The organism is Pseudomonas sp. RIT-PI-S (assembly GCF_025642975.1).
In the GTDB taxonomy this organism is placed as follows: Bacteria; Pseudomonadota; Gammaproteobacteria; order Pseudomonadales; family Pseudomonadaceae; genus Aquipseudomonas.
The window spans coordinates 1-57671 of record NZ_JANZKJ010000006.1; the positions used below are offsets into that span (position 1 = coordinate 1).

General features: G+C 62.1%; 52 protein-coding genes and 1 pseudogene (1 of these 53 running past the window's edge). 26 read left to right on the forward strand and 27 right to left on the reverse strand.

Annotation, left to right across the window (positions count from 1 at the left end):
- A pseudogene (locus OGL93_RS10290) lies at positions 1-211 on the reverse strand (energy transducer TonB); the annotation flags it as partial.
- Between the two features lie 1025 nt (positions 212-1236).
- Here OGL93_RS10290 and OGL93_RS10295 point away from each other — a divergent pair.
- On the forward strand, positions 1237-1854 hold the full coding sequence (locus OGL93_RS10295) for a flavin reductase family protein (RefSeq protein WP_263262542.1): 618 nt from the start codon (positions 1237-1239) through the stop codon (positions 1852-1854).
- On the opposite strand, the gene OGL93_RS10300 is transcribed toward OGL93_RS10295, so the two are convergent.
- Positions 1855-2184, reverse strand: a complete 330-nt coding sequence (locus tag OGL93_RS10300) for an antibiotic biosynthesis monooxygenase (RefSeq protein WP_263262543.1) — start codon at positions 2182-2184, stop codon at positions 1855-1857.
- Between the two features lie 320 nt (positions 2185-2504).
- Here OGL93_RS10300 and OGL93_RS10305 point away from each other — a divergent pair, with 320 nt between their 5' ends.
- On the forward strand, positions 2505-3452 hold the full coding sequence (locus OGL93_RS10305) for an AraC family transcriptional regulator (protein ID WP_263262544.1): 948 nt from the start codon (positions 2505-2507) through the stop codon (positions 3450-3452).
- Positions 3453-3668: 216 nt separating this feature from the next.
- Entirely contained in the window at positions 3669-5090 is a 1422-nt protein-coding gene (locus OGL93_RS10310; protein WP_263262766.1) for an MDR family MFS transporter, read from the forward strand.
- Here the strand turns inward: OGL93_RS10310 and OGL93_RS10315 are convergent.
- Positions 5073-5732 carry a TetR family transcriptional regulator gene (locus OGL93_RS10315; protein ID WP_263262545.1) on the reverse strand — a complete coding sequence of 220 codons (660 nt, stop codon included), beginning with the start codon at positions 5730-5732 and terminating at the stop codon, positions 5073-5075. The two genes, OGL93_RS10310 and OGL93_RS10315, sit on opposite strands and share 18 nt — an antisense overlap.
- Positions 5733-5959: 227 nt before the next feature.
- Between OGL93_RS10315 and OGL93_RS10320 the strand changes: the two genes are divergently transcribed.
- The 4 genes from OGL93_RS10320 to OGL93_RS10335 all read left to right on the forward strand — a co-directional run bounded on the left by OGL93_RS10320 (position 5960) and on the right by OGL93_RS10335 (position 13726).
- Entirely contained in the window at positions 5960-7123 is a 1164-nt protein-coding gene (locus tag OGL93_RS10320; protein WP_263262546.1) for an efflux RND transporter periplasmic adaptor subunit, read from the forward strand.
- A gap of 3 nt (positions 7124-7126) precedes the next feature.
- Positions 7127-10276, forward strand: a complete 3150-nt coding sequence (locus OGL93_RS10325) for an efflux RND transporter permease subunit (protein ID WP_263262547.1) — start codon at positions 7127-7129, stop codon at positions 10274-10276.
- Complete coding sequence (gene adeC / locus OGL93_RS10330; RefSeq protein ID WP_263262548.1) at positions 10273-11724, forward strand: AdeC/AdeK/OprM family multidrug efflux complex outer membrane factor; 1452 nt, start codon at positions 10273-10275, stop codon at positions 11722-11724. The genes OGL93_RS10325 and adeC overlap by 4 nt, the downstream gene beginning before the upstream one ends.
- A 655-nt stretch (positions 11725-12379) precedes the next feature.
- Entirely contained in the window at positions 12380-13726 is a 1347-nt protein-coding gene (locus tag OGL93_RS10335) for an OprD family porin (protein ID WP_263262549.1), read from the forward strand.
- A gap of 94 nt (positions 13727-13820) precedes the next feature.
- Here OGL93_RS10335 and pcaC read toward each other — a convergent pair whose 3' ends face one another.
- From pcaC to pcaR, 9 genes are all read right to left on the reverse strand, one after another.
- Positions 13821-14216, reverse strand: a complete 396-nt coding sequence (gene pcaC, locus OGL93_RS10340) for a 4-carboxymuconolactone decarboxylase (RefSeq protein WP_263262550.1) — start codon at positions 14214-14216, stop codon at positions 13821-13823.
- A 5-nt stretch (positions 14217-14221) separates the two neighbouring features.
- Positions 14222-15019, reverse strand: a complete 798-nt coding sequence (gene pcaD / locus OGL93_RS10345) for a 3-oxoadipate enol-lactonase (protein WP_263262551.1) — start codon at positions 15017-15019, stop codon at positions 14222-14224.
- Between the two features lie 12 nt (positions 15020-15031).
- The gene (locus OGL93_RS10350) at positions 15032-16396 is read right to left on the reverse strand and encodes a 3-carboxy-cis,cis-muconate cycloisomerase (RefSeq protein ID WP_263262552.1); all 1365 of its coding nucleotides are present in this window, start codon (positions 16394-16396) and stop codon (positions 15032-15034) included.
- Between the two features lie 43 nt (positions 16397-16439).
- Positions 16440-17729, reverse strand: coding sequence for an MFS family transporter (locus tag OGL93_RS10355; protein WP_263262553.1), 1290 nt, complete (start codon positions 17727-17729; stop codon positions 16440-16442).
- Between the two features lie 109 nt (positions 17730-17838).
- Positions 17839-19044, reverse strand: coding sequence for a 3-oxoadipyl-CoA thiolase (gene pcaF, locus OGL93_RS10360; RefSeq protein ID WP_276583499.1), 1206 nt, complete (start codon positions 19042-19044; stop codon positions 17839-17841).
- Positions 19041-19823, reverse strand: coding sequence for a CoA-transferase subunit beta (locus OGL93_RS10365; protein WP_263262767.1), 783 nt, complete (start codon positions 19821-19823; stop codon positions 19041-19043). Before OGL93_RS10365 ends, pcaF begins: the two co-directional genes overlap by 4 nt.
- Complete coding sequence (locus OGL93_RS10370; RefSeq protein ID WP_263262555.1) at positions 19820-20677, reverse strand: CoA transferase subunit A; 858 nt, start codon at positions 20675-20677, stop codon at positions 19820-19822. The genes OGL93_RS10365 and OGL93_RS10370 overlap by 4 nt, the downstream gene beginning before the upstream one ends.
- A 147-nt stretch (positions 20678-20824) precedes the next feature.
- Positions 20825-22171 (reverse strand): MFS transporter, encoded by a 1347-nt coding sequence (locus OGL93_RS10375; protein WP_263262556.1) that lies wholly within the window; start codon positions 22169-22171, stop codon positions 20825-20827.
- 283 nt (positions 22172-22454) lie between these two features.
- The gene (pcaR, locus tag OGL93_RS10380; RefSeq protein ID WP_263262557.1) at positions 22455-23297 is read right to left on the reverse strand and encodes a pca regulon transcriptional regulator PcaR; all 843 of its coding nucleotides are present in this window, start codon (positions 23295-23297) and stop codon (positions 22455-22457) included.
- Between the two features lie 385 nt (positions 23298-23682).
- Between pcaR and OGL93_RS10385 the strand changes: the two genes are divergently transcribed.
- From OGL93_RS10385 to OGL93_RS10405, 5 genes are all read left to right on the forward strand, one after another.
- On the forward strand, positions 23683-23886 hold the full coding sequence (locus OGL93_RS10385) for a hypothetical protein (protein WP_263262558.1): 204 nt from the start codon (positions 23683-23685) through the stop codon (positions 23884-23886).
- Between the two features lie 196 nt (positions 23887-24082).
- Positions 24083-25555: an inorganic phosphate transporter gene (locus OGL93_RS10390; RefSeq protein WP_263262559.1), complete on the forward strand. Its 1473-nt coding sequence runs from the start codon at positions 24083-24085 to the stop codon at positions 25553-25555.
- 171 nt (positions 25556-25726) lie between these two features.
- Complete coding sequence (locus tag OGL93_RS10395; RefSeq protein ID WP_263262560.1) at positions 25727-26842, forward strand: glycosyltransferase family 1 protein; 1116 nt, start codon at positions 25727-25729, stop codon at positions 26840-26842.
- Positions 26835-27617: a polysaccharide deacetylase family protein gene (locus OGL93_RS10400; RefSeq protein WP_263262561.1), complete on the forward strand. Its 783-nt coding sequence runs from the start codon at positions 26835-26837 to the stop codon at positions 27615-27617. The genes OGL93_RS10395 and OGL93_RS10400 overlap by 8 nt, the downstream gene beginning before the upstream one ends.
- A complete protein-coding gene (locus tag OGL93_RS10405; protein WP_263262562.1) occupies positions 27614-28606 on the forward strand; it encodes a lysylphosphatidylglycerol synthase transmembrane domain-containing protein in 993 nt (330 codons plus the stop codon). The genes OGL93_RS10400 and OGL93_RS10405 overlap by 4 nt, the downstream gene beginning before the upstream one ends.
- A gap of 72 nt (positions 28607-28678) precedes the next feature.
- Here OGL93_RS10405 and OGL93_RS10410 read toward each other — a convergent pair whose 3' ends face one another.
- Both OGL93_RS10410 and purU read right to left on the reverse strand, forming a co-directional pair.
- Positions 28679-28882: a hypothetical protein gene (locus OGL93_RS10410; RefSeq protein ID WP_263262563.1), complete on the reverse strand. Its 204-nt coding sequence runs from the start codon at positions 28880-28882 to the stop codon at positions 28679-28681.
- Positions 28883-28906: 24 nt separating this feature from the next.
- Complete coding sequence (purU, locus tag OGL93_RS10415) at positions 28907-29758, reverse strand: formyltetrahydrofolate deformylase (protein WP_263262564.1); 852 nt, start codon at positions 29756-29758, stop codon at positions 28907-28909.
- 270 nt (positions 29759-30028) lie between these two features.
- Here purU and mvaT point away from each other — a divergent pair, with 270 nt between their 5' ends.
- Positions 30029-30409, forward strand: a complete 381-nt coding sequence (gene mvaT, locus OGL93_RS10420; RefSeq protein WP_263262565.1) for a histone-like nucleoid-structuring protein MvaT — start codon at positions 30029-30031, stop codon at positions 30407-30409.
- A 42-nt stretch (positions 30410-30451) separates the two neighbouring features.
- Here mvaT and sbcB read toward each other — a convergent pair whose 3' ends face one another.
- Positions 30452-31882: an exodeoxyribonuclease I gene (gene sbcB, locus OGL93_RS10425; protein WP_263262566.1), complete on the reverse strand. Its 1431-nt coding sequence runs from the start codon at positions 31880-31882 to the stop codon at positions 30452-30454.
- A 161-nt stretch (positions 31883-32043) separates the two neighbouring features.
- Between sbcB and OGL93_RS22240 the strand changes: the two genes are divergently transcribed.
- Genes OGL93_RS22240 through OGL93_RS10445 form a run of 4 tightly spaced genes read left to right on the forward strand, consistent with a single transcriptional unit; the run spans position 32044 to position 35918 of the window.
- A complete protein-coding gene (locus OGL93_RS22240) occupies positions 32044-32661 on the forward strand; it encodes a DUF4129 domain-containing protein (protein WP_263262567.1) in 618 nt (205 codons plus the stop codon).
- Positions 32658-33731, forward strand: coding sequence for a DUF4350 domain-containing protein (locus tag OGL93_RS10435; protein ID WP_263262568.1), 1074 nt, complete (start codon positions 32658-32660; stop codon positions 33729-33731). The genes OGL93_RS22240 and OGL93_RS10435 overlap by 4 nt, the downstream gene beginning before the upstream one ends.
- Complete coding sequence (locus tag OGL93_RS10440; protein ID WP_263262569.1) at positions 33728-34702, forward strand: MoxR family ATPase; 975 nt, start codon at positions 33728-33730, stop codon at positions 34700-34702. The genes OGL93_RS10435 and OGL93_RS10440 overlap by 4 nt, the downstream gene beginning before the upstream one ends.
- Positions 34650-35918: a hypothetical protein gene (locus OGL93_RS10445; protein ID WP_263262570.1), complete on the forward strand. Its 1269-nt coding sequence runs from the start codon at positions 34650-34652 to the stop codon at positions 35916-35918. Before OGL93_RS10440 ends, OGL93_RS10445 begins: the two co-directional genes overlap by 53 nt.
- A gap of 25 nt (positions 35919-35943) precedes the next feature.
- Here the strand turns inward: OGL93_RS10445 and OGL93_RS10450 are convergent, their stop codons facing one another.
- Together OGL93_RS10450 and OGL93_RS10455 are read right to left on the reverse strand one after the other, a co-directional pair.
- Positions 35944-36303, reverse strand: a complete 360-nt coding sequence (locus tag OGL93_RS10450; RefSeq protein ID WP_263262571.1) for a PilZ domain-containing protein — start codon at positions 36301-36303, stop codon at positions 35944-35946.
- 121 nt (positions 36304-36424) lie between these two features.
- Positions 36425-36799, reverse strand: coding sequence for a tetratricopeptide repeat protein (locus tag OGL93_RS10455; protein ID WP_263262572.1), 375 nt, complete (start codon positions 36797-36799; stop codon positions 36425-36427).
- A 157-nt stretch (positions 36800-36956) separates the two neighbouring features.
- Between OGL93_RS10455 and pyk the strand changes: the two genes are divergently transcribed.
- The 7 genes from pyk (at position 36957) to OGL93_RS10490 (ending at position 43986) form a co-directional block, all read left to right on the forward strand.
- A complete protein-coding gene (pyk, locus tag OGL93_RS10460; protein ID WP_263262573.1) occupies positions 36957-38408 on the forward strand; it encodes a pyruvate kinase in 1452 nt (483 codons plus the stop codon).
- A gap of 103 nt (positions 38409-38511) precedes the next feature.
- Positions 38512-39351: an STAS domain-containing protein gene (locus tag OGL93_RS10465; RefSeq protein ID WP_263262574.1), complete on the forward strand. Its 840-nt coding sequence runs from the start codon at positions 38512-38514 to the stop codon at positions 39349-39351.
- 10 nt (positions 39352-39361) lie between these two features.
- Complete coding sequence (locus OGL93_RS10470) at positions 39362-39784, forward strand: STAS domain-containing protein (protein ID WP_181117151.1); 423 nt, start codon at positions 39362-39364, stop codon at positions 39782-39784.
- Entirely contained in the window at positions 39744-40142 is a 399-nt protein-coding gene (locus tag OGL93_RS10475) for an ATP-binding protein (RefSeq protein ID WP_263262575.1), read from the forward strand. Before OGL93_RS10470 ends, OGL93_RS10475 begins: the two co-directional genes overlap by 41 nt.
- Positions 40133-41113 carry a SpoIIE family protein phosphatase gene (locus OGL93_RS10480; protein WP_263262576.1) on the forward strand — a complete coding sequence of 327 codons (981 nt, stop codon included), beginning with the start codon at positions 40133-40135 and terminating at the stop codon, positions 41111-41113. The genes OGL93_RS10475 and OGL93_RS10480 overlap by 10 nt, the downstream gene beginning before the upstream one ends.
- On the forward strand, positions 41106-42872 hold the full coding sequence (locus OGL93_RS10485) for an ATP-binding protein (protein WP_263262577.1): 1767 nt from the start codon (positions 41106-41108) through the stop codon (positions 42870-42872). The genes OGL93_RS10480 and OGL93_RS10485 overlap by 8 nt, the downstream gene beginning before the upstream one ends.
- Complete coding sequence (locus tag OGL93_RS10490; protein ID WP_263262578.1) at positions 42862-43986, forward strand: response regulator; 1125 nt, start codon at positions 42862-42864, stop codon at positions 43984-43986. The genes OGL93_RS10485 and OGL93_RS10490 overlap by 11 nt, the downstream gene beginning before the upstream one ends.
- A gap of 75 nt (positions 43987-44061) precedes the next feature.
- On the opposite strand, the gene hemB is transcribed toward OGL93_RS10490, so the two are convergent.
- The 10 genes from hemB to hmpA form a co-directional block, all read right to left on the reverse strand.
- Positions 44062-45036 carry a porphobilinogen synthase gene (hemB, locus tag OGL93_RS10495; protein WP_263262579.1) on the reverse strand — a complete coding sequence of 325 codons (975 nt, stop codon included), beginning with the start codon at positions 45034-45036 and terminating at the stop codon, positions 44062-44064.
- An 18-nt stretch (positions 45037-45054) separates the two neighbouring features.
- Positions 45055-46224, reverse strand: coding sequence for a cyclopropane fatty acyl phospholipid synthase (gene cfa / locus OGL93_RS10500; protein WP_263262580.1), 1170 nt, complete (start codon positions 46222-46224; stop codon positions 45055-45057).
- A 333-nt stretch (positions 46225-46557) separates the two neighbouring features.
- The gene (gene alaC / locus OGL93_RS10505) at positions 46558-47784 is read right to left on the reverse strand and encodes an alanine transaminase (protein ID WP_263262581.1); all 1227 of its coding nucleotides are present in this window, start codon (positions 47782-47784) and stop codon (positions 46558-46560) included.
- Between the two features lie 171 nt (positions 47785-47955).
- Positions 47956-48846, reverse strand: coding sequence for a heme o synthase (cyoE, locus tag OGL93_RS10510; RefSeq protein ID WP_263262582.1), 891 nt, complete (start codon positions 48844-48846; stop codon positions 47956-47958).
- A gap of 10 nt (positions 48847-48856) precedes the next feature.
- Positions 48857-49186: a cytochrome o ubiquinol oxidase subunit IV gene (cyoD, locus tag OGL93_RS10515; protein ID WP_263262583.1), complete on the reverse strand. Its 330-nt coding sequence runs from the start codon at positions 49184-49186 to the stop codon at positions 48857-48859.
- On the reverse strand, positions 49186-49809 hold the full coding sequence (locus tag OGL93_RS10520; RefSeq protein WP_263262584.1) for a cytochrome o ubiquinol oxidase subunit III: 624 nt from the start codon (positions 49807-49809) through the stop codon (positions 49186-49188). Before OGL93_RS10520 ends, cyoD begins: the two co-directional genes overlap by 1 nt.
- A gap of 3 nt (positions 49810-49812) precedes the next feature.
- Positions 49813-51837 (reverse strand): cytochrome o ubiquinol oxidase subunit I, encoded by a 2025-nt coding sequence (gene cyoB / locus OGL93_RS10525; RefSeq protein WP_263262585.1) that lies wholly within the window; start codon positions 51835-51837, stop codon positions 49813-49815.
- 3 nt (positions 51838-51840) lie between these two features.
- Positions 51841-52776, reverse strand: coding sequence for a ubiquinol oxidase subunit II (cyoA, locus tag OGL93_RS10530; RefSeq protein WP_263262586.1), 936 nt, complete (start codon positions 52774-52776; stop codon positions 51841-51843).
- 541 nt (positions 52777-53317) lie between these two features.
- Positions 53318-53824 carry a disulfide bond formation protein B gene (locus OGL93_RS10535; RefSeq protein ID WP_263262587.1) on the reverse strand — a complete coding sequence of 169 codons (507 nt, stop codon included), beginning with the start codon at positions 53822-53824 and terminating at the stop codon, positions 53318-53320.
- Between the two features lie 228 nt (positions 53825-54052).
- Positions 54053-55234, reverse strand: a complete 1182-nt coding sequence (hmpA, locus tag OGL93_RS10540; RefSeq protein WP_263262588.1) for an NO-inducible flavohemoprotein — start codon at positions 55232-55234, stop codon at positions 54053-54055.
- A 149-nt stretch (positions 55235-55383) separates the two neighbouring features.
- Between hmpA and norR the strand changes: the two genes are divergently transcribed.
- Together norR and OGL93_RS10550 are read left to right on the forward strand one after the other, a co-directional pair.
- Complete coding sequence (gene norR, locus OGL93_RS10545) at positions 55384-56940, forward strand: nitric oxide reductase transcriptional regulator NorR (RefSeq protein ID WP_263262589.1); 1557 nt, start codon at positions 55384-55386, stop codon at positions 56938-56940.
- Positions 56941-57026: 86 nt separating this feature from the next.
- Positions 57027-57671: the 5' portion of a chemotaxis protein gene (locus OGL93_RS10550; RefSeq protein ID WP_263262590.1), read on the forward strand. 249 nt of this gene lie beyond the right edge of the window; 645 of the gene's 894 nt are visible here — the first part of the coding sequence; its start codon is at positions 57027-57029; its stop codon lies beyond the right edge, outside the window.

Below are 57671 nucleotides of genomic sequence, written 5' to 3' on the forward strand. Positions count from 1 at the left end.
GAGCGACATCAGGCAGCGGCGCCTTATGCTGCTGGATAAGCCACCAAGCGCCACCGTGGATCAATACCGAAACGGCTACTAATAACAGTACCTGCTGTTTCTTCAGCACCGGGCTTGAAGTGTTCGGCTTATAAGCAATTGCCGGCCAGATAGGCGACTGCGCGCCAACCAATGCAAACTGGGGCGGCTGTTTCTTTACCGCGTCATTCATTAAAGCTCCCTCGGGTATATGAAGGGCAATAACAGTCCGTTCAAACATATTTTAAATGTTCGAATGCCTGGCACATCGTTGAATTCGGGCACGAGCTGGCCCCGGGGCCTACGCCCAGCATTCAGCGAATTCGGTTCAACGCTTCAGAACTATGGGCAGCGTGTCATGTGGCGTCCTGTTCAATAAGACAAAGTTCGATGTACGGATCTGTTGCCTGCCTGTTACAGAGCAACCGCTATGCCAAAAGCCGCACCATAGAGGCGTTCGCTTGAGCAGCCCCTATGAATGTCGCATTTTTATAACTTTGTTGTTTTCAGCAGGCGAAGCAGGGCTGAACAGGCCACTATTCCTCTTTCAAGTACCAGATACCCAGGCGTGAAAGTTCGTGACCGTACGGTCATTCAAACCCATGATCATGTAGCTTTATCAAGGTATTTTCAGATGCACCAAACTCGTCGGGCGCGAATTGCTTTGGTGCATAAACAAGGAAGGCTCAATCCATAAGGTTATTATCCAAGCACTTCTAGTTATCGATGCTCAACCAGGCGCACGGTACGCCCGTTTGTTACTTCAACGTAAACCAAGAAAAAACAGTAATGGCTTATCGCCAATTATCGAAAAAAAGGGGTGCGCAGGCTGCTCTAGCGCAGCGGCGCAAAGGAACGAGCGAGTGGAGGTGCAGGAGGGGGTAGCGCCAGCGCTGGCCCGCGGCGCGGCGCAGGGGAGCTGAAGCGAGACGGCAACGGCTTGAACAAGGAGGGCACTTCGAGCATTGGCCAGGTTCCATTTACTGCAGGCGCCCGCTTGTGGCAGGTTCTGCACCGCTAATGAACAGGGTGACTGTCCGTTGGTGGCAATTGGTGCGGGGTGGCACCGGCTGGCCCCTGGTTCGGGCCCAGCTCCTTTGCGCCCCATTGCGGTAGGAAGAATTGTGCCAACTTGGTAACTTCGTACCAGATTGAATGCATGAGCATGGGCCGGCGTCAGGATGCAGACGGCCCCCGCCCTCCTTTAAGGTAAACCCGATGCTTGACGATTTTCACTATTACGAGCCCAAGCAGGGCCACGGCCTGCCCCATGACCCCTTCAATGCCATCGTCGGCCCCAGGCCGATTGGCTGGATCTCCTCGCAAAGCGCCAGCGGCGTTTTGAACCTTGCGCCTTACAGCTTCTTCAATGCCTTCAACTACATTCCGCCCATCGTTGGCTTTTGCAGCATCGGCCGCAAAGACAGCCTCAACAATATCGAAGCCACCGGCGAGTTCGCCTGGAACCTGGCGACCTTCGAGTTGGCGGCGCCGATGAATCAAAGCTGCGCACCAGTGGGGCCAGAGGTAGACGAGTTTTCTCTGAGCGGGTTGACACCGGCGCCTTCGAAGGTGATTTCAGTTCCGCGGGTAGCGCAAACGCCGGTTTCGTTCGAATGCAAGCTGACGCAGGTCCTGCAACTGCAGCGGGCAGACGGCCAGACCGTGCCGAGTTGGCTGGTGCTTGGTGAAGTGGTCGCTGTGTATATTCGCCGCGATCTGCTCAAGGACGGGGTGTACGACACGGCGGCGGCGCGACCGATCTTGCGCGGTGGCGGGCCGGCGGATTATTTCGAGCTGGGCAACCTGTTCAAGATGACCCGCCCGCAAGCCTGATCAACCGGCGCGGCGCAGGCCCGCTTCGGAGGCTATCGGGGCGCCAGGCTGGATATCGATATGCATCACCCAATACTGGTTGACCCAGGCGGCGAACAATTCCGCCACCGGGTTGCCCAGCCAGGCCGCCATGGCACTGCGGTCCGCCCAGCACATGCGCAAGTGCCATACCCCCGGGTCATCGGCCTGGCGGTCCGCCTCGATAGCCAGGCACTCGGGCAGCATCCTGCTCGTTTCCACCAACCGGGCCAATGCCTGCCCTACAGCGACAGAGCGGCCGGGCCAGGTGCGGATAATGGCATGGTGACTGATCAACGGCTGTTGAGTCATGGTTACGCTCCCTGGTTTCGGTATTTCTGATCAAGGTAACGTTACTGCTCGGCCCGCAATGGGCGGTAGACCGATCCTGCCAGGGGATTGCCTGATCCTGCGAAACCTTCTCTATCATCCACCCATCGCGCTCGCGCCAGCGGCTGGAATAGCGCATCGTTTTAAGCAAGGCGCCTTCCGGCCCGCTCATTAACCGGTGTTCCTTTATCGCACCCACGGGGCGATGGTTCGCAGGATTGGGCAAGGATCGGGCAGAATCCGCCTAACCCCGACCCTTGCTTGTTTATAGGCTAGCTATTCACCTGACGGGAGCATGCCCCATGACGCCATTCGATGCTGTGCCGGAGCCGCTGAACGCGCCCATAGAACTACAACGCGCAGAACTGGCGGGCATCATCGGGCGGCACACCGAAAGCCAGCTGCTGTGCCCCAGTGCCGTGCCCGGGCTTGTTCTGGTTCGCTATAACCACTGCGCGCGTTCGTTCCCGGCGCTGGCCCAGCCGGCCTTGTGCGTGTTGGCCCATGGCAGCAAGGAAGTGAGCCTGGGAGAAGAGCGCTATGTCTATGACTCGCTCAATTACATGGTTGTGTCGGTGGCCATGCCGATGAGCGGGCGCATTCTCGATGCGTCGGTGGAGAACCCCAGCCTGTCGCTTCGCCTGGACATCGACCCAGCGGAGATCACTGCGTTGATCGCCGACGCCGGCCCCTTGAGCGTCCCGGCCCGCCCGGCTGGCCGCGGCTTGTATGTGGATCGGTTGTCCGCCGATCTCCTCGACGCGATCTTGCGCCTGACCCGGCTGAGCGACACACCTCGCGACGTGGCCGTGCTCGCGCCGCTGATTCGCCGCGAAGTGCTCTATCGGTTGCTGCGCAGCCCCCAGGGCCACCGCCTGTATGAGATTGCCCAGGCCAACAGCCAGGCGCACCGCGTCACCCAAGCGATCCATTGGCTCAATGACAACTATGGCGAACCGCTGCGCATCGAGGACCTCGCCCGCCGGGTCAACCTGAGCGCCTCTACCCTGCACCACCGGTTCAAGGCGCTGACCTCCATGAGCCCGCTGCAGTATCAGAAGCAGTTGCGCTTGCAGGAGGCTCGTCGCCTGATGCTCGCCGACGGCCTGGACGTGTCAGTCGCCAGCTACCGCGTGGGATATGAAAGCCCTTCGCAGTTCAGCCGCGAATACAGCCGCCTGTTCGGCGCGCCCCCAAGCCGGGACATGGCACGCTTGCGCCTGGCACCAATGGGCAGCGCCGCCCTGTAAAACCAGCGCGGCAAGCCCGCCGAGCGCGGCGCCACGCCATGGCACCGGGCGGCGGCCAACAACTGTCGCAAAGTTCATAGAAGCCTCACGGTCGCTTTAGTAGACTCATCGCCCAACCCGGCCTGCCCGGCCCACGGTGCTATCAGCGAACCCGGCCAGCCTGTGAACGACTCAAGCCCTTCCGCCCCCGCGCTGCGCGACATACTCGTTGCGCTGATGAGCGCGATATTCCTCGGCGCGCTAGACCAAACCATCGTCGCGGTGTCCATGCCGGCGATCTCAGCGCAATTCGCCGACGTCGAACTGCTTGCCTGGGTGATTTCCGGCTACATGGTCGCCATGACGATTGCCACGCCGATCTACGGCAAGCTCGGGGACCTTTTCGGCCGCCGGCGGATGATTCTCATCGGCATGGGGCTGTTTACCGTGGCGTCGCTGTTCTGCGGGCTGGCGCAGAGCATGGAGCAGCTGGTGCTGGCGCGAATCCTTCAGGGCATCGGCGCGGGCGGCATGGTTTCGGTGAGCCAGGCGATCATCGGCGACGTGGTACCTCCGCGTGAGCGCGGCAAGTACCAGGGCTATTTCAGCAGCATGTACGCCGCAGCCAGCGTCGCCGGCCCAGTGCTTGGCGGGCTGATGACCGAGTACCTGTCGTGGCGCTGGGTGTTCTGGCTCAACCTGCCGCTGGGCCTGGGCGCGTGGCTGTTTATCCGCCGGACCCTGGCCGGCCTGCGCACGCCGCAGCGCCAGGCACGCATCGATTACCTGGGCACCGTGCTGTTGATCGTCGGCCTGGGCGCGGTGCTGCTGGCCATCACCGATGTGGGCCAGGGCCAGGCATGGCACAGCTCGCCGGTGATAGCCCAGTTCGCCAGTGGCGTGCTGGCGCTGGCGGTGTTCGCCTGGCACGAGCGGCGTACTGCCGAGCCGATCCTGCCGCCACGGCTGTTCGCGGACCGCTCGGCGGTGCTCTGCTGGGTCACTATCTTCTTTACCAGCTTCCAGGCCATTTCCATGTCCGCGCTCGCCCCCCTGCGCTTCCAGAGCGTGACTGGCGGCGGGGCGGACAGCGCGGCCTTGTTCTTGCTGCCGCTGGCGTTCGGCTTGCCCATTGGTGCCTTCTTCGGCGGCCGCCATACGGCGCGCAGCGGTCGCTTCAAGCCAGTCATCCTCTCGGGCGCGCTGCTGGTGCCGGTAGGCGTGTTGGGCATGGCTTTCACACCCATCAGCAACCTGTGGTTGAGCTGCCTGTTCATGCTGCTCACCGGCATAGCCTGCGGGTTGCAGTTCCCCACCTCGTTGGTGGGCGCACAGAACGCTGCCGAGCCCAAGGACATTGGCGTGAGCACCAGCACCACCAACCTGTTCCGGTCGCTCGGCGGCGCCATGGGGGTGGCGTTGATGTCTGCATTGCTGCTGGCCCTGCTCGGCGCGGAGCCGGCGCAAGGGCTGAGCGAAGCGGGCCGCGGTAACCTGCTGCTGCAGAGCCTGGCCGCGGCCAACGCCCCGGCCGGGGGTGGCCGCGCGCAGCTGGCGGGGGTGTTCCAAGAACTGTTCTGGATCAGCGCGGGGCTTTCCCTGCTGGGGCTGGCCGCCGCGCTGGCGATGCCTGACCGCCTTTTACGCGGCCGTACTTGAGGCCACCTGAGCGGTTCGCAACGCCGGGCTGAGCCTAAGCATGTCGAACAGGCAGCCGACCAGCCGCGCCGCTTCTTCATCCAGGCGCTGGCTGTCCGGCAGCAAGAGCCACATGCTGATATGGCCGTCGATGAAGGCATGCAAGGTAAGGGCAGCGCGGCGGGTGTCGAGGTCGGCAGGCAGTTGGCCACGGTTCACGGCGTTGCGCAGGGTGCACTCGATGCGTTCGTTGCACTCGGCGGTGACAGCCTGCCGCTGCTGGCGCAGGTCGCACATCTCGTTGGTGAATTCACATTTGTGAAAGAGGATTTCATTGATGCGCCGGGTTTTCGGGTCGAGAGAAACGCCTTGAAACAGTTTGATCAGCAGGGCCTGCATGCACCCCAGTGGGTCGGGTTCGTCTTCGCTTTCACTGGCCCGGGCGAGGTCTTCCAGCGGTTCGCTGAGGGTGTCGAGCAGCGCTTGCAGCACATCGGCCTTGTTGCTGAAGTGCCAGTAAATGGCGCCCCGGGTGACCCCGGCCCGGGCAGCAATATCGGCAAGGGTCGTGCTGGCCACGCCGCGTTCATAGAAGGCGTGCTCGGCGGCCTCTACGATCTGCTTGCGGGTTTCCAGCGCTTCTTCTTTGGTGCGGCGAACCATGGCAGTGACCTCATGGGGCGCTTCGCCACAGGCGAAGCGAACCGGCGCTTTTATTATGGTGACGGCGCCAGTGGCTGATCGGTACGGGGCTGAGTGCAGGCGAAACGCCTATTTACAAACAGCCGCGAACGTAAGTATATTCGTTAGTAAGCTATTTATCTAGATGTTACAAATCCGTCCGTTCCATTACTCTTGAGCGTCTTCCGCGTTCCGCCCCGAGGATCTTCATGCAATTCAAGCCAGCTGTTACCGCATTGGTATCCGCCGTCGCCCTGGCCACACTGCTCAGTGGCTGCGAGAAGCAACAGGCGGCTCCTCCCGCCGCCCAGGCTCCTCAGGTAGGCGTGGTTACCCTGCAACCGCAGACCGTTACCCTGACCAACGAACTGCCCGGCCGCACCAGTGCGTTCCGCATGGCCGAAGTGCGCCCACAGGTAGACGGCATCATTCTCAAACGCTTGTTCCAGGAAGGCGCGGACGTCAAGGCTGGCCAGCAGCTGTATCAGATCGACCCTTCCGTTTACGAAGCCACCCTGGCCAATGCCCAGGCGAGCGTCGAGCAGTACCGCTCGCTGACCAACCGCTATAAGCAACTGATCGACGAGCAAGCGGTCAGCCGGCAGGAATACGACACGGCTCGCGCCCAGCAACTGCAAGCCGAAGCCACCCTCAAGAGCGCCCAGATCAACCTGCGCTACACCAAGGTGCTGGCGCCGATCTCCGGGCGTATCGGCCGCTCCGCGGTGACCGAAGGTGCGTTGGTGACCAACGGCCAAACCACGGCCATGGCGACCATCTCCCAGCTGGACCCGATCTACGTGGACGTCACCCAGTCCACCGCAGACATGCTCAAGCTGCGCCGCGCGCTGGATAACGGCCAACTGCAGAAGGCCGGCAACAACGCCGCCAAGGTGCAGCTCACATTGGAAGACGGCACCCCTTACGGCAAGGAAGGCAAGCTTGAGTTTTCCGAAGTGTCCGTGGACGAAACCACCGGCTCGGTGACCCTTCGCGCCGTGTTCCCCAACCCCGATCACACGCTGCTGCCGGGCATGTTCGTGCATGCGCAGCTGATGGCCGGCGTTGCCCAGGCGGCGATCCTCGCGCCCCAGCGTGGCGTGACCCGCGACCTGAAAGGCACGCCGACCGCACTGGTGGTCAACGCCGAGAACAAGGTAGAGCAGCGTCAACTCAAGACCAGCCGTACCGTTGGCGATGCCTGGTTGATCGAAGATGGCCTGAAGGCCGGCGACAAGGTCATCGTCGACGGCCTGCAATACGTCAAGCCCGGTGCGCAGGTTCAGGCGCACGAGGCAGCGGCCAACGCGCCCGCCAATGCGCCCGCCGCTGGCGCGGCACCCGGACAAGCCTCCGGGGGCCAGAAGGAGTAAACCATGTCGAAGTTCTTTATTGATCGACCGATCTTCGCCTGGGTGATCGCGCTGGTGATCATGCTGGTGGGCGGCCTGTCGATCCTCAAGCTACCGATCAACCAGTATCCGGCCATCGCGCCGCCGGCCATCGCCATCCAGGTGAGCTACCCAGGCGCGTCCGCGCAGACCGTGCAGGATACGGTGGTGCAGGTCATCGAGCAGCAGATGAACGGCATCGATAACCTGCGCTACATCTCCTCGGAAAGTAACTCCGACGGCAGCATGACCATCACGGTGACCTTCAACCAGGGCACCAACCCGGACATCGCCCAGGTGCAGGTGCAGAACAAGCTCAACCTGGCGACCCCCCTGCTGCCGCAGGAAGTGCAACAACAGGGCTTGCGCGTCACCAAGGCGGTGAAGAACTTCCTGCTGGTGATCGGCCTGGTGTCTACCGACGGCGCCATGACCAAGGATGACCTGGCCAACTACATCGTTTCCAACCTGCAGGACCCGATCTCACGGACCTCCGGCGTGGGCGACTTCCAGGTGTTCGGTGCCCAGTACGCCATGCGCATCTGGCTCGACCCGGCCAAGCTGAACAACTTCCAGCTCACCCCGCTGGACGTAACCTCGGCCATTACCGCGCAGAACGTGCAGATATCCTCCGGCCAGCTCGGCGGCCTGCCTGCCCTGCCGGGTACCCAGCTGAACGCGACCATCATCGGCAAGACCCGCCTGCAGACCTCCGAGCAGTTCGGCAACATTTTGCTCAAGGTCAATACCGATGGCTCCCAGGTGCGCCTGCGTGACGTCGCGAACATCTCGCTGGGCGGCGAAAACTACAGCATCAACGCGCAGTTCAACGGCAAGCCGGCGTCTGGCCTGGCGATCAAGCTGGCCACCGGGGCCAACGCCCTGGATACCGCCAAGGCGATCCGCGCCACCATCGACAGCCTCAAGCCGTTCTTCCCGCCGGGTGTGGAAGCGGTATTCCCGTACGACACCACCCCGGTAGTGACTGAGTCGATCTCCGGGGTGGTGCACACCCTGATCGAAGCGATCGTGCTGGTGTTCCTGGTGATGTACCTGTTCCTGCAAAACTTCCGCGCCACGGTCATCACGACCATGACCGTGCCGGTGGTATTGCTGGGCACCTTCGGCATCCTTGCCGCGGCGGGCTTCACCATCAACACCTTGACCATGTTCGGGATGATCCTGGCCATCGGCTTGCTGGTGGATGACGCCATCGTGGTGGTGGAGAACGTCGAGCGGGTGATGGCCGAGGAGCACCTGTCGCCCAAGGAGGCCACGCGCAAATCCATGGGGCAGATCCAGGGCGCGCTGGTGGGTATCGCCCTGGTGCTTTCGGCGGTATTGCTGCCGATGGCCTTCTTTGGCGGCTCCACCGGGGTGATCTACCGGCAGTTCTCGATCACCATCGTGTCGGCGATGGCGCTGTCGGTGTTCGTCGCCCTGGTGTTCACCCCGGCGCTGTGCGCCACCTTGCTCAAGCCGATCGACGAACAGAAACACGGGCAGCCCAAGCGCGGTTTCTTTGGCTGGTTCAACCGGACCTTCGACAGCGGCGTGGTCCGCTACGAGCGTGGCGTGGGCGCGATGATCCGCCACCGCTTGCCGGCCTTCCTGGTGTACTTGGTGATCGTGGCCATCATGGCCTGGATGTTCACCCGCATTCCCGCCGCCTTCCTTCCCGAGGAAGACCAAGGGGTGATCTTCACCCAGGTGCAAACCCCGCCCAATACCTCGGCCGAGAACACCCAGAAGGTCCTGGACCGCGCCCGCGAATACCTGCTCGATGCCGATAATGGCGAGGGCAAGGCCGTGAAGTCGGTATTCACCGTCAGCGGCTTCAACTTCGCAGGCCGTGGCCAGAGCTCGGGCCTCGCCTTCGTGATGCTCAAGCCTTGGGACGAGCGTGACGCCAGCATGAGCGTGTTCGAAGTGGCCAAGCGCGCCCAGCAGCACTTCTTCGGCTACAACGACGCCATGACCTTCGCCGTGGTCCCCCCTTCGGTGCTGGAACTGGGTAACGCCACAGGCTTCGACTTCTTCCTGCAAGACCAGGGCGGGGTTGGCCACACCAAGCTGATGGAAGCGCGCAACCAGTTCCTGGGCCTGGCCGCGCAAAGCAAGATCCTCGCCGGCGTACGCCCCAACGGCCTTACCGACGAGCCGCAGTACCAGCTGACCATCGACGACGAACGCGCCCGCGCCCTGGGCCTGAGCCTTTCGGATATCAACAGCACGCTGTCGGTAGCGCTGGGGGGCAGCTACGTCAACGACTTCATCGACCGTGGTCGAGTGAAGAAGGTGTATGTGCAAGGCGACGCCAGCGGCCGCATGCGCCCCGAAGACCTGGAAAAATGGTACGTGCGCAACAGCGGCGGGAAAATGGTGCCGTTCTCGGCCTTCGCCAGCGGTACCTGGACCTACGGCTCGCCCAAGCTGTCACGCTACAACGGCGTGGCCGCCGAAGAGATCCTCGGCACCCCGGCCCCCGGCTACAGTACCGGCCAGGCGATGGAAGAGGTAGAACGGCTGGCCAAGCAGCTGCCGGCAGGCATCGGCTACAGCTTCACGGGCTTGTCGTTCGAGGAGCGGCTGTCCGGGTCCCAGGCCCCTGCCCTCTACGCACTGTCGGTGCTGGTGGTGTTCCTTTGCCTGGCGGCACTGTATGAAAGCTGGTCGATCCCTATCGCGGTAATCCTGGTGGTGCCTCTGGGGGTGATCGGTGCCTTGATCGCTACCAGCCTGCGTGGGCTGTCCAACGACGTGTTCTTCCAGGTGGGGCTGCTGGTAACGGTGGGCCTGGCGGCGAAGAACGCGATCCTGATCGTCGAATTCGCCAAGGAATTGCACGAGCAGGGCAAGAGCCTGCTGGACGCCGCTGTCGAGGCCTGCCGGATGCGTTTGCGCCCGATCATCATGACGTCCATGGCGTTCATCCTCGGCGTGGTACCGCTGGCGATTTCCAGCGGCGCCGGTTCGGGGAGCCAGCATGCCATCGGCACGGGCGTTATCGGCGGGATGATTACTGCGACCATCCTGGCGATTTTCTGGGTGCCGATGTTCTTCGTTGCCGTATCTTCTGTCTTCCATGGTCGCAAAAAGCCCAGCGACCCTACACCTGACGAGGCTGGCCAATGAGCAAGTCCCTGATTTCCCTCGCGGTGGCCGCAGCCCTGCTCAGCGGCTGCTCGCTGATCCCCGACTATAAGCAACCGGCCGCCCCGGTGGCCGCGCAGTACCCGCAAGGGCCTGCGTATGCACCGGCGGATGCGGCCCAGGTCGCGGCGGCTGAACAGGGCTGGCGGGAATTCTTCCGCGACCCGGCGCTGCAACGCTTGATCGAGATGTCCTTGCAGAACAACCGCGACCTGCGGGTCGCGGCACTTAACGTCGACGCCTATGCCGCGCAATTCCGCATCCAGCGCGCCGACCTGCTGCCGGCGATCAGCGCCGATGCCGCCGGCACCCGCCAGCGCACCCCGGCGGACCTGTCCACCAGCGGCCGCTCGGGCATCTCCAGCAGTTACTCGGCGACCCTGGGTATTTCCGCCTACGAGCTGGACCTGTTCGGGCGCATCCGCAGCCTCAGCCAGCAAGCCTTGGAAAGCTACCTGTCGACCGAGGAAGCGCGCCGCTCCACCCAGATCAGCCTGGTGGCGAGCGTGGCCAACGCCTACCTCACCTGGCAGGCAGACCAGGCGCTGTACCAGCTCACCCAGGACACCCTCAAGACCTACGAAGAAAGCCTGCGCCTGACCACCCGTAGCAGCGAGGTAGGCGTGGCGTCCGCGCTGGACCTGAGCCAGGCGCGCACCGCCGTGGAGGGCGCGCGGGCCAACCTGGCGCAATACCAGCGGCAAGTCGCCCAGGACCTGAACAGCCTGACCGTGCTAGTAGGCGCCAGCCTGCCCAACGACCTCGCACCGGGGCAGCCGCTCGACGGCGATCTGCTCAGCGAAGTGCCCGCTGGGTTGCCTTCGGACCTGCTGACGCGGCGGCCCGATATTCTCCAGGCCGAGCACAACCTCAAGGCCGCCAATGCCAACATCGGCGCCGCCCGGGCCGCGTTCTTCCCCAGCATCAGCCTCACCGCCAGCGCCGGCACCGCCAGCGCCGACCTCGACGGGTTGTTCAAGGGGGGCTCCGGCCGTTGGATCTTCAGCCCGGCGATCAGCCTGCCGATCTTCAACGCAGGCGCGCTCCAGGCCAGCCTGGACTACTCGAAGATCCAGAAGGACATCAACGTCGCCAACTACGAGAAGGCCATCCAGACGGCGTTCCAGGAAGTGTCCGACGGGCTCAGCGCGCGCAAGACCTATACCGATCAACTGCAAGCGCAGCGTGACCTAGTGAAGTCCAGCGAGGATTACTACCGGCTCGCCGATCGGCGCTATCGCATCGGTGTGGACAGCCACCTCACCCTGCTCGACGCGCAACGTTCACTGTTCAGCGCGCAGCAGTCGCTGATCAGTGATCGCCTGGCGCAGCTCACCGCCGAGGTCAATCTGTACAAAGCCCTTGGCGGCGGCTGGTACGAACGCAGCGGGCAGGCGAACAACGCCGAGCCAAGACCGCCCCAAGGTTAACCACGCCACCCACAACCCCGGCCTCTGCGCCGGGGTTTTCGCATCTGCCCCTTACCGTTCTTGGTTTCACTGTTCACCACCGGCGACCTGCTCGTCGGGCTGGCCATCGCGCGTCACATTCCTGTCATCGAACCGTTTCACACTAGTGGCTCGGCGCCAGCTATCTTGCCAGTTGTCTGCTGAAACCTGCTTAAACGAAACGCATGGCTCAATTTAATAAAGCGATAGCTCCGGCCGCTTTGCCGCGTCCTTGAGCGGTTCAGGGCTTGACGGCAGCACTGAATTAGACAAAAGTCATAGCGCATTAACGAAATTTTTACTTACAATGAAATCGGACATCACAAGACTGATGTCTTGAATTAACCGAGTAGTTAGTGTTCGCCTATCGCCCGTATTAGGTGATAGCGAATTGACCCAACGGAAGGGAAATTTGCAACATTCGCTCGGCGTGAATCGCTCGGCGAGGCTACCCGCGCACACGGGCCGGCCCTGACTAAACCAATAACAATAGGTTGGCCACTATGCATGTCACCAGCACCCGTCCCAGCTGAACCCAGACCCAACGCTTGATACCCCGCGATGACAGCCGGAGCCCGTGCCCCGTGCCGTCGAAGTGGCCCGCTATTGCCAACGCTCAGCAGAGAACACAATAAGAATGAACGCCATCCACTCGAGTTTTGCCCGCAACAAAGGTTTCGGCCTGGCCCTTCTTGGCCTTGCAGTTTCAGCTGCCGCGCTGCCCACGGCTGCCGCCGAGTCGGGCTTCCTGGAAGACACCAAGGCCACCCTTAACCTCCGCAACTTCTACTTCGACCGCAACTTCGTCGACAACGGCCCATCGGTGGCAGTGCCCGGCGCAACCAAGCGCGGCGCAGCGTCGGAATGGACCCAGAGCTTCATCCTGGATGCCAAGTCGGGCTTTACCCAAGGGACGGTCGGCTTCGGCGTCGACGTGCTAGGTATGTTCTCGGTCAAGCTGGACGGCGGCCGCGGCACCTACGGCACCCAGCTGCTGCCGGTGCACGACGGCAACGTCCCGGCTGACGATTTCGGTCGCCTGGGCGTGGCGGGCAAGGTCAAGTTCTCCAAGACCGAGCTGAAAGTGGGCGAATGGATGCCGGTTCTGCCGATTCTTCGCTCGGATGATGGCCGCTCTCTGCCGCAAACCTTCCAAGGTGCCCAGCTCACCTCGAAGGACATCGACAACACCACGCTGTATGCCGGCTCGTTCAACCGCAACAGCCAGCGTAACGATGCCAGCATGGAGCGCATGTCGCTGAACAACGCCGGCACCACCGTCCGCGGCAAGCCGACCATCAGCGGTGACGCCTTCAACTTCGTAGGCGCGGAATACACCTTCAACGAAAAACGCACCATGGTCGGCGCTTGGTACGACCAGCTGGAAGACGTCTACAACCAGAAGTACTTCCAGCTGCTGCATTCGCAACCGATTGCCCAAGGCATTACCGCGGGCGCCAACCTTGGCTACTTCATGGGCGAGTCCGACGGCGATGGCCTGGCAGACAACCTGGCCGGTGTGAAAAACCAGCAGAACCGCACCATGTCTGGCCTGTTCTCGCTCAAGGTAGGTTTCAACACCTTCTATGTGGGCCTGCAGAAAGTCACCGGCAATGCTGGCTGGCAGCGCGTCACCGGTACCAGCGGCGGCACCCTGGCGAACGACAGCTATGGCTGGAGCTATGAGCTCGAAGGCGAGAAGTCCTGGCAAGTACGTCATGACTACGACTTCGCGGGCCTTGGCGTTCCTGGCCTGACCCTGATGAACCGCTTCATCGAAGGCAGCAACGTTCACTCCGGCACAACCGTTACCGACGGTGAAGACCGCGGCCGCGAGACCGAAGTGGCCTACGTGGTGCAGAGCGGTACGTTCAAGTCGTTGAGCGTGAGATGGCGTAACTCGACCCTGCGTCGTAACTACGGCAACACCAACAGCTTCAACGAAAACCGGCTGATCTTTAACTACCCGATCAGCCTGCTGTAATACGGCCTGGCCCGCAGGCTCCTACCCGGTTCGAAACGACGGGACAGGAGCCTGCGAAGCCGCGAACACGCAGGGTGCTCGGGCTGGCACCGGATTACCCTTCCCTGGACTCCACGCCCAACTCATCCCAAACCGACTCGGCCAGGTGGAAGGTCGCATTCGCCGCGGGAATGCCGCAATAGATCGCGCTCTGCATGAGCACTTCCTTGATTTCGTCCCGAGTCACCCCGTTGCTGGCGGCGGCACGCAGGTGCAGCTTGAGCTCTTCACTGCGGTTCATGCCGATAAGCATGGCAATGGTGATCAGGCTGCGGGTATGACGAGGCAAGCCGGGGCGTGTCCAGATATCACCCCAGGCGTGGCGGGTGATCATCTCCTGGAACTCACCGTTGAACTCGGTAATGTTCTTCAGGCTGCGGTCCACATGGGCGTCACCGAGCACAGCGCGGCGGACCTTCATGCCTTCGTCGTAACGTTGTTGTTCATCCATGGTCGTCATCCCTTTCTGGCAAGCAAAAAATCCAGCACGCGCTGGCTGAACGGTTCGCCCACTTCCACGTTGGACAGGTGCGCGGCTGGGAACACTTGATGCTCCGCCCCCGACACACGGGCCTGGATGTAATCTCCACCGGACGGTGGCGTGACCGCATCCTCGCTACCGGAAACGATCAGCAGCGGTGCCTTGATAGCGCTGACCTGCTCACGGAAATCGGCATCGCGCACGGCGCCGCAGCCGGCGGCGTAACCGTCCGGCGAGGTGGCCGTGAGCATCTGGGTGATGCGCTGCACCTGGGCAGGCTCGCGCTCCACGAAGCCTGGAGTAAACCAGCGGGCAACGGAGGCGTCGCGCAAACCGACCATGGCCGCTTGGCGGTCGCGCAGCACTGTTTCGATTCGCGTGTTCCACACTTCGGCAGTGGCGATTTTCGCCGCCGTGTTGCAGATCACCAGGCGGTTTAGCCGGTCGCCGGCATTGATACCCAGCCACTGACCGACCAGCCCGCCCATGGACAGCCCACAGAAATGCACCTGCCCCAGCTCGAGCGCGTCGAGCAGTGCGAGCACGTCCTGGCCAAGCTGTGCGACGCTGTAAGGTCCTTCGGTTACCAAAGACTTGCCGTGACCCCGGGTGTCATAACGCAGCACCCGGAAATGCTGGGTGAAAGCAGGAATCTGCGCGTCCCACATGCCCAGGTCGGTCCCCAGGGAATTGGACAGCACCAGCACCGGGGCGCCTTCAGGGCCTTCGAGCTGATAATTGAGTTCGCCATCGGCGAGTTTGACGCTAGCCACGTGGGCCTCCTTTCAAGCATCCAGACGGTTATGTTCGGCCACTGCACGCTCGACCCAGCGCTGGGCCTGGCCAAGGTAGTGGGCAGGGTCGAGCAGGCGGTCGAGCTCGGCCGGCGAGAGTTCGGCGGCCACTCGAGGGTCTTCGCCCAGCACCGCGCGCAGGTGTCGCTGCTCGGCCACCGCGCGTTTGCAGCACTGCTCGATCAGATGATGGGCGGTGTCCCGGCCCAGCCGCTGTGCCAGCACGATGCTGACCGCCTCGGCCAGCACCAGCCCATGGGTCAATTGCAGGTTGCGGCCCATGCGCTCGGCGTCTACCTCCATGCCACCGGCAAAGCCGATGGCCTGCTCCAGCGCCCCGGATACCAGGCAGCACAGCTCAGGCAGGGTGTCCCATTCGGCGTGCCACAGGCCTAGGCTGCGTTCGTGCTCTTGCGGCATGGCTGCCAATAGCGTTGCCACCAGGCCCGGGGCGCGGGTGGCGGTAGCGATCAGCACGGCCGCGCCCACCGGGTTGCGCTTGTGCGGCATGGTGGAGGAGCCGCCCTTGCCCGGTGCTGAGGGTTCGAACAGCTCGGCTGCCTCGGTCTGCATCAGCAAGCTGATGTCGCGGCCCATCTTGCCGAGCGTTCCCGCCAGCATGCCGAGCACAGTGGCGAACTCCACCAGGCGGTCGCGGTGGGTATGCCAGGGTTGCTCGGGCAGGCTCAGTTGCAGCTCCCGCGCCAGTGCCTCGGCCACCGGCCACGCCTGTTCACCGAGGGCCGCAAGGGTGCCCGACGCGCCCCCGAACTGCACCGCCAGCAAACGCGGCTTGAGCTCGCGCAGGCGCTGCCGGTGGCGATCCAGCGCGCCAAGCCAGCCGGCGAGTTTCATGCCCAGGGTCACCGGGGTGGCATGCTGCAGCCAGGTCCGCCCGGGCATCGGCACGGCTTGGTAGCGCTGGGCCTGCTCGGCCAGGCGCTCGGTCAAGGTGGCGAGGGTGTGCTCGAGCCAGGCCAGAGCGTCGCGCAGTTGCAGCACCAGGCCGCTGTCCATCACATCCTGGCTGGTGGCGCCCAGATGAACGTAGCGCTCGGCCTCCGGGTCGTGGCTGGCGACCTGCTTGCCCAGCATCTTCACCAAAGGGATGGCCGAATTGCCCCCGCTACTCACCGCCTGGGCCAAGGCATCGAAGTCATACAGGCTTGCCTTGCACGCCGCTTCGATCACCGCCGGCACATGCTGGGGGATCAGCCCGGTACGCGCCTGAGCACGGGCCAGGGCCGCTTCGAAATCCAGCATGCCCTGCACCCGGCCCGCGTCTGAGAAGATCTCGCGCATCTGGGTCGCGCTGAAATAGGCGTCGAACAGGCTATTGCTCAGGTATTGGCTCATAAACCCCCACACCCCGCGCGGCAACCCTAACGCGGCGGCTCAATCAATGGTCGTGATGCAGGTAGGCCGCCTGCCTGGGCAGCCGGAAGCTGAACAGGAAGGCAATCACCATCATCACCGTGACATACCAGTAAAAAGCGTTCTCATTGCCGGCGCTCTTCAGGCTCAAGGCCACGAATTCGGCAGACCCGCCAAAGATGGCGTTGGCCACCGCATAGCTCAGCCCCACTCCCAGCGCGCGCACCTGCGGCGGGAACATCTCGGCCTTCACCAGGCCGCTGATCGAGGTGTAAAAGCTCACGATCGCCAGCGCCAGAGTGATGAGCGCGAAGGCGATATAGGGGCTGGTAACGGTTTTCAGCGCCATCAGGATCGGCACCGTGCACAGCGCACCCAGGGCGCCGAACCACAACATGGAGTTGCGCCGGCCAATGCGGTCGGACAGCGCGCCGAACAGCGGCTGCATGCACATGTACACGAACAGCGCGCCAGTCATGACGAAGCTCGCCGTCTCCGTGCTCATCTTGGCGGTGTTCACCAGGTACTTCTGCATGTAGGTGGTGAACGTATAGAAAATCAGCGACCCGCCCGCGGTGTACCCCAGCACTGTGACAAAGGCCAGGCTGTGGTGGGTGAACAGGCTTTTCAGGCTACCGGCGTCTTTGTCGGCGCGGGTTTGCGCGGTGCTGGTTTCTTCCAGCGAGCGGCGCAGCAGCAGGGAGATAAAGGCCGCCAAAGCGCCAATGACAAAGGGAATGCGCCAGCCCCAGGCCATCAGTTCTTGCTTGTCGAACAGCTGTTGCAGGATGACCACTACCAACACCGCCAGCAGTTGCCCACCGATCAGGGTCACGTACTGGAACGAAGCGAAGAACCCGCGCTGCCCGCGCAACGCCACCTCGCTCATATAAGTGGCGGTGGTGCCGTATTCCCCGCCCACCGACAGCCCTTGGAACATCCGCGCTAGCAGCAACAGCAGCGGTGCGGCCAGCCCAATGCTCTGGTAGGTGGGCAGGAAAGCGATCACCAGCGAGCCCGCGCACATCATCAGCACGGAAATCATCATCGAGGTACGGCGGCCATAGCGGTCTGCCACCCGTCCAAACAGCCAGCCGCCGATGGGCCGCATCAGAAACCCTGCGGCAAACACCCCGGCGCTCTGCACCAGCTGCACGGTCGGGTCTTGGGAAGGGAAGAACGCCGGCGCGAAATACAGCGCGAAAAAGGCGTAGATATAGAAGTCGAACCATTCGACCAAGTTGCCGGAGGACGCGCCGACAATGGCGAAAATCCGCTTGCGCCGCTCTTCGCCCGTGTAATGAGTCGTTGTCATTTGTTGTTCTCGTCAGGGGGTACGGAAGCCATACCGTAGCACCCCAGGCATGCGCTCGGCGAAAGGTTCGCGGGCTGGCGCCCGCTCCCGCAAGGCCAGGCGACGTCGATCAGACGCGTTCAAGCGCTAGCGCCACGCCCTGCCCTACGCCCACGCACATGGTCGCGAGGGCCTTTTTGCCGCCGCTGCGCTCAAGCTGATGGACCGCGGTGAGCACCAGGCGAGCACCGCTCATGCCCAGTGGATGGCCCAGTGCGATGCCACCACCATTAGGGTTGACCTGCGGGGCATCGTCCGCCACGCCAAGGTCGCGCAACACTGCCAAGCCTTGGGCGGCGAAGGCTTCGTTGAGCTCGATCACATCGAAGTCGGCCACCGCCAACCCCAACCGCTCGGTCAGCTTGCGCACCGCCGGCACCGGGCCGATCCCCATCACCCGCGGTTCAACCCCTGCGCTGGCAACACCCAGCACCCGCGCGCGGGGGGTCAGGCCGTGTTTTTTCACGGCGGCGGCGGAGGCGAGAATCAACGCCGCGGCGCCGTCGTTGACGCCCGAGGCGTTCCCGGCGGTGACCGTCTTGTCGGCGCCATTGACCGGCTTGAGCCGGGCCAGGGCTTCAAGGGTGGTATCGGCGCGCGGGTGCTCATCGGTGTCGACTACGGTATCGCCCTTCTTGCCGGCGATACGCACCGGCACGATCTCTTCGGCGTAGAAGCCCGCGGCCTGGGCGGTCGCGGCGCGCTGCTGGCTGCGCAAGGCGAAGGCGTCCTGGTCGGCGCGTGAGATGTTGTAGTCATCGGCGACGTTATCCGCGGTTTGCGGCATCGAATCGATACCGTACTCGGCCTTCATCGCCGGGTTGACGAAACGCCAGCCGATGGTGGTGTCCTCGATTTTCATGTTGCGCGAATACGCTGTGTCTGCCTTGCCCATCACGAAGGGCGCACGGGACATGGATTCGACGCCACCGGCAATCGCCAGCTCGATTTCACCGGTGGCAATGGCGCGGAAGGCGCTGCCCACTGCATCCAGGCCTGAAGCGCACAGCCGATTGAGAGTGATGCCGGGCACGCTTGGCGGCAGCCCGGCCAGCAGCAGCGCCATGCGCGCCACGTTGCGGTTGTCTTCGCCAGCCTGGTTGGCGCAACCCATGAACACTTCGTCGACGGCGTTCCAGTTCACCTGCGGGTTACGCTCGATCAACGCCTTGATCGGGATGGCTGCCAGGTCGTCGGCGCGAACCGAAGCCAGCGCCCCGCCGAAGCGGCCGATGGGGGTACGGATGGCATCGCAAATAAAGACGTCTTGCATCAGGCTTCTCCTGGTGCCTGGCCATGGGCCTTGGCGGTACGGGCTTCGAGGTCGCGCAGGGCAGTCAGCTCGGTGTCGGTCGGCTCGACCGTGTTCAGCACCTGTTCGGCGAAGCGGATCGGCCAGCCAGTGGCGGCAACGATCTGCTCGCGGGTCACCCCGGGATGAATGGACGTCACCACGAATTCGTTGCTCTCGGCCTCCGGTTCCATGATGCACAGGTCGGTGATGATCCCGACCGGGCCTGCCCCTGGGAGGCCAAGGCGCTTGCGCGAGTCCCCGCCCTCGCCATGCCCCACGGACGTGATGAAGTCCAGTTTCTCGACGAAGCTACGGTGTGACTGCTTGAGAATGATCAGCACGCTTTTCGCAGAACCGGCGATTTCCGGCGCGCCGCCGGCACCCGGCAGGCGGACCTTGGGCGCGTGGTAATCACCGACCACGGTGGTGTTGATATTACCGAAGCGGTCAACCTGAGCCGCGCCCAGGAAGCCCACGTCGATGCGCCCGCCTTGCAGCCAATAGCGGAAGATTTCCCCTGTGGGCACCACGGTGTCAGCGGTTTCCGCCAACTCACCGTCGCCAATCGACAGCGGCAGCACGCTGGGCTTGGCGCCAATGGGGCCGGATTCGTAGATCAGCACTACGTCGGGCGAGGAGGTCAGCCGCGCCAGGTTCGCTGCCTTCGAGGGCAGGCCGATCCCCACGAAGCACACCGCACCATTCTTCAGGCGCCGGGCGGCGGCCACGGTCATCATTTCGGAGGTGGTGTAAGTCATCAGGCGTGCTCCCCGGCTTGGCTGAGTTTGCTGCGGTATTCGGCGAAGTCGCGGGTGCCACGCACATACTCGTCGATCCACGCAGTGAAGGTATCGCGCCCGCGGGCGATCGGGTCCCAATCCTGGTAGAAGCGGTTATCGCGCTCGGTATAGCCGTGGGCGTACGACGGATGCGCACCGCCGGGCACCAGGCACACGGCGCTCAATGCCCAGGTAGGCAGCACGCAGGCGTTCATGGGCGCTTGCAGGTCGTCGACGATTTCCTCGACGGTGACGATGCAACGCTTGGCCGCCAGCGCGGCTTCTTTCTGCACGCCCAAAATGCCCCACAGCAGCACGTTGCCCTTGCGGTCGGCCTTTTGCGCGTGAATCACCGTAACGTCTGGGCGCACTGAAGGGACCGCAGCCAACACCTCGCCAGTGAATGGGCAGGTCACGGTCTTGATCAGCGGGTTGACCTTGGGCAGGTCGGAGCCCGCATAAGCGCGCAGCACCGCGAACGGCAGGCCCGACGCGCCGGCAACGTAAGCGTTGGCGAGGTCCGCATGGCTGTGTTCTTCGATCTCGATCGGCTGCGGCCACTGTTTTTCGACCGCATCGCGCAAGCGGTGCAGTGAACCCACCCCTGGGTTGCCTCCCCAAGAGAAGATGAGCTTGCGCACACAGCCAGCGCCAATGAGCTGGTCGTAGATCAGGTCCGGAGTCATCCGCACCAAGGTCAGGTTTTTTTTGCCCTGGCGAATGATCTCGTGGCCGGCAGCCGTGGGAATAAGGTGGGTAAAACCTTCGAGGGCGACCATATCGCCATCGTTGACGAACTGCTTCACGGCGTCGTGGAGCGAGAGAAGTTCGGCCATGTCGCGTGAGCTCCTTCTAACGATGAGACTAGAGGCCGCCAGCGGCGGCCCGGGTGCAAAGCGTGGCGCAAGATTAAGACGCACCACCGAACGAAACAATCCGATTATCGAGTATGCGTTCGATAATCGAACGCTACCCTGACACCGTTAAGTCGCGTCTGCGTGGCTGACCCTGCCTTTGATCAATACCGCTGCGGTGGCCAGCACCGCGGGCACCAGCAGCGCTGTGAGCACTTGGGCGAAGGTCCAACCAGCACCCAGCAAGGCCGCCCCACTGGAGGCGCCGAGGATCGCCCCGAAGCGGCCGATGCCCAGCATCCAGGACACCCCGGTGGCGCGCCCTTGGGTAGGGTAGTAGCGAGCGGCGAGCGACGGCATTGCCGATTGCGCCCCGTTCACACACATGCCGGCGATCAATACCAGCGTGGCGAGCAGGGTGATGTTGCCGAGGCTTTGGCCCACGGCGTAGGCGAACACGCCGGCGAGCAGGTAGAACGTACCGATCACCTTGTGAGGGTTGAAACGGTCCATCGCCCAACCTACAGCGACCGCGCTGAGCACGCCGCCAAATTGGAACAGCCCACCGATGAATGCCGCTTGCTCCATGCTAGCGCCGCTGTCGCGCATCAAGGTCGGGAGCCAACTGGTCAGCAGGTACACGATCACCAGCCCCATGAAGTAAGTCAGCCACAGCAGCAGAGTGCCGGCCTTGTAGGTGCGGGAGAAAATCACCGCGAACACGTTGCGCGCTTTTACCGTGGTCAGCTCCGGCACGCTGAAGCTGCCCGCCTGCGCCACCACCGCAGGGTTGATCGGCGCCAGCACCTTGCGTACCCGCTCCAGGCCGCGGTGACGGACCACCAGGAAGCGCGCGGACTCTGGCAGCCAGACCATCAGCACGACCAGCAGCACCATCGGCAAAATGCCACCTAGCAATAGCAGGCTATGCCAGCCAAAGGCCGGGATCAGCTTGGCGGAAATAAACCCGCCGCCGGCCATGCCTAAGTTGAAACCGCAGAACATGCTGGTGACCAACAACGACTTCAGCCGCTCAGGGGTGTATTCGGACAGCAACGTGGTGGCGTTGGGCATGCCCGCGCCCAGCCCCAACCCCGTGAGCAGGCGCAGCAACATTAGCTGATCCAGGTTAGTGCTGAAGGCCGAGGCCAGGCTGAACACGCCGAACACCATCACGGCACCGACCAGCACCACCTTACGACCGAAGCGGTCGGCCAGCGGGCCGGACCCCAAGGCACCGAACACCATGCCTACCAGCGCGGCACTCATCACCGGGCCAAGGCTACCTTTGGCCAGCCCCCACTCCTGGGACAGCGCCGGTGCGATAAAACCCATCGCCGCGGTGTCCAGGCCGTCGAGGAATACGATCAGAAAACAGAGAATCACCACCCGCCATTGAAAGCGGGACAAGGGCTGGCTATTGATAAACGACTGGACGTCGAGGCAATTGCCGATTGCATCTAAGGGACGGTTCATTATTTTTATCCATCGAGAACACGCACCCAGGCCCCGCACGCATTCATTCTCGAACCCGTGGCAGTTGCGCGGTTACGTTGAGTGTTGGTCAGGCCGAAGCTCAGCCGTTTTGATGCCAGCGCGTGGTACGCGGGAGGAGAGTGTCGATCATGGGGGCAGCGCCTCTCTCTTTATTATGGCCAGCAGGAAGGCCCCGGCTGGTCAGTCGACATTAAGAGCGGCGTGCCAGAAGCGTCAATTCGATAAACGCATATGCGTGCGTTTATCGAACGAATCCCGTTGTTCAGCTGAACAGCTGGGCACTCAGATCTCGGCTGGCAGCTAGCATGATCGGCAAGAAACGTTGCTCCAACTCGCCCCGGCTGACTCGCCCAGCATGGGTGCTCACATTAAGCGCCGCCAACACTTGCCCCGAGGCGTCGTATACCGGCACTGCTATGGAACGCAGGCCCTGCTCCAGCTCTTGATCGACGATACACCAGCCTTGCTGACGAACCTGCTGCAGGCACTGGGACAGCTCTTCTCGGTCGGTCAGGGTCTTGCTCGTCTTCGGTTGCAGGTCCACGTGGTCCAGGTATTCACGCAGGGTGGCGTCGTCCAGCGCTGATAGCAGGATCCGCCCCATGGACGTGCAATACGCGGGCAGGCGCCCTCCTACTGACAGGTCCACGGAGATCAGCCGCTGGGTGGTAGCGCTGCGGGCGATATAAAGGATGTCTTCGCCTTCCAGCGTAGCCATGTTGCAGGCCTCGTGGAGCTGTTCGCTCATGCGGTCCAGGTAAGGCTGCGCGGACACCGCCAGGGGCGTGGAAGACAGATAGGCATGCCCCAGGGTCAATACTTTGGGCAGCAAAGAATAGGTACGGCCATCGGTGGTGGCGTAACCGAGCTTGATCAAGGTATGCAGGCATCGCCTCACCGCCGCCCGCGGGATTTCCGTGCGGTGGCTAATCTGCGCAATGGTCAAATGGCGCTTGCGTTCTTGAAACGCCTGCACCACGGCGAGCCCACGCGCCAAGGAGGTCATGAAATCCGGATCCCCAGTGAACGCCTGAATACGTTTGGCCGGAGACGCCACGATGGGCGGGGCGAGAGAGCTGAAGGCGGTGCGCAGCTGATCGTTCATGGTCAAGCCTCAAGGTAGCGCAAGCATAGGCCGATTATCGAACGGTTGGCCGATAATCGCAATTATCCCTTTCACTTTCCTCCATACGGTGGTGCTTTGGTCCGCGACCTCATGGTCAAGGTAACGGAGGCGAGACTTAAACTTTTTAGAAACTTACGGATCCAACATAGGCATTGGCTGAATCAATACCGATGAGTGCTGTTCAGTTTTAGCGTATTTCTTGTATATTTCGAAACCAAGAGCAAATTGACCGCTCTTAAGTTGTAGCGCTAACGTTGCGCCGCACATTCGATAGTCTTCGGAGTATTGTCAGCCGGTCTCGATAGTGCCCCCGCCAGGCAACGCTCGGCGAATAATCCATTTTCAGATTTCCAAAGGTATTCATGTGACCAAAGACGAACTGCGCGCTGAACTTGAGCGCCAGGAGAAACGCTACAAGGATGTTTACGGTGGTGAAGTCACCACCTATGCTGCGCAACCCGAACCTGAACGCAAACCTTGGCGAAAACGCGCCAGCCTGCTGGACCAGGCATTCCAGCAAGAACTCGAGAAAATCGAAAAGGAATTGCACAGCCCCGAAGTGTCATAACGGTTCCTGCCCATATCCGCTCCCGATATCGGGGCTATGCTGGAAACAGATTACCGCGCCCGCCCCACCGCCAAGCGCCGTTGTCGTCCGTTGCCCCGCTGCACGGAACCGGGCCAGCCGATCAGCAGTCAAGGCATCGTGATCCGAAAATTTCTGTCATAATCGCGCCCCCTTATCGGCTGGTCACAAAACCTTCATGATCGATCTATTCAGCGGACTGGATGCCTGGGTCCTTATAAGCCTGTTCCTGGCTTTGGCCTTCGTCCTCGCCTTTGAGTTCATCAACGGCTTTCATGACACTGCCAACGCAGTGGCGACCGTCATCTACACCAAGGCCATGCCGCCACACCTGGCCGTGCTGCTTTCCGGCTTCTTCAACTTCCTCGGCGTATTGCTGGGCGGGGTTGGCGTGGCCTATGCCATCGTCCACTTGCTTCCGGTGGAGTTGTTGATCAACGTGAACACCAGCCACGGCCTGGTGATGGTGTTTTCACTGCTCGCCGCGGCCATTGCCTGGAACCTGGGCACTTGGTACTTCGGCATTCCGGCGTCCAGCTCGCATACATTGATCGGCTCGATCCTGGGCGTGGGCCTGGCCAATGCGCTGATCAACGATATTCCTCTGGGTGAAGGGGTGAACTGGCAGAAGGCGATCGACATCGGCGCTTCGCTGGTGGTTTCGCCCATGGTTGGCTTCGGCGTGGCCGCCTTGATGCTGTTGGCGCTCAAGCGCTGGCGGCCGCTGTCGAAGATGCACAAAACCCCAGACCAACGCCGCAAGCTCGATGACAAGAAGCACCCGCCTTTCTGGAACCGCCTGGTACTGGTGCTTTCCGCGCTGGGCGTGAGCTTCGTGCATGGTTCCAATGACGGCCAGAAGGGCATCGGCCTGATCATGCTGGTGCTGATCGGTATCGTGCCCAGCCAGTTCGTGCTCAACCTCACCAGCAGCACCTATGAGATCGAACGCACCCGTGACGCCACAGTGCACCTGGCCCAGTTCTACCAGCGCAACAGCGCAGCCCTTGGCGATTACCTTGCGCTGGGCAAGAGCCAGGCCGGGGACCTGCCAGAGCAGTTCGAGTGCAACCCGCAACAGACCGAACCCACCATCAATGCCCTGCAGGAAAACCTGCGCGGCATCGCCGACTACCACAGCCTGCCTGCCGATAAGCGCATCGAAACCCGCCGCTTCCTGCTCTGCCTGGATGACACCGCGCGCAAGGTGAGCAAGCTGCCAGAGCTCAACCCGCGCGAAAAAGCCGACTTGGACAAACTGCGCAAAGACCTCACCAGCACCACTGAATACGCCCCATTCTGGGTGATCTTCGCCGTGGCGCTCGCCCTTGGCGTGGGCACCATGGTGGGCTGGAAACGCGTGGTGCTGACGATCGGTGAGAAGATCGGCAAGCAAGGCATGACCTACGCTCAGGGGATGTCCGCGCAGATCACCGCCGCCTTCGCCATCGGCCTGGCCAACGTGTTCAGCCTGCCGGTGTCGACCACGCATGTGCTGTCCTCGGGCGTGGCCGGTACCATGGTAGCGAACCGCAGCGGCCTGCAAGGCAGCACCGTCAAGAACATTCTGCTGGCCTGGGTACTTACCCTGCCCGCAGCCATGGGCATGGCCGCCGGCCTATTCTGGTTGGCCTCGCGGCTGGTCGCCTGACCCCCTCCAAGAGCAAGCGCCTGCCCCGCAAACCGGTTTATTCAAGCCAGGTTCGCGGGCTGGCGCCCTCTTCCAGAAACCTTCGCACCCGCCCTAAACGAAGCCGCCGATCGAACATCTAAAGGTCCGAAGGGTCCATGGTAAGGACCACGGCCCGGAAGGAAGCTGATCGTGCACATCGCTGACATCACCATGTTCTACGCCCCTGCTAGTGGGGGGGTGAGGACTTACCTTGATGCCAAACATCGTCGTCTGGCCGGCAAGGCCGGCATCCGTCACAGCCTGTTGATCCCCGGCGCTAACTTCAGCGAAGAAAACGGCGTTTACCGCGTTCCCGCGCCTGCCCTGCCCTTTGGCAATGGCTACCGATTTCCTCTGCGCCTGGCACCCTGGCGCAATGTATTGAAGGACCTGCAACCGGACTTGATCGAAGTCGGCGACCCGTACCTTACCGCCTGGGCAGCCCTGGATGCCCGACGCCAGCTGGACGTCCCCGTCATAGGCTTTTATCACTCGGACTTGCCACTGTTGGTGAGCAACCGCATGGGCAACTGGTTTACCCCGAATGTGGAAGCCTATGTAAGCAAATTGTATGGAAACTTTGACAGAGTACTTGCACCCAGCCGGGTGATGGCGGACAAACTTCGCCGGCTCGGTATTCGCGATGTCCACGTACAGCGCCTGGGCGTGGACCTTAAACAATTCAACCCGGAACGGCGTGACCCATCTTTGCGAAAGGAGCTGGGCATCGACGAAGATGCGCGCTTGTTGATCTTTGCCGGCCGCGGCTCTAAGGAAAAGAATATTCCCGTGCTGCTTGAATGCATGCGGCACCTAGGGCCCGGCTACCACTTGCTGTTGGTGGGCTCATACATGCCGGCCAATGTTCCGGCCAATGTGACCGTGATCAACCACTTCTGCCCCACCCACGAAGTTGCCAGATTGATGGCCAGTGCCGACGCGCTGCTGCATGCAGGTAACCAGGAGACCTTTGGGCTGGTTATCCTTGAAGCCATGGCCAGCGGTATACCCGTGGTCGCGGTGGATGCCGGGGCTTTCAAGGAATTGATCAACGATGAGGGCGGGCTGCGTTGCCCACCGAACGACGCCGGTGCCATGGCTGAATGTGTGCGCCAGCTGTTCAGCGCCGACCCGGCTGCCTGGGGCCAGCGCGCCCGGGCCTACGTTGAACGCGAATATGCCTGGGATTCGGTCGTTAATGGCCTGCTTGGCCATTATCGGGCGGTCCAGAACGCTTACGGCGTGCCGGTGGTGGCTCATGGGTGACACGGGCTTCGCCTCCGGCCAGCGCAGCGTGATGCTGGTGTTGCACGACGTAGCGCCTCAAACCTGGCCCGACTACCAACCCTTCGTCGAAGCAGTGGACGCATTAGGCAATGTGCCCATGACCCTGTTGGTGGTGCCGGACTTCCATCACCGCAACCCATTGGACAAGCATCCCGAATTCCGCCAAGTGCTCGAACGGCGCATTGTCGCCGGGGACGAGCTGGCCTTGCATGGTTACTACCACGCTGACGATGCACCGTCGCCGCGCACGCCCAGGCAATGGTTCATGCGCCGGGTGTACACCTGGGAAGGGGAGTTCTACACCCTGGCCGAGCAACAAGCCTTGGAACGCATCCGCCGCGGCATCGAACTGTTCCATCGACACCAATGGCCGCTGGACGGGTTCGTCGCGCCGGCCTGGCTGATGAGCGAGGGCACCCGCCAGGCATTGCGGCAACTGCCACTGTCCTACACCAGCGACCCCCAGCATTTCTATCGCCTGCCCAGCTTCGAAAAGATCCAGGCACCGGGGCTGGTGTGGAGCGCCGGTAGCGCCTGGCGCCGTGGGGTTTCCAAGTTGATCAGTGAGTGGCAGTTGCACCAGTGGCGCCAAGCGCCCACGGTGCGCCTGGGCTTGCATCCCGTGGACATGCGCCACGCGCAGTCCCGTAATTACTGGCTGGCGACACTGCGCCGGCTGCTGGAAGAAGGGCGAGTAGCGCAGACCAAACGGTGCTGGCTCGCTGATCGCGGCGCCTTGGCCGAGGCGGCATGAAACGCCTAGCGTGGCTGGCGGTAGCGCTGCTGGCCGCCATCGTGCTGCCATGGGCCCTAGGTGGCGGCGAACTACTGGCTCGACTGCGTGGCTTTCCACTGCCGCTGCTGCTGGGTTTGTTCGCCATGATCGGCCTGTGCTGGACGCTCAATGCCTTGCGCTTGCGGTTGCTGCTGCAGGCCCAAGGCAAAACCCTAGGGCTCGCCCGCACCATCGGCATGGTCATGGCCACTGAGTTTGCCATCTGCGCCACGCCTGGCGGCAGCGGCGGGCCGCTGACCCTGGTGGCGCTGCTGGATCGTCAAGGCGTGCCGCCGGCGCGCAGCGGCGCGGTGTTCGCCATGGACCAACTGAGCGACTTGCTGTTCTTTTGCTTGGCGGTGGCGGGGGTGTTGCTGTACGCGCTGTTTCACAACCTCAACAGCCGCCTGGAATGGTTACTGGCCGGCAGCGCCGTGCTCATGAGCCTGGCGCTGCTGGCATGCTGGGGCGTGGCCAGGCACCAACGGCGCTTCGTCGCCTTGACGGGCTACTTGTTCATGCGCGCGCGCATGTCGCGCCCGCGCCGCTGGCGCTGGGCCCGTCGCTGGTTGCACTTTGTGCATGCGTTCAAAGACACCCTGGGCATGCCTAAAAGCTTGCTGGCACTGGCCTTTTTTCTCACCTGCTCGCACTGGGGCCTGCGCTTCAGCGTGCTCTGGCTTGCCCTGCGCGGCCTGGGTTCGGACCTCGCCTGGGCGTGGAGTTTGCTGGTACAGATTCTGTCCCTGAGCGCTGGGCAATTCAGCCTGCTACCGGGCGGCGCGGGCGCGGCGGAGCTGACCAGCGCGGCGCTGCTGGCCCCCATGGTCGGCAAGCCCACCGCGGCGGCGGCGATTCTGATCTGGCGTGTAGTGACGTATTACTTTTACTTGCTGGCGGGCGCACCGGTGTTCGTGCTGATGGTAGGCAAGCCGCTGCTACGCCGGCTGATGGCGCTGCGTTCGTAGCGGGGAGGCTTGCGGCCAGACACGTTGCGCGACCGCCTCGAATCGCCGCCGCGTGCCTGGTCGCGAGCAAGTTCAGCTGCTACGGGTTTCTGGGGCGGCCACGGGTGCACCCTTTTCAACCGCGGGGGGCTCGTTGAGCGTTTCCCACAAGCGTTCGGCGCCCGGAAAATCGGTGCCGTCCGCCTCGTTCAGTGCTTCGGGATCGTACCGGGCGGTGCAGCCCTCGCCCACCGTGGGCGGCGGCGTGGAGGTGGCACGGTCGAAGGGGTCGTTCATGATGCCTCCCGCTGCTGCCGTGGCTCAGTCGAACACGACGGTCTTGTTCCCGTGCACCAGCACACGGTCTTCCAGATGGTAGCGCAGGCCCCGGGCAAGGACCATTTTCTCCACGTCGCGGCCCAGCCTCACCATGTCTTCTGTGCTATGGCTGTGGCTGATGCGCACAACGTCCTGCTCGATGATCGGGCCGGCGTCCAGTTCCTCCGTGACGTAGTGGCAGGTCGCGCCGATCAGCTTCACGCCACGGGCAGCGGCTTGATGATAGGGCTTGGCACCTACGAAGGACGGCAGGAAGCTGTGGTGGATGTTGATCACCCGCTGGGCATAGGCGCTGCACAGCTGGGGCGGGAGGATCTGCATGTAACGGGCGAGCACTACCACGTCAGCGGCATGCTCGCTCACCAACCGCGACACCTCGGCGAATGCCGGCTGTTTGTCCTGAGGGTTAACCGGAACGTGATGGTAGGGAATGCCATGCCACTCGACCATGCTACGCAGGTCGTCGTGGTTGGAGATCACGCAGGCGATATCGCAGTCCAGCTCCTGGCTGTGCCAGCGGTGCAGAAGATCGGCCAAACAGTGGGACTCGCGGCTTGCCATCAACGCTACGCGCTTTTTGCAGGCCGAGTCGGTGATTTGCCACACCATCGAAAAAGCTTCGGCGATGGGCGTGAAGGCGGCGCGAAATTCGTCCAGGCCAAACGGCAGGCTATCGGCGCGAATCTCATGGCGCATGAAGAACCAGCCGCTTTGCTCATCGGAGTGGTGGCTGGCTTCAGTGATCCAGCCATTGTGCGAAGCCAGGAAATGACTGACCTTGGCGACAATGCCAACGCCGTCGGGGCAGGCAATCACCAGCCGGAAAGTGCGCATCGGTAAAGCTCCAGAAACATCGGAAAAGAGCGACATTCTAACGAGTACGACAAAATTCTGCAGTAGCCATAATGCCGCTGCCACGAGGGCAGCGAGGCAGCAAGCGCCGCCTTTCGGATTTCCAATCGCCAGCCATCGAAAACATGAAGAAATAAAAATACAGTCGCCTGGTTTATCCAGTAATAGCAATAGATGCAGGTTAAATCTTTACTCGTTTTATCGCAGTGTTTATTATCGACGCAGATCGCCAACCCATTCATAGGTAGTGTCATGTCGCTTATCAACGAATACCGCTCCACAGAAGAAACCATCAAAGAACTCCAGGCTCGCCTGCAAAGCCTGTCCCAGGACAAGAACCTGCAGACCGAGCTGGAATTCGAAGGCAAATTGCGCGACCTGATGGGCGAATACCAGAAGTCCCTGCGTGACATCATCGCCCTGCTCGACCCTGAGTCGCGCAATACTAAGCCCGGCCGCACTGCTCCGGTTAAAACCACCGGCACCAAGCGCGCGCGCAAGGTCAAGCAGTACAAAAACCCGCACAATGGTGAAATCGTCGAAACCAAGGGCGGCAACCACAAAACTCTGAAAGAGTGGAAAGCCAAGTGGGGCGGTGACGAAGTCGAAAGCTGGGCAACGCTGCTGGGCTAATTCCCGGCGCTGCCCTCGAACGCCAGCATTGCTGGCGTTTTTTTATATCTGCAGTTTCATTCGCACGCCGTTCACATACTGTTGCCAAGCCGTTAGCAATGCGCGCTGGGCATCGTTGGCGCCCACCAATGCCTGCGCCAGAGCCTCGTCGAAGCTGGCCAGCGTATGCGGCGCACCGAACGCCGGGTTCCCAAGCCTGCTCCGGCAGAACCCCAGCCAACGCTCTCGCTCCGCTTCATCCAAGGTGTGCGGATAATTTCTCGCCCGATAACGGAAGAGTAGTTCCGGCAAGCGCGGGTCCTCGAACATCCAGGTTTCCCGGGCGAGCGCTTCGGGCGCCGCGCTTACAACTTTATGGCACAGGCGACGGTCGCGTTCACCGATAAAACCGTCGTACAGCTGTTGTTCTGGATCCTCATTTGGAAGGAACTCGTCACTGGCGTAAATGCGCTCGAGTTTTTCCGCCCATACATGCTGCGCCTGATGCAGGCCCTTAACCCTACTTTCATAAAGTGCAAAATCCAATTGCAGCCGTTCCCGATCTTCTGCGGCGATCACCCCCAATGGCGCAATGACTGGGCAACGGTTCACGTGGATCAACTTCAAGGGCACCGGCAACTGCCCGGCCTCGAGTTGATCGCGGCGCGTATATAACCGGCGCGACAAGACTTCGCTGTCTTCTTCCCAAAGTACCTGCGGGTCATGGCTCAAATCGCAAACGATCAGCGCATTACGGTTACGTGGGTGCCATCCCAACGGCAGAACGATGCCTAGATAGTTTCGATGCGCGCCGAACCGCCCGGAAACATGCACCATCGGGCGCATCAATTGAATGCGTTCGATCACCTTGTGCTTATTGCGCAGTTCGAACGCCCAGTCATATAGCCGCGGCTGGCGTTCACGCAATAGCCGCGCCAGGGCAATGGTCGCACGCACATCGGACAGCGCGTCATGAGCCTGGCCGTGCTCGATGCCATTGGCGGCGGTGAGTAGCTCGAGCTTGAGCGACACCTGGCCGTCTACCCTAGGCCACTCGATGCCGTCCGGGCGCAGGGCATAGGCGGTGCGCACCAGGTCGATCAAATCCCAGCGGCTGTTACCACCCTGCCACTCCCGGGCGTAGGGGTCATGGAAGTTGCGATAAAGGCTATAGCGGGTGACTTCATCGTCGAAACGCAGGGAGTTGTAGCCTGCGCCACAGGTACCGGGCTGGCCCAACTCCGCCTGCACCCGGCTCATGAACTCCGCCTCGGACAGCCCGCGCTCGCGCAAGCGGGCCGGGTCGATACCCGTTACCAGGCAGGCGGCCGGATGCGGCAGGATGTCGTCGGAGAGGCGGCAGTACAGGTTGACCGGCGTGTCGATTTCGTTGAGCTGCGCATCGGTGCGGATACCGGCGACCTGCAAGGGACGATCACGGCTGGGGACGATGCCGGTGGTCTCGTAGTCATACCAGAACAAGCTTGTGGTCACGGGATGTTCCTGGCGTGGTCAATGGATCAGTTTACGGCTAGCGTGCCGCCCCGGCCACCCGCACGCGCCAGCACGGAGCCCGGTTGCCTGAACGGCCGCGCATGGCTAGCATCGTTGCCAACCCCCTGCCGTGAACGGCTACGCTGATTCCAGGATTATCCGTGCCCCGCCGCCTCGCTGCTCCCCCCCTCACCCGTTTGATCGCCCTGGCCGCCGGCTCGAGTTGCGCTGCGCTGCCTTGGCTGGCGCAGGCCTCGCCGCCGGGGCCCACGCTCACCGCCCAGGAGGCGCATGCGGCGATCATTCAAGTGCTGGCCGTGCCCGCGCTCACCGGGCGGCTGCCGACGCTGGAGCTGCTGACCGCCATTACGGCCATGGCCACGTTAGCCGCGCTGGCCCTGGTTATGCGTCATCTGGCCAGCAGGCGGCCGCTTGGGGCTGTGTACACGCCGCTGCCGGAGCATTCGTTGGGGCGGGTAATCGATGAGGCGGAGAGCCTTTGGCCCCAGGCCCCCTCAGAGGCCATCGGCCTGCTGTTTCGCGGCTTGCTGGCGCGACTGGCAATGGACTATCAATTGCTCGTACCGCCCGGCGCGACCGAGCCAGAGCTGGTCGAGCAGGTCGCGAGCCTACGCCTGAGCGGCCTAGAGGATTTCACCCGGCGGCTGGCGGAACATTGGCAGCAGGCCCGCTATGCCGGCGCTCTGCCGAGCGACGCTGCCTGGGCCGGCCTTTGCGTCAGCTGGCGGCGGTTGTTCCCCACCGATGTGGCAGCATGAGCCAGCTGCGGCTTGGGGGCATCGTCGTATTGCTGGTAGCGACAACAGCGCTGCTGGGCATTACCTGGGCGAGCCGCGCAGACGATCCGTATTGGGCCGCGGAGCGATTCCTGCGCAGCCGAGGCCTGGAGGTCATCCGTAGCCAGGACTTGCGCCCGCTGAACCAGCTGCCGGCTACCGAAGTAAGCCTGATGCTGCTCGGCGAGCGTGAACAGATGAGCGCCACCCAGGCGCAGACGCTGCTGGCCTGGGTGTATGCCGGGGGCAGGTTGCTGGTCGCCGCGCAGGGTTATTGGGCACCGGGCGGCGCCTCGGATCCGCTCCTTGATCCTCTGAACATCCGCCTGCTCAACGCTTACGCCAGCGCGGGCGGCCGTTTGACCGCGGCGCGCAGCACGCTTACGGAGCTGTACCTTGAAACCGATACCGCCCCATTGCTGATGGGCTTCGCTCCCGGGCGGCACCTCGAAGACGCGGACGACCTGGCGCAATCCTGGGCAAATAGCCCACAAGGTACCCATATGTTGCAGCTCAACATGGGTGCAGGAACGCTGACAGTGGTCAGCGATACCGGCCTGTGGCGCAACCGGGCGGTGGGCCAGTTCGACAATGCCTGGCTGCTCTGGTACCTCAACCAGGGGCGCCAGGTGGTCATGCAGTACCGTGAACCGGCGCCAGCCACGCTGCAACAACTGGCCGCCTACCCCGCGACCCTCGCGAGCACCCTGGTGGTGTTGTCGCTGTTGGCGTGGTGGGGCGCAACCCACTGGCCCCAACGGCGGCCCAAGCCAGCACCCGCCCTGGGCACGCCAGCCGAAGGCTATCGACGCGCTGGCCGCGAGCAGCTGCTACGGGGGCTGCGCGAAGACATCCAGCGCTGCGCCAGGCGCCGCCACCCCGGCTTTGGCCAGTTGCCCGTGGCCGGCCAATGGCAGCTCTTGGCCAAACTGGCCGCAACTTCCACCTCCACTATCGCCCAAGCGCTGCGCCCACATCCTGGCGAGCACTTGTCGGCGGCCGCCTTTCGCCAACAGGTGGCGCAGCTTCAAGCCATCAGGAATGCCCTATGACCGATCTTCCCGTCGCCGCTGCGGCCGAGCCTGACAGCGCCAAACCTGGCGAGCCTGCGCCGGCAGCCCCATTGGCCGAATGGAGCACCGAGCTCAACACCGTGCTCATCGGCCAGCCTGCCGTCACCGAAGCGCTGCTGATCGCGCTGCTGGCCGGTGGCCATGTGCTGCTGGAAGGCCCGCCGGGGGTGGGCAAACGTCTTGCTGGCCGCGCCCTGGCGGCCTCTTTCGGCGCCCACTTCGCTCAACTGCAATGCCTGCCACCTGCACCGGGCACAGCGCTCCACCCTTGCCTTGCCAGGGCCGGTGCGCAAGGCCAGGTGCTGCTGCTGACCGGCCTAGAGCAGGCTTCGCTGGCGGCCCAGGCTGCCTTGGGCGAGGCGCTGCAGGCCACCGAAGTAAGCTGGGCCGACGGCCAACCGCCCGAGCAGGCCCCGGTGATGTTGATCGCCAGCCGCAACCCGTTCGACCCCGCAGGGGTAGTACCTCTGGGCGAAGCCTTGCTCGACCGGTTCCTGCTCGCCATGCCAGTTGCGTTCCCGACGGTGGAAGACGAGACCCGCATGGTTCGCGAAGTCAGCCTGTCGACCGCCCCGGACATGCTGGCCATCGCCGCTCCGCAGCGGCTGTTCAGCGGTGAAGACGTCGCCCGCTTACAAGCCAGGCGCGGGGCCGTGAAGGTAGACGACGCGCTAGTGAACTACGCAGTGCGCATCGTCCGCGCAACCCGCTTTGGCGCCCAGTTCAGCACCGGCGCCGGGCCGCGGGCAGCCATCGCGCTGGTGCGGTGTGCTCAGGCCCGGGCCCTGCTGCACGGGCGCGAATACGCCGTTGCCGCGGATATCAAAGCCTGCGCGCCGGGGGTGCTGCGTCATCGGGTGCGCCTTGCCATGGCGCAACGGCTGGATGGCGTTGCGCTTGAGCACGTGCTGGCCGACCAACTCGATCAAGTGGGCGCCCCTCGCCCATGAGCTGCCTGCGTTGATCCGCCCACGCTACCCTGCCCTGCTGCTGGCCGCGGGGCTGCTAGCCGTGGCTTTCGCCTGCGAGGCCCAAGCCGATCTCGGGGCCCTGCCGTGGGTGATGCTGGTAGCTTTTGTGCTGGCCAGTGCGCTGGATATCCGCGCTGCTCGGCGCCTGCGCCTTGGCGAGCCGCACCGCGCCCTGCCGCAGCGGTTGTCGGCAGGCCAGGAAAATACCGTGGAGGTGACGCTGGAAAACCCTCACGGGCGAGCGCTACGCCTCCAATATGACGAGCGCCTCGGCGACCGCCTTGGCTTTTCCCACGCGGTTGAGGTGCAGGGCCTACCGCGAAGGCTAAAGATCCCTCCCCGGCATGCCGCCCGCTTCAGCTACCAACTGCGGCCGCTGAACCGAGGCGCGTTGATGATGGGCGAGGCATGGCTATATGTGAGCGGCCCGCTCGGGCTGTGGGAAGCCAGGCAGCGCTTTGCCTTGCCACAGCGAGCAAGGGCCGGCACCAACCTGCCAGTGCTAACGCGGCTGACGCAGGAAGCTAGCAACCAGTGGCGGGCACAACGGCTGGCGGCGGACGCGAACGGGCAGGCGGATTTGGCGCGACCGGGTGGGCTGCTGATCTGGCTCGACACTGCGCCTGTCATGGGCAGCGTTCAGGGGGAAGCAAGGGCCTTGGACTACGCCATGGATGCTGCCTTGGCGCTGGCTTGCGCGGCGCAGGCCAGCGGCGCCCGGGTAGCCCTGCATCTGAGCGCCGGTGACAGCCGCAGGCAGCTCGCCTCAGCCGCGGGAGAACGCCAGCTAGAGGCGCTGCATCAGGTGTTGGAAGAGCTGCAACTGAGTACGCACCCGACCGATTACACGGCCGAAGCCGCCAGCTTGCTACAGCGCCACCCGGGGGGCGATTGGGTAGTGTTGATCACGCGCTTGCCCGCCGACGGCGCGGCACTGGTCGGGCCGCTTGCGGAAGTCGCCCGCCAGCACCGGCTGGTGATCGCAGACATCGCCGAACAGCGCCTGCTCGAGACCTGTCACAGGCCCATCCGCACCGACGCCGACGCCCGCGCCTACTGCATGGCCATACCTGCGCTGGGGCATCGCGAGCACGTGTGTGCGCAGCTTGCAGCCGCCGGGCTCGAAGTGATGCAAGCCCCAGGCGAGCACCTGGCCAGTGAGCTGGTGGAGCGTTATACAAAAGGTTGCCGATAATCCAAGACTATCGGCAACGAGCGCTTCAGGCGGAAGCGCTGAGCGGGAGAAAACTGAAGTAGCGGCGAAGCGCGTCCACCAACTGCTCGTACTCGACCGGCGCCTGCAGCAGCATGAAGCCCGAGTCGTAAAAGCCCGGCGTCGCGTCTTCCTGGCACCATAGGCAGCTGCCAGTCAGGTTGATCAGTTGAATCTCACCGTCATGCGCGGGAACCTTGAGCTGGAGTTCAAAATCCGGCCCAACCAGCAACGGAACCGTGCTGATCAGCATCAACCCCGCTTCGGACACGTTCCCCAGATAACCGATCGGCCGATCGGTATACCGGTTGTACACCTTAAGGTAGTACGGCAGCTGGTGCCGCTCTATGCATCGTTCGATATACATGGCTTCTTCACTGTTTCGTAGCCCTATGATTCGGACTGGCACAGGGCGAGTAAAGTGCCTTCCGATCCTCAGCTTAACGCAAGGCTAGCAATCTGCCAGCTCCTTTGCATCCGCTTGTCGCTCAATTGCCCGCCGGCCGGGGGATTGCAGCTCCTTCCGTCGGGTAACGCCCCAGCTGTTCAAGGGTTTGCAGGCGTGCCTTGGCACGGAATGCATACTCGCTGTCGGGGTATTGATAAATGATGAACTGGTAGGTCTGCATGGCGTCCGGCATCAGGTTCTGGCGCTCCAGGCATTGCCCCCGCAGCAGGGCGCTTTCAGGCCGGATATAAGGGCGGGCGCGGCTCTTGCGGTCCACCTGGGACAATTCCAGCATGACCTTCTGACAATCGCCGTCGTCATACGCTCGATAAGCGCTGTTGAGATGCTGGTCCATCGACCAGCGGGTGCAGCCGGCCACAGCGGCCAGCATCGTCAATACAATGAGCGTTCGCATGGAGATCTCCTTTACGTCTGAAGTGTATCGGCCCCGCGCCGGAATTCTTCAGCCCGGCCTGCGCAACGCGCTCGCGCTCAGGTAGTGCAAACCCATCAATGACTACAGCGGGATTGAGGAGTAGCCTTTCACCGCGTGTCAATAAAGGAGCCAGTGCATGACCGTACGCCGTACAAAAATCGTCGCCACCCTCGGCCCAGCCAGCAATTCGCCCGAGGTCCTGGAGCAACTGATCCTCGCCGGGCTCGATGTGGCTCGCCTCAATTTCTCCCATGGCACGCCGGATGAACACAAGGCGCGCGCGCGCCTGATCCGCGACATCGCCGCTCGCCACGGCCGCCACGTGGCGCTGCTGGGCGACCTGCAAGGGCCGAAGATCCGCATTGCCAAGTTTGCCGGCAAGCGCATCGAACTCAAGGTCGGCGACCCCTTCACCTTCTCCACCACGCACCCTTTGACCGAAGGCAACCAGCAGGTGGTGGGCATCGATTACCCAGACCTGGTCAAGGACTGCGGCGTGGGCGATGAACTGCTGCTCGATGATGGCCGCGTGGTGATGCGTGTGGAACGCGCCGACGCCGACGCGCTACATTGCGTGGTGCTGATCGGCGGTCCGCTGTCCGACCATAAAGGTATCAACCGTCGCGGCGGCGGCCTCACCGCCCCGGCCCTGACCGAAAAAGACAAGGCTGACATCAAGCTGGCCGCCGAGATGGAGCTGGACTACCTGGCGGTATCGTTCCCGCGCGACGCCTCGGACATGGAATATGCCCGCGAACTGCGTGACGCCGCCGGTGGCACCGCTTGGCTGGTCGCCAAGATCGAGCGCGCCGAAGCGGTCGCCGATGACGAGAGCCTCGACGGCTTGATCCGCGCCAGCGATGCGGTAATGGTAGCCCGCGGTGATCTGGGCGTGGAAATCGGCGACGCCGAACTGGTGGCCATCCAGAAGAAAATCATCCAGCACGCCCGCCGCAATAACAAAGCGGTGATCGTCGCGACCCAGATGATGGAGTCGATGATTCAGAACCCCATGCCGACTCGTGCCGAAGTCTCTGACGTGGCCAACGCCGTGCTGGACTACACCGATGCGGTGATGCTTTCGGCCGAAAGCGCCGCCGGCGCCTACCCGATCGAGGCCGTGCAGGCCATGGCGCGGATTTGCGTGGGTGCCGAGAAACACCCCACCAGCAAGAAGTCCAGCCACCGGCTATACACGCAGTTTTCCCGCTGCGACGAGAGCATTGCCCTGGCGGCCATGTACACGGCCAACCACTTCCCCGGCGTGAAGGCGATCATCGCCTTGACCGAAAGCGGCTATACCCCGCTGATCATGTCGAGAATCCGCTCCTCGGTGCCGATCTTCGCGTTCTCACCGCACCGCGAGACTCAAGCCCGGGTGGCGATGATGCGTGGCGTCTACACCGTGCCGTTCGACCCGTCGGCGCTGGAAGTCGGCAAGGTCAGCCAGGCGGCGGTGGATGAGCTGCTCAAGCGCGGCGTGGTCGAGCCAGGCGATTGGGTGATCCTCACCAAGGGCGACAGCTACCACACCATCGGCGGCACCAACGGGATGAAAATCCTCCACGTCGGCGACCAGCTCGTCTGATATCACGCTTAGGGGGAACAGGTTTCGCCATTCCCCTTCAGTTTGCGCGGCCTTCTTGATACTGTGGCTCGTTTTTTCAGACGACTCCCTACAGGAAGGCCTCATGACCGTCGCTGCGCTTGCTGAAATTTTCAAACAAAACGAAAGCGCCATACTTGAACAATGGATCGAGATCCAGCGCAAGGCTGGTATCCGCTCGGACCTGATCGACGATCGCACCATGGTCGACAACTCCCGTGACCTGCTTAAAGCGTTCATCCGTGCGCTGAGCGAGAGCGGCGACGACCTGGCCCTGCCGGGCTGGAGCCCGGTCAAGTCTTTCCTGGAGCGTCTTTCCCAGGCACAAAGCCGCCAGGGCTTCACCCCCTCGGAAACCGCCACGTTCATCTTCTCGCTCAAAGAACCGCTGTTCGCCCTGCTGCAACAAGACGGCACCCAGGCCAATGCCGAACTGCTGGCGGCCAGCCAGTTGATCGACAAGCTCGGGCTCTACAGCATGGAGCGCTTCGTCGCAGGCCGCGAGGAAGTCATCCGTGAGCAGCAAGAGAGCATGCTCGAGCTGTCTACCCCAGTCGTGCAGCTGTGGGCAGGCGTGCTGGCCGTGCCGCTGATCGGCTCGCTGGACAGCAACCGCACCCAGGTGGTGATGGAAGCCCTGCTGCAGAAGATCGTGGAAACCGAATCGGACATCGCCATCATCGACATCACTGGCGTACCGACCGTGGATACCATGGTTGCCCAGCACCTGCTCAAGACCATCACTGCGGCCAAGCTGATGGGCGCACGTTGCATCATCAGCGGCATTCGCCCGCAGATCGCCGCAACCATCGTGCATCTGGGCGTGGAACTGGGCGATGTTGTCACTAAGGCCTCGCTTTCCGACGCCTTCCAAATGGCCCTTAAAGAGCTGAACGTTCGCCTCGTCAGCGCTAACCCTCGCTAAGGTCGCGACAATGGTCGACAAGATTCCAATTCTTAAAATGGGTCGCTACCTGCTGCTGAGCATCCAGGTAGACATGCATGACCAATTGGCCATGGACCTGCAGGAGGACCTGACCGAACAGATCGTTCGGCACAGTGCCAAGGGCGTGCTGATCGATATCTCTTCGCTGGAGATCGTCGACTCCTTTATCGGTCGCATGCTGTCGCACATCGCCAACGTGTCCCGGATTCTCGACGCCAAGGTAATCGTTGTCGGTATGCAGCCGGCAGTCGCGATCACCCTGGTGGAACTCGGGCTGTCGTTGTCTGGAATCGCCACCGCGCTCAATGTCGAGAAAGGCATGCGCTGGCTGGAAAAAAACGTGAACGATGATCTAGTCGCCGAGGTCGAGAGTGACGAACACAGAGACACTCCCGCTGAAACAGGAAACTGACATCGTCATTATCCGCCAACGGGTCCGCAAGGCCGCCGAGGAAGCGCGGCTGGGCCTGGTATCGCAGACCAAGATCGTTACCGCGGCCAGCGAGATCGCGCGTAACGCGTTGATCTACGGCGGCGGTGGCGAGTGTCTGCTTGAACGCACATTGCGCGATGGCCGCGCGGCAGTCCGGCTGGTGGTCGCTGACCAAGGCCAGGGCATCGCCGACCTGGATCAAGCGATGGTCGATGGCTACACCTCAGGCAGCGGCCTGGGCCTCGGCCTGAGCGGCGCCCGTCGGCTAGTGGATCACTTCAGCATTCAGAGCGCCGCAGGCGCGGGTACCACCGTGGAACTGTGGAAATGGAAGTAGATAGCCGGGTTTGCAGCCTGGTGATCCCTGTCGGTGACCTGGCCCATGTGGATGCGGCTCGCCGGGCGATCGTGCGTCAGGCGAGCCAGCTGACCGACGACGAAGAACGCCTCGGCAAACTCACCATCGTGGTTCAAGAGCTGGGGCGCAACCTGGTGCTGCACGCAGGCCACGGCCAGCTGATCTATCGCCAGGGGCCGGATAGCATCAGCCTGCTGGCCGTGGACAGCGGCCCCGGCATGGCCAACGTAGGGCAATGCCTGGCCGACCATTACTCCTCCATCGGTACCATGGGCGTTGGGCTGGGGTCGGTCCGGCGCCTGGCGGATCAGTTCGATATTTTCTCCCAGCCAGAGCAGGGCACCGTGGTGTTCGCCGGCTTCGAGCTGGCCCCACCTTCTACAGGCTTGCGCCATGGCGCCGTGTGCGTGCCGTATCCGGGCGAGAACGTGGCCGGCGATGCCTGGGCGGTGGTGGGTAATCGAGTGATGATCTGTGATGGCCTGGGCCATGGCCACGCCGCGAGCGCCGCCAGCACGCGCGCTCGCGAAGTGTTTGAGGAGCACGACGCGCGTCACTCGCTGGAACAGCTGATGGACAAGTTGCACCGCGCGTTGATGCCCACCCGCGGCGGGGCGGTCGGTATTGCCGAAATAAAACCGGAAACACGCCAGGTGCTGTATTGCGGCATGGGTAATATCGCCGGGCTGGTGCTCGGGGAAAAAAACCGCGGCATGGTGTCCAGCAATGGCACGGTTGGCTACAGAATTGGTCGAATCCATACCTTTTCTTATCCATGGGACCCAGGCTCCGTGCTCATTATGACCAGCGATGGCATCAAGACCCGTCTCGACACCGACAGCTACCCAGGGCTGCGCGTTCGCCATCCGGAAGTCATCGCCGGGTTGTTGCACCGGGACTTCCACCGTCAGAACGACGACTCCACCGTGGTGGTGGCGCGAATTGACTGACCTCCGGCGCCTGACAAGCCTGCTCATCCAGGCTGAAACCGATGTGGTCATGTGCCGCCAATGTGCCAAGCAGATCGCCGGCTGGCTGGGCTTGCCCACGCTCGACCAGATCCGCCTGGCCACGGCGGTCTCGGAACTCGCGCGCAATATCTACCAGTACGCCGGTAGCGGCACCTTCCATTTTTATCTGGATCGCGACCCGCTGGGCAAAGCGGCCGGCATCATGTTCGAGGCCATCGATCAGGGCCCCGGTATCGCCGAGCTGCAGGATATCCTCAACGGCAGCTACATCTCGCCCACCGGCATGGGCGTAGGCTTGCTGGGCGCTCGGCGGCTGCTGGAGCACTGGACTATCGAAACCGGCCCGACCGGTACCCGTATCCGGGCGGGCAAAGCCGTGCACCCGCCCCTGCCCTTCCCCGACGACCGCAAGATCGAGGGGCTACGCCGTACGCTTGCCAGCGCGGGCCTGGCTGACCCCTTCATCGCGCTGCAAGAGCAAGGCTCGGAGCTACTGCTCACTGCTTCGGAATTGGAGAGCAAGCAGCGCGAGCTTGAAGCCACCAACCTGGAATTGGAAACCACCAACAAAGGGGTGGTCGCGCTTTATTCGGAACTGGAAAAAACCGCTCACGAACTGACTGCAGCCAGCGAGTCCAAGAGCCGTTTCTTTTCCAACATGACTCATGAGTTCCGCACCCCGATCAACATCATCGAGAACATCTCCAAGCTGTTGCTCAACGGTACCGATGGCCACCTCAATCCCGAGCAGCTCAAGCAAGTAGGCTTTATCAGCGCGGCAGCCGGTGAGCTGGCCGAGATGGTCAATGAACTGCTGGACCTCGCCGAAGCCGAGTCCGGGCGCATGGAGGTGGTGGCCTCGGCCTTCCCCCTGGAGACCTTCGTCGAACAGCTGCGGCAGTTCACCGCCGCGCTGGCGCTGCGTTACCCGCGCCTGACTTGGGAAGTCATCCCGCTCGAACACCCTGTGGTACTGGAAACCGACCGTAACCGGCTGTTCCAGATCATGCGCAACCTGATCAGCAATGCCTTCAAATACACCCCCGAAGGCTCAGTGACGGTACGGGTGTTCCAGCCTAGCGAGAAAACCATCGAACTGGTCGTCGAAGACACCGGGGTCGGGATTTCCGAGGATAACCTGGGGCGGATATTCGAAGAATTCGCCCGGGTACGCATGCCTGGCCTGACCCAGGTCCAAGGCAATGGCCTTGGCTTGCCCCTGGCACAACGGCTGGCGGTTCTGCTGCACGGCGAGATTCGCGTGCGCAGTGTGCCTGGCCAGGGCAGCCAGTTCAGCGTGGACATCGCCAGGCGGCTTCACGAGGAAGACGATGACGACCTGCGCAGCTTGAGCCTTGAAGGGCTGACAGTGCTGATCATCGACGACAACGACGGCGATCGCTACCTGCTACGGCATCTGCTCGAGCCCTACAAACCGCTGATCATCGAAGCAGCGTCCGCCGGCGACAGCATCGACAAGCTGCACGCGGTACGTCCCGACATCATCTTCCTGGACCTTGAATTGCCCGACATTTATGGTGCAGACCTGCTCGAAAGCATGGACTGGGCGATGCACGCACGCGTGCTGATCAACACTGCCAAGCCGCTAGAAGAGGCCGAGCGGCTGGCGCTGGCAAGCCAATGCGCGGGCGTGCTGCTCAAAGGCCAGCCCAATTACACGGATTCGGTGCTGCGGCAACTGCGGCAGCTCTCGGGGAGTTTCCGCGATGCGCACTAGGCGGATTCTTATCATCGATGACATGCACGCCAACCGTTATGTGTTGCGCAAGATCCTGTCCAACGAGCAGAACTACGAAGTACTCGAAGCTAGCAACGGCGCCGACGGCCTGGCGTTGATGGACACCACTGTCGACCTGGTGATCCTGGACATCAACCTGCCCGACATGAGCGGCTTCGAGCTGATTCGCGAAGCCGAGCGCAAGCTTGGCAGCGATCACGTACCGGCGATCATAAACATATCCGCGACCTTCATCAGTGGCGCGGACAAGGCCATGGGCCTGAACAAGGGTGCCCGGGCCTACCTGACCCACCCGATCGACGCCGAGGAAATGCTTGCCACCATCGCCAGCCTGGTCAAATCCGATAACCGTCTGGAGCGGATCGAGCGGCGGCGACAGGTTGCGGTAGCACGCAGCGAAAGCCTTCGGGCAGAAAAAATCATGCTTGAGCGCTTCATGCGCTCGTTCAGCCATGACCTGCGCTCCCCTCTGGCGGCGGCCACCATGGTCACCGGGCTGATGAAGAAAAACCCCGCCCGGCGCACCGAGGAGCTGTTGCAGATCCTTGAAGACAACTTGCGGCGCATAGACCGTATGATCGGCAACGTGCTGGACATCTCGCACGTTGCCATGGGAGGCGGTATCAAGCTGGCTGCCGAGCCTCTGGTGGTCGGCCCCCTGTTCGAAGACGCACTGAACAACCTTCGGCTGCAAGTGCCGCAGGTGATCGAAGCGCAGCTGAACGCCACGGATGTAGTGGTCAGCTGGGATCGAAACGCGTTCCTGCGTATTCTCGACAACCTGGTCATCAATGCCAGCAAACATGGCGACCACGAAGCGCCTATCCGGGTAACCCAGTGGCTGGATGGCAGCGATATCCGCTTCAGCGTGGCGAACCTTGGCAGCTTCCCCGAAGAAGTGCTGACCAACCTGGCCACGCCTTACTTTATTTCAACCCGTAGCGAAACCAAGGGCTGGGGCCTGGGGCTGCCTATCGTCAAGGCGTTGTGCGAAAGCTGCGGCGGGCATGTGGCCTTCGATAACCACGACGGCGGAGCGAAGGTAGAGGTGCGGCTGCCGTTGAGCCTGCAAGGGGTTGGCGAGCGGCCCTGAGGCGTGGCGGAGGTCAGGGGCTGTAGGAAGCGCCAGACGTTCGCAGGCTGGCGCCAGCTCCTACAAGAGCAGGGATCAAATCCCGTCGCGCGCAATATCCATGGCGAAGTAGGTCAGGATGAGGTCCGCGCCAGCTCGCTTGATCGCCCCCAGGCTCTCACGCATGACTCGCGCTTCATCGATCGCGCCGGCGGCCGCGCCGAACTTGATCATCGCGTATTCGCCACTCACCTGATATGCCGCCAGCGGTAGTCGCGAGGCCTCGCGAATGTCGCGGATGATGTCCAGGTAGGCCCCGGCTGGTTTCACCATCAAGGCATCGGCCCCTTCCTGCTCGTCGAGCAACGACTCGCGGATCGCCTCGCGGCGGTTCATCGGGTTCATCTGGTAAGCCTTGCGATCGCCCTTCAAGGCTGTGCCGCCAGCCTCCCGGAATGGGCCGTAGAGTGACGAGGCGAACTTGGTGGAGTACGCCATGATCGAGGTCTGGTGAAACCCGGCTGCGTCCAACGCGCCACGGATCGCCTGCACCTGGCCGTCCATCGCAGCGGAAGGGGCAATGAAATCAGCGCCTGCCTGAGCCGCAACCACCGCCTGCTTGCCGAGATTGATCAGGGTCGCGTCATTATCGACTTCATGCCCGTGCAGCACGCCACAATGCCCGTGGGAGGTGTACTCACAGAAACAGGTGTCGGACATCACCAGCAGCTCGGGCGCGGTGTCCTTGCAAATGCGCGCCATGCGCGCCACCAGCCCATTTTCGTTCCAGGTGTCGCTGCCGGTAGCATCCAGGTGATGGGACACCCCGAAGGTCATCACCGAACGGATGCCCGCGCGGGCATAGCGCTCGATTTCGCCCGCCAGGCGGGACTCGGGAATACGGTTCACCCCCGGCATGCTGGTGATCGGCACGAAGTCGTCGATGCCCTCTTCCACGAAGATCGGCAGCACCAGGTCCTCTAGCCGAAACTCCGTCTCCTGGAACACCGAGCGCAGGGCCGGCGATTGCCGAAGGCGGCGTGGGCGGCTGACGGGAAACATATTGCTCATTTCAATACCTTTAAGTGATCAACTGACGCGCTCATAGCCGCCGAGCACGCCCTTCTTGGACAATACCCACTGCCAGAGCTGAATGTCTCGCGCCCTGAACGCTCCTGCGCAGGACAACAGATAGTAACGCCACATGCGGAAGAACCGCTCGCCCATGCGCTCGGCGAAACTGGGCCACGCGGCTTCGAAGTTCTTGCACCATGCCATGAGCGTCTTGTCATAGTCCGCCCCGAAGTTATGCATGTCCTCGGCGACGAACAACCCGTCGATGGCATCCCCCACCTGGCCGATGGAGGGCAGGTCGCCGTTGCGGAATATATATTTATCGATCCAGCGGTCAGGCGTGCTGTGACGGCGGTTCTTGCCGATGGTATGCAACAGGAACAGGCCGTCATCTTTGAGGCAGCGATGGGCGGTTTCCATGTACACCCGATGATTCTTGCGCCCTACGTGCTCGAACATGCCAACGCTGACGATATGGTCGAATTGTTCATCGATATCGCGGTAATCCTGCAGCCGGAAATCCAGTGGCAGGTCAGGATAACGCGCCTTGGCCCAATCGCACTGCTCGCGGGAAATGGTTACTCCCACGCACTCGACGCCATAGTGCTGGGCAGCATACGACATGAAACTGCCCCAGCCACAGCCGATGTCCAGCACCCGCTGGCCGGGTGTGAGGCGCAACTTGCGGCAGATGAGGTCCAGCTTGGCCGTCTGTGCTTCGGCAAGATCACTCGCGTCCTTCCAGTAGCCGCAGGTATAGGTCATGCGGGGATCGAGCATGCTTTCATAGAACTCGTTGCCCAGGTCGTAATGCTGCTCACCCACTTGCCAGGCGCGATCCTTGTTCTGCAAGTTAAGGAACTTGGCCTTGACCGCATGAAACAGTAACGCAGCGGGGTTGACCATATCCGCCACTCCGGCGCGCAATAGCCGGGCAAAGAACTCGTCGAGGTGTTCCGCCTCCCAGTCGCCATTCATGTACGCCTCGCCTAGGCCAAGGTTGCCTTCAGCCAGTGCCCGGGCAGGTACGCCAGGGTCCTTGAGGGTCATATCCCAGGGTTGCACGCCATGCATGCCGATTCCGGCTCTGGTCAACAGTTCCTGAGCAAAGCGCAAGGAGCCTGACGCGTTGTCGACGGAAGCGGAAGCGGAAGAAGCAGGTGAACCAGAAAGCTTGGTGTGCATAGCTATCCCCTGTTCAAGACGTGCGATTTAACTGGCGGTTTCGAAGTACCTATGGAGGGCAGTGGCGTAATGTGTACAGTCTAGTAGCGCATCATGGTCGCTGTGATCAGCGCAACGGCAACAGCAAGCGTAACAGCGACGGGCGCGCCCTGCCTGTAGACGGAAGCTAATGAAGCGATGGATTTTATTTATCACTCAAGAGTAAGCCGGCACTTGGCCGGCCAACAATGGGGGCTTGGGAAAAGTCCGTTACCGCAGCGGCAATAATGTTCGCCTGCCACACCCTGCAAGAGCGTGCGACAGGCGCCGAACTTGACCAGAACAGCGTGGCGCCTAGACCGTAGCCTTACCCGGCTTGGCCAGCAGGCCGTCGGCGCGGAACATCTGGCGAATGCCCCGCACGGCTTGTCGAATACGATCGTGGTTTTCAATCAGGGCAAAGCGCACGTGGTCGTCGCCGTAGTCCCCGAAGCCAATGCCGGGCGATACGCATACCTTCGCTTCAGCCAGCAACTTCTTGGCGAACTCCAGAGAGCCCAGCGCGGCATAGGGTTCGGGGATCTTCGCCCAGACATACATCGACGCCTTGGGGTTTTCGACCATCCAGCCGATCTCATGCAAGCCCTTGACCAAGGTGTTGCGACGCTGGCGATACTGCTCGGCGATGTCCCGCACGCATTGCTGGTCGCCTTCCAGCGCCGCAATGGCCGCGACCTGCAGCGGCGTGAAGGTGCCGTAGTCATGGTAGCTCTTGATCCGCGCCAGCGCCGACACCAGCTCGGGGTTACCGACCATGAAGCCAATCCGCCAGCCAGCCATGTTGTAGCTTTTGGAGAGGGTGAAGAACTCCACGGCGATGTCTTTCGCCCCTGGCACCTGCATGATCGATGGAGCTTTCCAGCCGTCGTAGACGATGTCCGCGTAAGCCAGGTCGTGCACGACCAGCACGTCATAACGCTTGGCGAGCTCAACCACCCGCTCGAAGAAGTCCAGCTCCACGCACTGTGCAGTCGGGTTGGAGGGGAAGCCCAGGATCATCATCTTCGGCTTGGGGATCGACTCGCGGATCGCCCGTTCCAGCTCATTGAAGAAGTCCACCCCCGGCACCAAAGGTACGGAGCGCACTTGGGCGCCTGCGATCACAGCGCCGTAAATGTGGATCGGGTAGCTGGGGTTGGGCACCAGCACAGTGTCGCCCTGGTCCAGGGTTGCCAGCATCAAGTGCGCCAACCCTTCCTTGGAGCCGATAGTAACGATTGCTTCGCTTTCAGGGTCGATCTCGACTCCATAGCGGTCACCATACCAGCGGGAAATCGCCCGGCGCAGGCGCGGAATGCCTCGGGAAGTGGAATAGCCATGGGTGTCTTCGCGCTGAGCGACGTTGACCAGCTTTTCCACGATATGCGGCGGCGTGGCCCCGTCCGGGTTGCCCATGCTCAGGTCGATGATGTCTTCGCCGCGACGGCGCGCGGCCATCTTGAGTTCGGCAGTGATATTGAAAACGTAGGGGGGAAGGCGATCAATGCGCGCGAAGCGGCGCGGCGAACGGAGTTCGGCCATGGTGTCCTCGATGTACGTAAGCGCCCGGAACCGTCCGAGCGACGTAGGCCAGATCATTGGCCTGCGCCGAAGATACGGTGGCCGGCGCATGGCTGTCCAGCGGCGCCCATAAAAAAACCGGGCAAGGCCCGGTTAGTCAGGATCGCGGCTCATCGCCGGCAATGGCGGCTGCTACGGCAGCGCCGAGGTCAGCAACAAGTCCGCCGATGCCTTGAAGTCCACCGACATCATCACGCTAAGGGCCGTGATGGTGAAGATGGAAAAAACGAACAGCTTGCGCGCCCATACACGGTCGTCAGCGGCCTTGTAGCCGGTCCACGCCATGTACAGCCAATACATCCCCATCGCTGCGGCAACTGCCATGTAGCTCAGGCCCGCATAGCCTCCCAAAGTAAGCATCAGGGTGGCTAGCACGAAGGCGAGGATGTAATACAGGATGTGCCGTTTGGCCACCGAGATACCCCGCTCCACCGGCAGCACCGGGATGGAAGCAGCGCGGTAGTCATTGAAGCGGAAGATGGCGATCGCATACGAATGCGGCATTTGCCACAGGCTGAACATCACCAGCAAGGTCATTGCGGCCATGTCGAAACGCCCAGTGACCGCCACATAGCCGATCACCGGCGGCATGGCCCCGGACAAACTCCCGACCAGCGTGCCGTGCACGGACTTGCGCTTCAGGTACAGGCTATACAGCCCGACATAAATGGCAAAGCCGATAAAGCCGCAGAACGCAGCCAGGGGGTTGGCCAGCTTGTAGAGCATGCCAAGCCCCAGCACCCCAAGCACCGTGGCATACGCTAGGGCTACCTTGACCGAAATCAGGCCCTGGACGATGGCCCGGTTCTTGGTGCGCTCCATCTTCACGTCAATGTCGCGGTCGATGCAGTTGTTGAACGCGCAACCGGACGCGACGACCAGCGAAGTACCGATCACCGTGGCAAGGAACAGGCCGAGATCGACATGCCCTTGCGCGGCAAGGAAGAAGCCGCCTGCCACTGAAAGCACGTTACCGAAAATGATCCCCGGTTTGGTGATTTGGATAAAGTGCTTCACAGACATGCGAGCTACCTCACTTCGCCAGCATGAAGTGATGGATGCTGAACATGATCCACAGCGACAGGCCAACCAGGAACGCGATGATCACCGCCGAGAAGATAAAGGCGATGACGTTCCAGCGTTGCTCGGAAGAGCGGTCCAGGTGCAGGAAGTACACCAGGTGAACGATCACCTGGATAACCGCGAACACCAATACGATCGCCAGGATGGCGTCCTTGGACATCGACTGGAACATGACCAGGCCGAACGGAATCACCGTCAGGATCACCGACAGGACGAAGCCGACCATGTACGACTTGAAGCTACCGTGGCTTGCGCCGCCGGCGGAATGGTTGTTAGCCATTACAGGGCCCCCATCAGGTATACAACGGTGAACACGCAGATCCAGACCACGTCCAGGAAGTGCCAGAACAAGCTAAGGCAGCTCATGCGGGTCTGGTTGGTCGCGGTCAGGCCGTTCTTGCTGATTTGCGCCATCAGCACCGCCATCCACAGCAGACCGCTGGACACGTGCAGGCCGTGAGTACCGACCAGCGTGAAGAATGCGGACAGGAAACCGCTTTTATCCGGACCGTGACCTTCTTCGATCAGCTTGTGGAACTCGTTAATCTCCATGCCGATGAAGCCCAGGCCAAAGAGGAAGGTGATGAACAGCCAGGTCATCACACCGCTCTTGTTGCCTTTGTGCATCGCCAGCATGGAGAAGCCGAACGTGATCGAGCTGAACAACAGCAGGAAGGTTTCGACCAGCACATAGCCCAGTTCGAAGATGTCGTGGCCCGAAGGCCCGCCTGCCACGTTCCCTACCAGCACCGCATACGCGGCGAACAGGCAGGAGAACAGAATGCAGTCCGTCATCAGGTAGATCCAGAAGCCGAAGACAGTCATGCCCCCGGCGTCGTGGTGATCGTCGTGCCCATGCTCGTGGCTATGGGCGACTTCACCGTGCAGAACGGTATTTACCATGGTTCAAACCTTCTCCAACGTGGAGTTCACACGGGTACCACCGGCAAAGCCTGCTTGGGCGTTGGCCAGGGCGCGCTGACGCTCGCCTTCGATACGGGCCACTTCGGCGGCCGGAACGTAGTAGTCGATGTCATCGTCGTAGCTGCGGATGATCAAGGTAACGATCATGCCGACGAAGCCGACGATGGCAGCCCACCAGATGTGCCAGATGAGCGCGAAGCCAAGCACCAGGCTGAATGCAGCCATGATGACGCCCATGCCGGTATTGCGAGGCATGTGGATCTGTTTGTAATCAGCGGCGTTGGCGGTGGCCTCGGCACGTTCTTTCATGCCCCAGTAGGCGTCCAGGTCGGAAACCACGGGTACTTCAGCGAAGTTGTAGAACGGCGGTGGCGAGGAGGTGGACCATTCCAGGGTACGGCCATCCCATGGGTCGCCAGTGACGTCGACGTTCTTGTGGCGATCGCGGATCGACACGTACAACTGAATCAGCTGGCAGGCGATACCGACGGCAACCAGCAGGGCGCCGAACATCGCGATGTACAGCCATGGCGTCCACTCCGGGTTATCGGTGTGGTTCAGGCGACGGGTCATGCCCATGAAACCCAGCACGTACAGCGGCATGAAGGCGAAGTAGAAGCCCAGCAGCCAGAACCAGAAGCTGGCCTTGCCCCAACGCTCGTTCAGGGTGAAACCGAAGGCTTTCGGGAACCAGAAGGCGAAGCCCGCCAGGTAGCCGAACACTGCGCCGCCGATGATCACGTTATGGAAGTGAGCGATCAGGAACAGGCTGTTGTGGAGCACGAAGTCCGCGCCCGGAACGGCCAGCAGAACGCCGGTCATGCCACCGATACTGAAGGTGACGATGAAACCTATCGTCCATAGCATCGGCGATTTGAACTCGATGCGGCCGCGGTACATGGTGAACAGCCAGGTGAAGATTTTCACCCCTGTGGGTACCGCGATGACCATCGTCATGATGCCGAAGAAGGCGTTGACGTTGGCGCCCGAACCCATGGTGAAGAAGTGGTGCAGCCAAACGATGAACGACAGGACGGTGATCGCCACTGTTGCGTATACCAGCGAGACGTACCCGAACAGGCGCTTCTTCGAGAAGGTGGAAGTCACCTCCGAGAACACACCGAAGGCCGGGAGAATCAGGATATAAACTTCAGGGTGGCCCCATGCCCAGAACAGGTTGACGTACATCATCGGGTTGCCACCAAGCTCGTTGGTGAAGAAGTGCATACCCAGATAACGGTCAAGCGTCAGCAGGAACAGCGTAGCGGTGAGGATCGGGAACGAGGCGGCGATCAGGATCGCGGTGCACAGGCAGTTCCAGGTGAACACCGGCATTTTCATCAAGGTCATGCCGGGGGCACGCATCTTGAGGATGGTCACGATGAAGTTCACACCGGTCAGCAAGGTACCCAAACCGGATATCTGCAGTGCCCAGATGTAGTAGTCCACGCCCACGCCAGGGCTGTACTGGATGCCAGCCAGTGGCGGATACGCGACCCAGCCGGTCTTGCCGAACTCGCCAACCCCCAGGGAGATGTTGACCAGCAGCACGCCAACCACGAAGAACCAGAAGCTGATGGAGTTCAGGAACGGGAACGCCACATCGCGTGCACCGATCTGCAGCGGAACCACGATGTTCATCAGGCCAATCATGAACGGCATGGCCATGAAGATGATCATGATCGTACCGTGGGCGGTGAAGATCTGATCGTAGTGTTCCGGTGGCAGGTAGCCGGTGGACCCAGCGACGGCGACCGCTTGCTGCGACCGCATCATGATGGCGTCGGCAAAGCCACGCAGCAGCATGACCACGGCAACGGCGATATACATCACGCCGATCTTTTTATGGTCGACAGAGGTGAACCACTCTTTCCAGAGATAGCCCCACTTCTTGTAGTAGGTGATCGCCGCGAATGCGCCTGCCCCGAGCACCGCAACGATGGCAAGGGTCACCATCACTATCGGCTCGTGGAAGGGTATCGCTTCCAGCGTTAATTTACCGAACATCTTTTACTCCTCTGCCCCAGCAGCTGAATTCTCACTTACTTCCTTACCTTCCTTGCCAAGCACACCCTTCTCGTGCATCCCATGGTGGCCTGGGTTCATGCCTTCATACTTATCGATGATGGACTGGAACAGGTTAGGCGTGGCCGAGGAATACAGCGCGACGGGGTTCTTTTCGCTTGGTTTGGCCAGTGCGGCGTATTCGGCCGAATCAAGCTTCTTCGGTGAATTGCGAACTTCGTTGACCCAGGTATCGAACGCTTCCTGGGTGGTGGCTTGAGCCTGGAAGGTCATGCCGGTAAAGCCGGCGCCACTATAGTTAGCGGAGATGCCCTGGAAGTCGCCGTTCTGGTTGGCGATCAGGTGAAGCTTGGTTTGCATGCCGGCCATGGCATAGATCTGGCCACCCAGTGCCGGAATGAAGAACGAGTTCATTACCGCGTCAGAGGTGATTTCGAAACTAAGCGGGGTATGTGCCGGGAAGACGATCTTGTTGACCGTCGCAATGCCTTGTTCCGGGTAAATGAACAGCCATTTCCAGTCCAGCGCGACGACCTGAATGCGCACCGGCTTCACGTCCGAATCCAATGGGCGATACGGGTCGAGGTGGTGGGTGGAAACGTAGGTCACATAGCCCAGGACCGCGATGATGATCAGCGGGACGCCCCACACGATCGCTTCGATTTTAGTGGAGTGGGCCCACTCGGGCGCGTAGGTGGCGCTCCGGTTCGACGCGCGATATCTCCAGGCGAACAGGAAGGTCATGACGATCACCGGAATGACCACCGTGAGCATCAGTGCGAAAGCGAGGAGAATCAGGTTTCTCTCGTCGATGCCTACCTGCCCCTTGGGGTTGAGCAGGGTCCAGTCGCACCCACTGAGAAAAAGCATGCCGAAAAAGGGCAATATGCCAAACAGTCTGGGGTAACGCTTTTTACTCATCTCACGACCTCTAAAGCTTGCTTCAATGCAATGTGTGTTGTGATCGCCAACACTTCGTCCTGCCAAGCGTCAGCATTTTTTCGGGATCGTCCACGGAATGCCTGGTAACCAGCCGCGGCTGAAGTAGGCAACCAGTGTCGTGCAGTGCTCAAATTGCTTTGACTCGTCCGATTATAGGCAAGTCGCCCGATCGCGCCCCATTCCTTTGGGCCGGACAATCGTGAAGGGTAGACAACCGGATACCGCAAGCGCCTCGCAACGCCCGAAAAAAAAGGCTTATGCCTTGATTTCCAAGGGCCTGAGGGGTGGGCTATGCAGAAATTGCCGCGATTGTAGTGAGCTAGCCCCACGATGAATATGACTTATATAGCAACAGTACATTACGGATTATGCAACAATGCGTCACCGTTTCAACCCCTTGCGACACGATGTCGCACCGCCGTCGCAGCGGCTGTAGGCCTTGTGCTGTAAGGGTTTCAGAAGGTTCAGCAGTTGCATGGTGGCCAGGAGGGGCTGGCCGCACATTAGCGGCCGGCATGATTCATGACGAGCGTCGGTTGCGCCAGACACCGAGCGGAACCAATACCACGGTCAGGGTGAATGCCACTAGCGCCCACTGTGCCAGCGACAGGCCCAGGATTGGCGGATAGGGCGTGGTGCAAAAACCTTGGACTTCGAATACCGAAGGCAGGAGCTTCGCCAGTGGCAGGCCATCGACGATCGGTTGGAGGGTATCCACGCCACAGCTGGACAACGGATGCGCCAATACCCAGGCATGCTGCCCAGCGGCGGCGAGCCCCGCTACCGCGCTGATCACCACCAGGGCCTCGAACACCGTTACGCCGCGCTGGCCAGGCATGGCCGCTCCAATGAAGGCGAACAGTGCGATCAGGACGAAGGCATAGCGCTGCAGGATGCACAGTGGACACGGCGCCTCTTCGAGGACGACCTGCAGATAGAGCGCGCCGCCCAGCATTGCCAGGCAGATAACACCTAAAAGAAGAAGAAAGCGCCGCTCGCGGGCGAGTCGCGGTTGAATCTGGTTCATTGAGGGTCCTGTAGTGCAGAGCGGCCCGGAATTGCAAGGCCGCTAGAGGTTTGTACGAAAGGTTGGCGCGCGAAGACCGGGCAAGGCGGGCGTAGCCACTTTCCGTACAAAGCCTAAGGTAGCACCGTTGATCGGGGTGAGAGTAAAGGGAGGGCGGATTAAACCTCGGTTAACCCGAAAAAGATATGCCACCAAGCCATGCCGTTCGGGGACCGGCACGGCGAGCGCTCACTGAAGTGCCGACGCAGGCCCGAAGAATTCATAGCGGGTTTGCTCGGCAGGAACGCCAAGCGCCTGCAGGCTGCGCTTGACTGCCGCCATGAACGGCTTAGGGCCAAGCAAATAGGCGTCGACGTTGCGGTCAACCGGCAGCCAGCGGGTCAGGTGCTCTTCGCCTAACAGCCCAGTGGCATCCGGCGCTGCCCTCCCCTCTTCGGCCTGGGCATAGCAATAGAAACGGGTAAGCTGTGGATGCAGCCCGGCTTGCTCGTCCAGCCATTGCCGAAACGCATGGACCTCGCCATTACGTGCACTGTGGATAAACACTATCGGCCGCCCGGTCGGCAACGCCGCCTCAAGCATCGCCAAGGTAGGTGTGATTCCTACGCCGCCGCTGATCAACACCAGAGGGCGGTCGCTGCTCTGCAGCACGAAGTCCCCGGCCGGCGGGTACAGATCGATAGGGTCGCCTACCGCGAAACGCTCGTGGAGGAACGTCGAAACCACGCCACCGCAGGCATGCTTCACGCTGATGCGATAGCCATCGCCCGCGCTCAACGCAGACAGCGAGTAATTACGGCGGTGCTCCACGCCATCGATAAGTAAGCGAACACCGACGTACTGCCCTGGCCGCGCGGGCATTACGGGGCCGCCATCCGCCGGTGTCAGGTAGAAAGAGACGATCTCGGCACTTTCACGAACCCTGCGTTGCAGAATGAACGGCCGACCGCCCCGCCAGCCGCCCTTGGCCATTGCTTTTTCGCTGTAGAGATTTTCCTCGGCACTTATAAGAATGTCGGCGAGCTGCTGGTAGGCCGCAGCCCAGGCTTCCACCACCTGCGCGGTTGCGAGCTCGGCACCCAGCACTTCGGAAATGGCCCGCAGCAAGCAGCTGCCTACGAGGGGGTAATGCTCGGGCAGCACTTGTAATGTCACGTGCTTGTTGATGATCTGCCCAACAAGGTCACCCAGGGCCTCCAGGCGGTCGATGTGCCGGGCGTACATCAGCACACCATTAGCCAGTGCCCGCGGCTGCTCGCCATTGGCCTGATGCGCCTGGTTGAAGAGCGGCCGCACTTCGGGGTATTCGCTGAGCAGCAGGTTGTAGAAATGCGTGGTAAGCGCCTCGCCACCGCTCTCGAGCAGTGGAACGGTCGCTTTGACAATGGCGCGGTGTTGAGCACTGAGCATGGTATTCTCCAGCTGATTGGTAAAGTTACCCGTTTGGCTTTACAGAAACCGTGCCAGATAAAAATTCTCTATTATTCAGCAACTTGTAAAGTTAAGAGTCTATATGACACATGTAGATTGCGCGTCTTTATGACCCACACAAAGTCAATATGACCTCAACGCCGTTGCTCCAGGCTTTGCTCGGGCTGGTGTCCGACCTCTCCCAAGCCCTTCCTGAAACCGAGCGGTATCGGCGCCTGCTGCAGGCGATGCGCCGGCTGTTGCCATGCGATGCTGCGGCCCTGCTACGGCTGGACGGCGAGTGGCTGGTGCCGTTGGCCGTGGACGGTTTGAGCGAGGACACCCTAGGCCGACGCTTCAAGGTAAGCGAGCATCCGCGCTTCGAAGCCTTGCTAAGCCAAGCGGGCCCTACCCGCTTTGCTGCCGATAGCCCACTGCCCGATCCATATGACGGTCTGATTGCAGGCCTTCATGAGCAACTGCACGTACACGACTGCCTCGGTTGCCCATTGCTGATAAACCAACAGCCCTGGGGCTTGCTTACCCTAGACGCGCTTGACCCCCGGCGCTTCGATCGTATCGAGCCCGGCATGCTGGAAGCGTTCGCCAGCTTGGCGGCCGCCATCGTGACGGTAGAGCAACACATTACCCACCTGGCCCTGACTGCGCAGGCCGAGCGTGAGCGCGCGGAGGGTTTTCAACAGGCCAGCCGTGCCCCCCAGGAAATCATCGGGCAGAGCCCTGCGGTGCGCCATCTGCTCGAACAGATAGCCTTGGTCGGGCCGAGCGAGCTGACCGTGCTGGTGACCGGCGAAACCGGCGTGGGCAAAGAGCTGGTTGCACAGGCATTGCACCGCGCATCGGCACGGGCGGCCAAGCCGATGGTCAGCCTCAATTGCGCAGCACTGCCCGAGTCGCTGGTGGAAAGCGAGTTGTTCGGCCACGTCAAAGGGGCCTTCACCGGCGCGAGCATGGACAGGCGTGGGAAATTCGAATTGGCCGATGGCGGCACCTTGTTCTTGGACGAAGTCGGCGAGCTGCCCCTGGCGGTGCAGGCGAAACTGCTGCGCGTGCTGCAAACCGGGCAATTGCAGCGCCTGGGGTCAGACCAGGAGCACCGGGTAGACGTGCGCCTGATTGCCGCGACCAACCGCGACCTCGCTGCTGAAGTCGCCGCAGGCCGCTGCCGGGCGGATTTCTACCATCGCTTAAGCGTTTACCCGTTGCCGGTGCCCCCCTTGCGTGAGCGGCGCAAGGACGTCCTGTTGCTGGCGGGCTTCTTTCTTGAGCAGAATCGCACCCGCCTGGGTGTAGGCAGCCTGCGCCTGGCGGCGGATGCTCAGGCCGCCCTGCTGGCCTATGCTTGGCCAGGTAACGTACGGGAACTGGAGCATCTGATCGGCCGCTCGGCCCTGCGAGCGCTAGGCAAGCTGGCAGTGCGGCCACGAATCCTGACCCTGACCGGGCAGGATCTGGACCTTGGCCCGCCGGGCGCCCCAGTCGCGCCGCCTACCCCGACTGCCGTGCCTGCTGGCCCCGCCGACGCCCAAGGAGGCGACTTGCGGCAAGCCGTGGATCGTTTCCAGCGCGAAATGATCGAGGACTGCCTGCGCCGGCACGACTGGCATTGGTCCAATGCCGCCCGTGAACTCGGCCTGGACCGAGCCAACCTCAGCCGCCTCGCTCGCCGCCTGGGCATTCGCTGAGCGTCTGGCTCAAGCCGCCCGTAGGCTGGCCGATAACACCTGTGTATTTCTCTGCGGTCACGCCGCATTCGCTTCAGAAGGTCGATATGTCCAAAGCACGCGCCGAGTCTCTTTCGCTTTTATTGTTTACCTTGCGCAGCGGCAAGTTGATGGCAATCAATCTTCTCAAGGTGAGCGAGATCATCCCTTGCCCTGCGCTGACCCGCCTGCCCGATTCGCACCCGCATGTACGTGGCGTGGCCACACTGCGGGGCACCTCCCTGTCGGTGATCGACCTTAGCCGTGCCATTGGCGAGCGCCCGTTGGTCGATCCTTCTGGCGGCTGCCTTATCGTCACTGACATCAGCCGCTCCCGGCAGGGTTTGCACGTTCAGGCCGTGAGCAAAATCATTCACTGCCGCTCCACCGATATTCGACCGCCACCCTTTGCCTCTGGAGGGCGCTCGTTCATCACGGGAGTGACTGATGTGGACGGCACTTTGGTCCAGGTGCTGGATATTGAAAAGGTCATCCACGGCATTACCCCGCCGAGGCAGCAAGTTGAAACAGGGGAGTTGAGCCCTGACCAGGCAGAGCTGCTTTCGCACGCGCGAATTTTGGTGGTGGACGACAGCCAGGTGGCGCTGCAACAGTCTGTGCTGGCGCTGCGCAGCCTAGGCATCGAATGCCACACGGCCCGCAACGCCAAGGACGCCATGACCTGCCTGCTCGATCTGCAAGGGACTGCCGCC

Coding starts and splice junctions, on each gene's coding strand:
- OGL93_RS10295 (WP_263262542.1), top strand. CDS start 1,237: ATGCTTGACGATTTTCACTATTACGAGCCCAAGCAGGGCCACGGCCTG.
- OGL93_RS10300 (WP_263262543.1), bottom strand. CDS start 2,184: ATGACTCAACAGCCGTTGATCAGTCACCATGCCATTATCCGCACCTGG.
- OGL93_RS10305 (WP_263262544.1), top strand. CDS start 2,505: ATGACGCCATTCGATGCTGTGCCGGAGCCGCTGAACGCGCCCATAGAA.
- OGL93_RS10310 (WP_263262766.1), top strand. CDS start 3,669: ATGAGCGCGATATTCCTCGGCGCGCTAGACCAAACCATCGTCGCGGTG.
- OGL93_RS10315 (WP_263262545.1), bottom strand. CDS start 5,732: ATGGTTCGCCGCACCAAAGAAGAAGCGCTGGAAACCCGCAAGCAGATC.
- OGL93_RS10320 (WP_263262546.1), top strand. CDS start 5,960: ATGCAATTCAAGCCAGCTGTTACCGCATTGGTATCCGCCGTCGCCCTG.
- OGL93_RS10325 (WP_263262547.1), top strand. CDS start 7,127: ATGTCGAAGTTCTTTATTGATCGACCGATCTTCGCCTGGGTGATCGCG.
- adeC (WP_263262548.1), top strand. CDS start 10,273: ATGAGCAAGTCCCTGATTTCCCTCGCGGTGGCCGCAGCCCTGCTCAGC.
- OGL93_RS10335 (WP_263262549.1), top strand. CDS start 12,380: ATGAACGCCATCCACTCGAGTTTTGCCCGCAACAAAGGTTTCGGCCTG.
- pcaC (WP_263262550.1), bottom strand. CDS start 14,216: ATGGATGAACAACAACGTTACGACGAAGGCATGAAGGTCCGCCGCGCT.
- OGL93_RS10350 (WP_263262552.1), bottom strand. CDS start 16,396: ATGAGCCAATACCTGAGCAATAGCCTGTTCGACGCCTATTTCAGCGCG.
- OGL93_RS10355 (WP_263262553.1), bottom strand. CDS start 17,729: ATGACAACGACTCATTACACGGGCGAAGAGCGGCGCAAGCGGATTTTC.
- OGL93_RS10370 (WP_263262555.1), bottom strand. CDS start 20,677: ATGGCCGAACTTCTCTCGCTCCACGACGCCGTGAAGCAGTTCGTCAAC.
- OGL93_RS10375 (WP_263262556.1), bottom strand. CDS start 22,171: ATGAACCGTCCCTTAGATGCAATCGGCAATTGCCTCGACGTCCAGTCG.
- pcaR (WP_263262557.1), bottom strand. CDS start 23,297: ATGAACGATCAGCTGCGCACCGCCTTCAGCTCTCTCGCCCCGCCCATC.
- OGL93_RS10390 (WP_263262559.1), top strand. CDS start 24,083: ATGATCGATCTATTCAGCGGACTGGATGCCTGGGTCCTTATAAGCCTG.
- OGL93_RS10400 (WP_263262561.1), top strand. CDS start 26,835: ATGGGTGACACGGGCTTCGCCTCCGGCCAGCGCAGCGTGATGCTGGTG.
- OGL93_RS10405 (WP_263262562.1), top strand. CDS start 27,614: ATGAAACGCCTAGCGTGGCTGGCGGTAGCGCTGCTGGCCGCCATCGTG.
- OGL93_RS10410 (WP_263262563.1), bottom strand. CDS start 28,882: ATGAACGACCCCTTCGACCGTGCCACCTCCACGCCGCCGCCCACGGTG.
- purU (WP_263262564.1), bottom strand. CDS start 29,758: ATGCGCACTTTCCGGCTGGTGATTGCCTGCCCCGACGGCGTTGGCATT.
- mvaT (WP_263262565.1), top strand. CDS start 30,029: ATGTCGCTTATCAACGAATACCGCTCCACAGAAGAAACCATCAAAGAA.
- OGL93_RS10435 (WP_263262568.1), top strand. CDS start 32,658: ATGAGCCAGCTGCGGCTTGGGGGCATCGTCGTATTGCTGGTAGCGACA.
- OGL93_RS10440 (WP_263262569.1), top strand. CDS start 33,728: ATGACCGATCTTCCCGTCGCCGCTGCGGCCGAGCCTGACAGCGCCAAA.
- OGL93_RS10450 (WP_263262571.1), bottom strand. CDS start 36,303: ATGTATATCGAACGATGCATAGAGCGGCACCAGCTGCCGTACTACCTT.
- OGL93_RS10455 (WP_263262572.1), bottom strand. CDS start 36,799: ATGCGAACGCTCATTGTATTGACGATGCTGGCCGCTGTGGCCGGCTGC.
- pyk (WP_263262573.1), top strand. CDS start 36,957: ATGACCGTACGCCGTACAAAAATCGTCGCCACCCTCGGCCCAGCCAGC.
- OGL93_RS10465 (WP_263262574.1), top strand. CDS start 38,512: ATGACCGTCGCTGCGCTTGCTGAAATTTTCAAACAAAACGAAAGCGCC.
- OGL93_RS10470 (WP_181117151.1), top strand. CDS start 39,362: ATGGTCGACAAGATTCCAATTCTTAAAATGGGTCGCTACCTGCTGCTG.
- OGL93_RS10480 (WP_263262576.1), top strand. CDS start 40,133: ATGGAAGTAGATAGCCGGGTTTGCAGCCTGGTGATCCCTGTCGGTGAC.
- OGL93_RS10490 (WP_263262578.1), top strand. CDS start 42,862: ATGCGCACTAGGCGGATTCTTATCATCGATGACATGCACGCCAACCGT.
- hemB (WP_263262579.1), bottom strand. CDS start 45,036: ATGAGCAATATGTTTCCCGTCAGCCGCCCACGCCGCCTTCGGCAATCG.
- cfa (WP_263262580.1), bottom strand. CDS start 46,224: ATGCACACCAAGCTTTCTGGTTCACCTGCTTCTTCCGCTTCCGCTTCC.
- alaC (WP_263262581.1), bottom strand. CDS start 47,784: ATGGCCGAACTCCGTTCGCCGCGCCGCTTCGCGCGCATTGATCGCCTT.
- cyoE (WP_263262582.1), bottom strand. CDS start 48,846: ATGTCTGTGAAGCACTTTATCCAAATCACCAAACCGGGGATCATTTTC.
- cyoD (WP_263262583.1), bottom strand. CDS start 49,186: ATGGCTAACAACCATTCCGCCGGCGGCGCAAGCCACGGTAGCTTCAAG.
- OGL93_RS10520 (WP_263262584.1), bottom strand. CDS start 49,809: ATGGTAAATACCGTTCTGCACGGTGAAGTCGCCCATAGCCACGAGCAT.
- cyoB (WP_263262585.1), bottom strand. CDS start 51,837: ATGTTCGGTAAATTAACGCTGGAAGCGATACCCTTCCACGAGCCGATA.
- cyoA (WP_263262586.1), bottom strand. CDS start 52,776: ATGAGTAAAAAGCGTTACCCCAGACTGTTTGGCATATTGCCCTTTTTC.
- OGL93_RS10535 (WP_263262587.1), bottom strand. CDS start 53,824: ATGAACCAGATTCAACCGCGACTCGCCCGCGAGCGGCGCTTTCTTCTT.
- hmpA (WP_263262588.1), bottom strand. CDS start 55,234: ATGCTCAGTGCTCAACACCGCGCCATTGTCAAAGCGACCGTTCCACTG.
- norR (WP_263262589.1), top strand. CDS start 55,384: ATGACCTCAACGCCGTTGCTCCAGGCTTTGCTCGGGCTGGTGTCCGAC.